62 protein-coding genes and 1 pseudogene (1 of these 63 running past the window's edge) are annotated in these 55,607 nt (G+C 67.6%); 17 read left to right on the top strand and 46 right to left on the bottom strand.

Annotated features, from left to right (window positions below; genetic code table 11):
• A protein-coding gene (locus AWC08_RS15590) for a DUF6390 family protein (RefSeq protein ID WP_372511510.1) crosses the window boundary here: on the top strand, window positions 1-456 show its 3' portion. The gene continues 345 nt to the left of window position 1, outside the view; the window shows 456 of its 801 coding nt (coding positions 346-801); its start codon lies beyond the left edge, outside the window; it ends in the stop codon at window positions 454-456.
• A gap of 21 nt (window positions 457-477) precedes the next feature.
• A complete protein-coding gene (locus tag AWC08_RS15585; RefSeq protein WP_065136652.1) occupies window positions 478-1,593 on the top strand; it encodes an alkaline phosphatase family protein in 1,116 nt (371 codons plus the stop codon).
• A gap of 17 nt (window positions 1,594-1,610) precedes the next feature.
• Here the strand turns inward: AWC08_RS15585 and AWC08_RS15580 are convergent, their stop codons facing one another.
• Complete coding sequence (locus AWC08_RS15580) at window positions 1,611-2,099, bottom strand: winged helix-turn-helix transcriptional regulator (protein WP_069433595.1); 489 nt, start codon at window positions 2,097-2,099, stop codon at window positions 1,611-1,613.
• Window positions 2,100-2,196: 97 nt separating this feature from the next.
• Between AWC08_RS15580 and AWC08_RS15575 the strand changes: the two genes are divergently transcribed.
• The 3 genes from AWC08_RS15575 to AWC08_RS15565 all read left to right on the top strand — a co-directional run bounded on the left by AWC08_RS15575 (window position 2,197) and on the right by AWC08_RS15565 (window position 5,006).
• On the top strand, window positions 2,197-3,138 hold the full coding sequence (locus tag AWC08_RS15575) for an NADPH:quinone oxidoreductase family protein (protein WP_065136654.1): 942 nt from the start codon (window positions 2,197-2,199) through the stop codon (window positions 3,136-3,138).
• 378 nt (window positions 3,139-3,516) lie between these two features.
• The gene (locus AWC08_RS15570) at window positions 3,517-3,816 is read left to right on the top strand and encodes a PE family protein (RefSeq protein ID WP_065136655.1); all 300 of its coding nucleotides are present in this window, start codon (window positions 3,517-3,519) and stop codon (window positions 3,814-3,816) included.
• Between the two features lie 5 nt (window positions 3,817-3,821).
• Window positions 3,822-5,006 carry a PPE family protein gene (locus AWC08_RS15565; RefSeq protein WP_065136656.1) on the top strand — a complete coding sequence of 395 codons (1,185 nt, stop codon included), beginning with the start codon at window positions 3,822-3,824 and terminating at the stop codon, window positions 5,004-5,006.
• A gap of 13 nt (window positions 5,007-5,019) precedes the next feature.
• On the opposite strand, the gene AWC08_RS15560 is transcribed toward AWC08_RS15565, so the two are convergent.
• The 13 genes from AWC08_RS15560 to dxr all read right to left on the bottom strand — a co-directional run bounded on the left by AWC08_RS15560 (window position 5,020) and on the right by dxr (window position 19,949).
• Window positions 5,020-5,796 (bottom strand): 3-oxoacyl-ACP reductase, encoded by a 777-nt coding sequence (locus AWC08_RS15560; RefSeq protein ID WP_142283604.1) that lies wholly within the window; start codon window positions 5,794-5,796, stop codon window positions 5,020-5,022.
• Complete coding sequence (locus AWC08_RS15555) at window positions 5,793-7,160, bottom strand: aldehyde dehydrogenase family protein (RefSeq protein WP_065136657.1); 1,368 nt, start codon at window positions 7,158-7,160, stop codon at window positions 5,793-5,795. Before AWC08_RS15555 ends, AWC08_RS15560 begins: the two co-directional genes overlap by 4 nt.
• A complete protein-coding gene (locus AWC08_RS15550; protein ID WP_232007916.1) occupies window positions 7,157-8,050 on the bottom strand; it encodes a gamma-glutamyl-gamma-aminobutyrate hydrolase family protein in 894 nt (297 codons plus the stop codon). The genes AWC08_RS15555 and AWC08_RS15550 overlap by 4 nt, the downstream gene beginning before the upstream one ends.
• 40 nt (window positions 8,051-8,090) lie before the next feature.
• Entirely contained in the window at window positions 8,091-9,458 is a 1,368-nt protein-coding gene (locus AWC08_RS15545) for a glutamine synthetase family protein (protein WP_065136660.1), read from the bottom strand.
• Window positions 9,459-9,477: 19 nt separating this feature from the next.
• The gene (locus tag AWC08_RS15540) at window positions 9,478-10,032 is read right to left on the bottom strand and encodes an alpha/beta hydrolase (RefSeq protein ID WP_065136661.1); all 555 of its coding nucleotides are present in this window, start codon (window positions 10,030-10,032) and stop codon (window positions 9,478-9,480) included.
• Between the two features lie 147 nt (window positions 10,033-10,179).
• Window positions 10,180-11,682, bottom strand: a complete 1,503-nt coding sequence (locus AWC08_RS15535; protein WP_065136662.1) for a cobyric acid synthase — start codon at window positions 11,680-11,682, stop codon at window positions 10,180-10,182.
• 103 nt (window positions 11,683-11,785) lie between these two features.
• Window positions 11,786-12,643, bottom strand: coding sequence for a type I methionyl aminopeptidase (gene map / locus AWC08_RS15530; protein WP_069434018.1), 858 nt, complete (start codon window positions 12,641-12,643; stop codon window positions 11,786-11,788).
• A 124-nt stretch (window positions 12,644-12,767) separates the two neighbouring features.
• Window positions 12,768-13,331: a DUF1707 SHOCT-like domain-containing protein gene (locus AWC08_RS15525; RefSeq protein WP_065136691.1), complete on the bottom strand. Its 564-nt coding sequence runs from the start codon at window positions 13,329-13,331 to the stop codon at window positions 12,768-12,770.
• A 64-nt stretch (window positions 13,332-13,395) separates the two neighbouring features.
• Entirely contained in the window at window positions 13,396-15,204 is a 1,809-nt protein-coding gene (locus tag AWC08_RS15520; protein WP_142283607.1) for a penicillin-binding transpeptidase domain-containing protein, read from the bottom strand.
• Window positions 15,205-15,361: 157 nt separating this feature from the next.
• Window positions 15,362-16,216, bottom strand: a complete 855-nt coding sequence (locus AWC08_RS15515) for a GNAT family N-acetyltransferase (protein ID WP_069434016.1) — start codon at window positions 16,214-16,216, stop codon at window positions 15,362-15,364.
• 59 nt (window positions 16,217-16,275) lie between these two features.
• On the bottom strand, window positions 16,276-17,448 hold the full coding sequence (gene ispG / locus AWC08_RS15510; RefSeq protein WP_069434015.1) for a flavodoxin-dependent (E)-4-hydroxy-3-methylbut-2-enyl-diphosphate synthase: 1,173 nt from the start codon (window positions 17,446-17,448) through the stop codon (window positions 16,276-16,278).
• A gap of 22 nt (window positions 17,449-17,470) precedes the next feature.
• Window positions 17,471-18,685, bottom strand: coding sequence for a M50 family metallopeptidase (locus tag AWC08_RS15505; RefSeq protein ID WP_069434014.1), 1,215 nt, complete (start codon window positions 18,683-18,685; stop codon window positions 17,471-17,473).
• A gap of 19 nt (window positions 18,686-18,704) precedes the next feature.
• Window positions 18,705-19,949: a 1-deoxy-D-xylulose-5-phosphate reductoisomerase gene (gene dxr, locus AWC08_RS15500; protein WP_069434013.1), complete on the bottom strand. Its 1,245-nt coding sequence runs from the start codon at window positions 19,947-19,949 to the stop codon at window positions 18,705-18,707.
• Between the two features lie 95 nt (window positions 19,950-20,044).
• Between dxr and AWC08_RS15495 the strand changes: the two genes are divergently transcribed.
• The 4 genes from AWC08_RS15495 to AWC08_RS15480 all read left to right on the top strand — a co-directional run bounded on the left by AWC08_RS15495 (window position 20,045) and on the right by AWC08_RS15480 (window position 23,553).
• Window positions 20,045-20,710, top strand: a complete 666-nt coding sequence (locus tag AWC08_RS15495) for a fasciclin domain-containing protein (protein ID WP_083271191.1) — start codon at window positions 20,045-20,047, stop codon at window positions 20,708-20,710.
• Between the two features lie 111 nt (window positions 20,711-20,821).
• Window positions 20,822-22,552 (top strand): cytochrome c biogenesis protein DipZ, encoded by a 1,731-nt coding sequence (locus AWC08_RS15490; protein ID WP_069434011.1) that lies wholly within the window; start codon window positions 20,822-20,824, stop codon window positions 22,550-22,552.
• 80 nt (window positions 22,553-22,632) lie between these two features.
• Window positions 22,633-23,211: a fasciclin domain-containing protein gene (locus tag AWC08_RS15485; protein WP_069434010.1), complete on the top strand. Its 579-nt coding sequence runs from the start codon at window positions 22,633-22,635 to the stop codon at window positions 23,209-23,211.
• Between the two features lie 87 nt (window positions 23,212-23,298).
• Window positions 23,299-23,553, top strand: coding sequence for a DUF2631 domain-containing protein (locus tag AWC08_RS15480; protein ID WP_065136672.1), 255 nt, complete (start codon window positions 23,299-23,301; stop codon window positions 23,551-23,553).
• Here AWC08_RS15480 and AWC08_RS15475 read toward each other — a convergent pair.
• From AWC08_RS15475 to pyrH, 8 genes are all read right to left on the bottom strand, one after another.
• The gene (locus AWC08_RS15475) at window positions 23,546-24,349 is read right to left on the bottom strand and encodes a DUF4097 family beta strand repeat-containing protein (RefSeq protein ID WP_069434009.1); all 804 of its coding nucleotides are present in this window, start codon (window positions 24,347-24,349) and stop codon (window positions 23,546-23,548) included. The two genes, AWC08_RS15480 and AWC08_RS15475, sit on opposite strands and share 8 nt — an antisense overlap.
• A gap of 23 nt (window positions 24,350-24,372) precedes the next feature.
• Window positions 24,373-24,867, bottom strand: coding sequence for a histidine kinase (locus tag AWC08_RS15470; protein WP_069434008.1), 495 nt, complete (start codon window positions 24,865-24,867; stop codon window positions 24,373-24,375).
• Between the two features lie 30 nt (window positions 24,868-24,897).
• The gene (locus AWC08_RS15465; RefSeq protein ID WP_069434007.1) at window positions 24,898-25,746 is read right to left on the bottom strand and encodes a cytochrome c biogenesis CcdA family protein; all 849 of its coding nucleotides are present in this window, start codon (window positions 25,744-25,746) and stop codon (window positions 24,898-24,900) included.
• On the bottom strand, window positions 25,743-26,246 hold the full coding sequence (gene dsbE / locus AWC08_RS15460; protein WP_065136676.1) for a disulfide bond-forming protein DsbE: 504 nt from the start codon (window positions 26,244-26,246) through the stop codon (window positions 25,743-25,745). Before dsbE ends, AWC08_RS15465 begins: the two co-directional genes overlap by 4 nt.
• A gap of 402 nt (window positions 26,247-26,648) precedes the next feature.
• Window positions 26,649-27,743, bottom strand: coding sequence for a dual-specificity RNA methyltransferase RlmN (rlmN, locus tag AWC08_RS15455; protein WP_065136677.1), 1,095 nt, complete (start codon window positions 27,741-27,743; stop codon window positions 26,649-26,651).
• 50 nt (window positions 27,744-27,793) lie between these two features.
• Window positions 27,794-28,720 (bottom strand): phosphatidate cytidylyltransferase, encoded by a 927-nt coding sequence (locus tag AWC08_RS15450; protein ID WP_065136678.1) that lies wholly within the window; start codon window positions 28,718-28,720, stop codon window positions 27,794-27,796.
• Between the two features lie 32 nt (window positions 28,721-28,752).
• Entirely contained in the window at window positions 28,753-29,310 is a 558-nt protein-coding gene (gene frr / locus AWC08_RS15445; protein WP_065136679.1) for a ribosome recycling factor, read from the bottom strand.
• Between the two features lie 92 nt (window positions 29,311-29,402).
• A complete protein-coding gene (gene pyrH / locus AWC08_RS15440) occupies window positions 29,403-30,176 on the bottom strand; it encodes a UMP kinase (RefSeq protein WP_065136680.1) in 774 nt (257 codons plus the stop codon).
• 276 nt (window positions 30,177-30,452) lie between these two features.
• Between pyrH and mbp1 the strand changes: the two genes are divergently transcribed.
• Window positions 30,453-30,689, top strand: a complete 237-nt coding sequence (mbp1, locus tag AWC08_RS15435; RefSeq protein ID WP_069434006.1) for a microaggregate-binding protein 1 — start codon at window positions 30,453-30,455, stop codon at window positions 30,687-30,689.
• Window positions 30,690-30,922: 233 nt separating this feature from the next.
• Complete coding sequence (locus tag AWC08_RS15430) at window positions 30,923-31,654, top strand: winged helix-turn-helix domain-containing protein (protein WP_065136682.1); 732 nt, start codon at window positions 30,923-30,925, stop codon at window positions 31,652-31,654.
• 7 nt (window positions 31,655-31,661) lie between these two features.
• On the opposite strand, the gene AWC08_RS15425 is transcribed toward AWC08_RS15430, so the two are convergent.
• Together AWC08_RS15425 and AWC08_RS15420 are read right to left on the bottom strand one after the other, a co-directional pair.
• Window positions 31,662-32,600, bottom strand: a complete 939-nt coding sequence (locus AWC08_RS15425; protein ID WP_069434005.1) for a lysophospholipid acyltransferase family protein — start codon at window positions 32,598-32,600, stop codon at window positions 31,662-31,664.
• A gap of 116 nt (window positions 32,601-32,716) precedes the next feature.
• On the bottom strand, window positions 32,717-33,358 hold the full coding sequence (locus tag AWC08_RS15420; RefSeq protein ID WP_065136684.1) for an MPT63 family protein: 642 nt from the start codon (window positions 33,356-33,358) through the stop codon (window positions 32,717-32,719).
• 315 nt (window positions 33,359-33,673) lie between these two features.
• Between AWC08_RS15420 and AWC08_RS15415 the strand changes: the two genes are divergently transcribed.
• Window positions 33,674-34,087 (top strand): MarR family winged helix-turn-helix transcriptional regulator, encoded by a 414-nt coding sequence (locus AWC08_RS15415; protein WP_069434004.1) that lies wholly within the window; start codon window positions 33,674-33,676, stop codon window positions 34,085-34,087.
• Window position 34,088: 1 nt separating this feature from the next.
• Here the strand turns inward: AWC08_RS15415 and AWC08_RS15410 are convergent, their stop codons facing one another.
• From AWC08_RS15410 to rpsB, 3 genes are read right to left on the bottom strand one after another with little or no spacing between them, the layout of a single operon-like run.
• Complete coding sequence (locus tag AWC08_RS15410; protein WP_065136686.1) at window positions 34,089-35,489, bottom strand: amidase; 1,401 nt, start codon at window positions 35,487-35,489, stop codon at window positions 34,089-34,091.
• Between the two features lie 8 nt (window positions 35,490-35,497).
• Window positions 35,498-36,313 (bottom strand): translation elongation factor Ts, encoded by an 816-nt coding sequence (gene tsf / locus AWC08_RS15405; RefSeq protein WP_065136687.1) that lies wholly within the window; start codon window positions 36,311-36,313, stop codon window positions 35,498-35,500.
• Window positions 36,314-36,326: 13 nt separating this feature from the next.
• A complete protein-coding gene (gene rpsB / locus AWC08_RS15400) occupies window positions 36,327-37,163 on the bottom strand; it encodes a 30S ribosomal protein S2 (protein WP_069434003.1) in 837 nt (278 codons plus the stop codon).
• A 312-nt stretch (window positions 37,164-37,475) separates the two neighbouring features.
• Between rpsB and AWC08_RS15395 the strand changes: the two genes are divergently transcribed.
• Window positions 37,476-37,973: a M23 family metallopeptidase gene (locus AWC08_RS15395; RefSeq protein WP_085087956.1), complete on the top strand. Its 498-nt coding sequence runs from the start codon at window positions 37,476-37,478 to the stop codon at window positions 37,971-37,973.
• A 132-nt stretch (window positions 37,974-38,105) separates the two neighbouring features.
• Here the strand turns inward: AWC08_RS15395 and AWC08_RS15390 are convergent, their stop codons facing one another.
• From AWC08_RS15390 to AWC08_RS15365, 6 genes are read right to left on the bottom strand one after another with little or no spacing between them, the layout of a single operon-like run.
• Window positions 38,106-39,002, bottom strand: a complete 897-nt coding sequence (locus tag AWC08_RS15390; protein ID WP_069434646.1) for a tyrosine recombinase XerC — start codon at window positions 39,000-39,002, stop codon at window positions 38,106-38,108.
• 31 nt (window positions 39,003-39,033) lie between these two features.
• Window positions 39,034-40,194 (bottom strand): lactate 2-monooxygenase, encoded by a 1,161-nt coding sequence (locus AWC08_RS15385; protein WP_069434645.1) that lies wholly within the window; start codon window positions 40,192-40,194, stop codon window positions 39,034-39,036.
• 35 nt (window positions 40,195-40,229) lie between these two features.
• Entirely contained in the window at window positions 40,230-41,081 is an 852-nt protein-coding gene (locus AWC08_RS15380; RefSeq protein WP_065133041.1) for a siderophore-interacting protein, read from the bottom strand.
• Window positions 41,082-41,115: 34 nt separating this feature from the next.
• A complete protein-coding gene (gene dprA, locus AWC08_RS15375) occupies window positions 41,116-42,255 on the bottom strand; it encodes a DNA-processing protein DprA (protein WP_069434644.1) in 1,140 nt (379 codons plus the stop codon).
• The gene (locus tag AWC08_RS15370; protein ID WP_069434643.1) at window positions 42,252-43,763 is read right to left on the bottom strand and encodes a YifB family Mg chelatase-like AAA ATPase; all 1,512 of its coding nucleotides are present in this window, start codon (window positions 43,761-43,763) and stop codon (window positions 42,252-42,254) included. The genes dprA and AWC08_RS15370 overlap by 4 nt, the downstream gene beginning before the upstream one ends.
• A complete protein-coding gene (locus AWC08_RS15365; protein WP_069434642.1) occupies window positions 43,763-44,140 on the bottom strand; it encodes a YraN family protein in 378 nt (125 codons plus the stop codon). Before AWC08_RS15365 ends, AWC08_RS15370 begins: the two co-directional genes overlap by 1 nt.
• On the opposite strand from AWC08_RS15365, the gene AWC08_RS36530 reads away from it, so the two are divergent.
• Window positions 44,129-44,299, top strand: a complete 171-nt coding sequence (locus AWC08_RS36530) for a hypothetical protein (RefSeq protein ID WP_156781148.1) — start codon at window positions 44,129-44,131, stop codon at window positions 44,297-44,299. The genes AWC08_RS15365 and AWC08_RS36530 overlap by 12 nt on opposite strands.
• Before the next feature lie 94 nt (window positions 44,300-44,393).
• Here the strand turns inward: AWC08_RS36530 and AWC08_RS15360 are convergent, their stop codons facing one another.
• From AWC08_RS15360 to AWC08_RS15350, 3 genes are all read right to left on the bottom strand, one after another.
• Window positions 44,394-44,624 carry a deoxyribodipyrimidine photolyase gene (locus AWC08_RS15360; RefSeq protein WP_065133037.1) on the bottom strand — a complete coding sequence of 77 codons (231 nt, stop codon included), beginning with the start codon at window positions 44,622-44,624 and terminating at the stop codon, window positions 44,394-44,396.
• A 49-nt stretch (window positions 44,625-44,673) separates the two neighbouring features.
• A complete protein-coding gene (gene fdhD / locus AWC08_RS15355) occupies window positions 44,674-45,495 on the bottom strand; it encodes a formate dehydrogenase accessory sulfurtransferase FdhD (protein WP_065133036.1) in 822 nt (273 codons plus the stop codon).
• Window positions 45,496-45,568: 73 nt separating this feature from the next.
• Window positions 45,569-46,561, bottom strand: coding sequence for an NAD-dependent epimerase/dehydratase family protein (locus tag AWC08_RS15350; protein WP_065133035.1), 993 nt, complete (start codon window positions 46,559-46,561; stop codon window positions 45,569-45,571).
• Between the two features lie 127 nt (window positions 46,562-46,688).
• On the opposite strand from AWC08_RS15350, the gene AWC08_RS15345 reads away from it, so the two are divergent.
• Complete coding sequence (locus tag AWC08_RS15345; protein ID WP_065133034.1) at window positions 46,689-48,047, top strand: WS/DGAT/MGAT family O-acyltransferase; 1,359 nt, start codon at window positions 46,689-46,691, stop codon at window positions 48,045-48,047.
• A gap of 57 nt (window positions 48,048-48,104) precedes the next feature.
• Entirely contained in the window at window positions 48,105-48,857 is a 753-nt protein-coding gene (locus AWC08_RS15340) for a GAF and ANTAR domain-containing protein (RefSeq protein ID WP_065133033.1), read from the top strand.
• Window positions 48,858-48,865: 8 nt separating this feature from the next.
• On the opposite strand, the gene AWC08_RS15335 is transcribed toward AWC08_RS15340, so the two are convergent.
• Genes AWC08_RS15335 through rplS form a run of 4 tightly spaced genes read right to left on the bottom strand, consistent with a single transcriptional unit; the run spans window position 48,866 to window position 51,199 of the window.
• Complete coding sequence (locus AWC08_RS15335; protein WP_012393608.1) at window positions 48,866-49,171, bottom strand: DUF2469 domain-containing protein; 306 nt, start codon at window positions 49,169-49,171, stop codon at window positions 48,866-48,868.
• 43 nt (window positions 49,172-49,214) lie between these two features.
• Window positions 49,215-49,943, bottom strand: coding sequence for a ribonuclease HII (locus tag AWC08_RS15330; protein WP_069434641.1), 729 nt, complete (start codon window positions 49,941-49,943; stop codon window positions 49,215-49,217).
• Between the two features lie 2 nt (window positions 49,944-49,945).
• Complete coding sequence (gene lepB / locus AWC08_RS15325; RefSeq protein ID WP_065133031.1) at window positions 49,946-50,800, bottom strand: signal peptidase I; 855 nt, start codon at window positions 50,798-50,800, stop codon at window positions 49,946-49,948.
• Window positions 50,801-50,857: 57 nt separating this feature from the next.
• On the bottom strand, window positions 50,858-51,199 hold the full coding sequence (gene rplS / locus AWC08_RS15320; RefSeq protein WP_044510756.1) for a 50S ribosomal protein L19: 342 nt from the start codon (window positions 51,197-51,199) through the stop codon (window positions 50,858-50,860).
• Window positions 51,200-51,535: 336 nt separating this feature from the next.
• Between rplS and AWC08_RS15315 the strand changes: the two genes are divergently transcribed.
• Window positions 51,536-52,492, top strand: coding sequence for a serine hydrolase (locus AWC08_RS15315; RefSeq protein ID WP_069434640.1), 957 nt, complete (start codon window positions 51,536-51,538; stop codon window positions 52,490-52,492).
• 71 nt (window positions 52,493-52,563) lie between these two features.
• On the opposite strand, the gene trmD is transcribed toward AWC08_RS15315, so the two are convergent.
• From trmD to AWC08_RS37485, 6 genes and pseudogenes are all read right to left on the bottom strand, one after another.
• Complete coding sequence (trmD, locus tag AWC08_RS15310) at window positions 52,564-53,280, bottom strand: tRNA (guanosine(37)-N1)-methyltransferase TrmD (RefSeq protein WP_065133030.1); 717 nt, start codon at window positions 53,278-53,280, stop codon at window positions 52,564-52,566.
• Window positions 53,277-53,798 (bottom strand): ribosome maturation factor RimM, encoded by a 522-nt coding sequence (gene rimM / locus AWC08_RS15305; RefSeq protein ID WP_069434639.1) that lies wholly within the window; start codon window positions 53,796-53,798, stop codon window positions 53,277-53,279. Before rimM ends, trmD begins: the two co-directional genes overlap by 4 nt.
• Before the next feature lie 10 nt (window positions 53,799-53,808).
• Window positions 53,809-54,051, bottom strand: a complete 243-nt coding sequence (locus AWC08_RS15300) for an RNA-binding protein (protein WP_036354608.1) — start codon at window positions 54,049-54,051, stop codon at window positions 53,809-53,811.
• Window positions 54,052-54,059: 8 nt separating this feature from the next.
• Window positions 54,060-54,533: a 30S ribosomal protein S16 gene (rpsP, locus tag AWC08_RS15295; protein ID WP_065133028.1), complete on the bottom strand. Its 474-nt coding sequence runs from the start codon at window positions 54,531-54,533 to the stop codon at window positions 54,060-54,062.
• A gap of 260 nt (window positions 54,534-54,793) precedes the next feature.
• Window positions 54,794-55,213: a nuclear transport factor 2 family protein gene (locus tag AWC08_RS15290; protein WP_065133027.1), complete on the bottom strand. Its 420-nt coding sequence runs from the start codon at window positions 55,211-55,213 to the stop codon at window positions 54,794-54,796.
• A gap of 100 nt (window positions 55,214-55,313) precedes the next feature.
• Window positions 55,314-55,607, bottom strand: a pseudogene (locus AWC08_RS37485) (PE family protein); the annotation flags it as partial.

Here is a 55,607-nt window from a genome sequence, read left to right as displayed (position 1 = left end):
GATCTGGCCGGCGAGGCGGCCGGCAACCACTGCTTTCACGTCTTCGGCGTGTACCCCTGGACGCGATTTCTCGGGCGCGGCATGGATCAGCATCCGCTGCATGTGCTGGACAGCTGCCGGATCAGCTGGGGCACCGTCATCTCCCGCCGCGCCGGCGACGATGCAGAGCGCAGCGATGCGGAGGAGCGGCGCCAGATTCCCCGCGGTGATGAGATTGAGGTGCGCTGCCGGCGGCTGGTGTGGGACGGCCGGGCGCTCGCATTGTCCGAGCCCGCCACCCGGGTGCTCGACGTCTGGGCCGACGGGTACTGCGCGGTGCCGGACGTAGCGGTCGGCGACGAGGTCGCGGTGCACTGGGGGCGGCTGTGCGGGCGGCTGCAGCCAGACCAGGTGGGCGCGCTTGCCGACAGCACCCGCCGGCAGATGCGGGTGACCAACGAACGCCTCAACGCCTAGATTCGTGCCACACTGGCCCCCGTGCCCGGTTCGATTTGCGACCTGCTGCCCAGTACTGCGGCTCTGCTCGGGGTACCCGGCGCACTGGACACCCTGGGTTTGACCGAGTCGGTCGGGGACGTCGACCGCATCATGGTCGTGCTCGTCGACGGGTTGGGCTGGCATCTGTTGCCGGACGTGGTGGACGACGCTCCGTTGCTGGCCTCGGTGCTGACCGGTGGCACCGGGCGGCTGCGACAACTGCGGTGCACCTTCCCCTCCACCACACCGACGAGCCTGGTATCGCTGGGCACCGGCGCCCAGCCCGGACAACACGGAATCCTCGGCTTCACCCTCAACATCCCGGGCACCGGCCGCGTGCTCAACCACATCCGGTGGCGCGACGAACCGCCGGTCGACGAATGGCAGCCTCTCCCAACGTGGTTCGACCGTCTGGCGCATGCGGGCGTCAAAGCCCGCGCCCTGCTGCCGGAATGGTTCATCGGTAGTGGACTGACCGAAGCCGCCTACCACGGCGCGCTCTTCGTGCCCACGCACGCCGACGACGACTACGCACAGCGGATGATCGACGAACTGCGCGCGACACCCGGTCTGGTCTACGGCTACACCGCCGACCTCGACACGATGGCGCACGTGTTCGGCGTCGGGTCACCCGAATGGCACGAGGCCGCGGCGCGGATCGATGCACTGCTGACCAGGCTGGCCGAGTCGCTGCCCGCCAACGCTGCGCTGCTGGTCACCGCCGACCACGGCGGCTTCAACGTCGCCGCGGACGCCCGCATCGACATGGACGCCGACCCGCGGCTGGCCGCCGGTGTTCGGGTGGTCGCCGGCGAGCCGCGAGTGCGTTACCTGCACACCCAGCCCGGGGCCACCGCCGATGTGGTGGCCACCTGGTCGGAACTCCTCGCCGGTTGCGCGGATGTCCACACCCGCGAGCAGGCCGTCGCGGCGGGTCTGTTCGGGCCGGTCAGCCCCGCTCTTCTGCCCCGGATCGGTGACGTCGTGGTGGTCTGCACCGGCGGCTGGGCGGTGTTGGCGACCGGTCACGAGCCACCGGAATCGGCAAGGCTGGTCGGCTTTCACGGTGCGTCGAGCGCGGCAGAGATGGACATCCCGCTCATCGAAATCCTCTGACCACACTCAAATCTCGTTTACGTGGTTGACCGATCTGCGGCTCGGCCGTCGCCCGACAGGCCCGGACCGGCCTCGGGGATGACATCGTGAGCGGTGAGCTCCGCGTCGCACTTGTCGCAGGACAGCTGGACATGGGCCGCGCCGCCGCAGTCGCGGTGGCGGTAGTAGACAGGTGGGCCACCGGGTGCCATGTACCGGTCGCCCCAGTCACGCAGCGCCAGCAGAACCGGGTAGAGGGCAAGACCCTTGTCCGTCAGCCGGTAGGCCGCGTGGGTTCGGCTGTTGCCTTCCCGGTACGGCTCGCGCCGCAGGATCTCCTCTGCGACGAGGCGGTCGAGCCGGTCAGCGAGCCGGCCTCGAGGGATGCCCAGCGTCGTCAGAAAGTCCTCGAACCGCGTGGTGCCCGCGAACGCTTGTTTCACCAGCAAAAACGTCCACCGGTCCCCGAGGACGACGAGCGGCCGGGTAATCGAGCAGGGGATATCGGCGAGGTCCTCATACCGCATACCTGCACAGTATCAGTTTGGGACTTTGCGTTGAATTGCAGCGTACTTTTCTGATACCTTGCCTAGATATCATTTCGATATCTAGGCGGAGGGCCCAATGCGCGCAATACAGGTGATCGAAGAATGCGGGCCCGCGTCCGTCGTGCTCGCCGATGTCGAGGAACCCGATGGGGACCTGGTGGTCCAGGTCCGCGCCGCCGGGGTGTCGTTCCCAGACTTGCTGATGACCCACGGCAAATACCAGGTGCGCCAGAAGCTTCCATTCATCCTCGGATGGGAAGCGGCTGGCGATGTCATCAAAGCGCCGCCAGGCGGGGAGTTCAGCGTCGGCGACCGGGTGATGACGCTGACATTCGGGGCGCACGCCGAAAGGGTGGCGGCCGTGGCGGAGACCACCTTTCGCTTGCCCGATGGGTTGGATTACATTCGCGGCGCTGCGCTCCCGTTGAACTACCTCACCGCCTTGGCCGCTGTGCAGCGGCGCGGAGCGCTGCAACCCGGAGAGACGGTGTTGGTGCACGGTGCTGCCGGCGGGGTCGGCAGCGCGTGCATCCAGATCGCCAAGGCACTCGGCGGCCGGGTCATCGGCTGCGTTTCGACCGACGAGAAGGCCCGTGTTGCTACCACTCTGGGCGCTGACACGGTGCTGGTAGGCGACGACTGGTACGACCGGTTGGACACTCCGGTGGCGATGATCGTCGACCCGGTCGGTGGCGAGAAACGCTTTCGGGACAGCCTGCGGTCCCTGGCTCCGGAGGGCCGAATCGTTGTCGTGGGCTTCGCCGCCGGCCAGATACCGACCGTGTCGGTCAACCGGCTGCTGATGCGCAACGTCGATGTACGGGGCTGCTCGTTCGGCGTGCTCGCCGTCGACCCCGCGGTCCGGGCGGCGGCCCTGGCTCAGCTGGAGGATCTGACCACCCGCGGGGCGATCAGTCCCCTGATCGGCGCCGTCTATTCCCTCGACGACGTCGACCAGGCCCTGCAGGATCTCGCCGAGCGCCGCTCCACCGGCAAAGTGATCGTCGAAATGGTCTGAGCCGGGCGACTCTGAGGCGTTTGAATCCGAAACTTTCCCAAAATTGCACTTGCGAATCGATTGCATCTACGGACCAACTGGAGTTACCTAGTTGTCGTAGGAATTTGCTAGCAGTTGGGACGCAAGATGGACAGTCGCCGACACTCTTCGCAGCTCCCGTGCCGCGCAGCTGACGTCAACCCGCGATCGCCGCCTCGGCGTGAAAAATCCGCTTAACACATTGGCCCATTGTCTGACAACACTTTTCGGCTACGGATAACCGGTCTCCGCGCGCCTATCGGCCAAAGCTGCCCACATTAACCATCTTTCACGCGGGCGCCAGGACGCTGTCGTGCGCCGGACTGCCGCGCCCTGCTCTCAACCTGAAGGAGCACCACCATGTCTTACGTGCGCATCCTACCTGAATCACTCATCGCCGCAACGGATAACCTGTCCACTGTCGGTGCGGCCGTGAGCACCGCCAACGCTTCTGCAGTCGCATCGACCAGCGGTGTGACGCCCGCTGCCGCCGACGAGGTGTCCGCCTTGACCGCGGCGCAATTCGCCGCGCACGCGCAGATGTATCACGCGGTGAGCGCCCGTGCCGCCGAGATTCACCAGGCTTTCGTCGCGGTTCTGGCGGCCAGCGCCGGCTCGTACTCCGCCACCGAGGCAATCAACGCCGCCAGTGCGGGCTGACCATCATGGACTACGCAGCCCTTGCACCCGAAGTGAACTCCGCCAGGATTTACGCCGGCCCCGGTTCCGGCCCGATGCTGACGGCCGGGCTGGCCTGGAACACGCTGGCATCCGAATTAGCCCGCGCAGCAGCGGGTTACAGCGCGGCGATCGCCGAAATGACCACGGGGAAATGGCGGGGACCGGCGTCCATGGCAATGGCGGCGGCCGCCATCCCGTACGCGACGTGGATGGGAACCACAGCTACCCAGGCGTTGCAGGCCGCCGGACAGGCCGGGGCCGCCGCCGCAGCCTACGAGGCGGCGTTCGCCATGACCGTGCCGCCGCCCGTCATAGCAGCCAACCGAACACAATTAGCGAGCCTGGTCGCCACCAACCTCCTCGGGCAGAACACCCCGGCGATCGCTGCCACTGAGACGCTCTACGCCGAGATGTGGGCGCAGGACGCCACGGCGATGTATGGCTACGCGGCCTCGTCGGCGGTGGCCTCGCAGCTGACTCCCTTCACCGAACCACCGGCCACCACCAGCGTCGAAGCCGGCCTCACTCAGGGCGTCACCACCGTCGACGCGGGCACCCAAGGCACGCTCTCGCAACTCGTGTCGGCGATTCCCTCCGCGCTACAAGGACTCGCCACTCCGCTGGGGGCCGAGTCGACGGTGGATTGGCTGGGCCTGGCCGGGACGGACTTGTCCACCCCGGCGGGAATCTTGAATTTCCTTACCGGATCGGATGGTTCGGCCCTCGGCATGGCGCTCAGCAGCGTCGGCCTAAGTACCCTGTCTTCCGGGTTCTACACGCCGGGGAGCTTCTTGGGCACGCTGGCCGATGCGGTGGGTATGGCCGGCGTCGGAGGGGCGGTGGAAGCGGGCGGCGAAGCCGTCGAGGCGGCGGCAGGGGAGGTCGGAGCCTCGGTCGAGAGCCTCGGCAGCACGATGACGGCCGGTGCGGGCAATGCGGCCGCCATCGGATCTTTATCGGTGCCGCCGAGCTGGACCGCCACGACGTCGCCGCTCGGTTCGGCGCTCTCGGCGCTACCAAGCGCCGGTGCCGCCGCGCCCAGCGCGGGTGGGCCGGCCAACATGCTCGGCGGTATGCCGCTGAGCGGCCTGACCGGGCGCAGCTTCAGCGAAACGCCCCGCTACGGGTTCCGGCCGACCGTGGTGATGCACCCGCCGGCCGCCGGCTGAGCGGTTAGAGCGGTTAGAGCGGCGTCACGTACGCCGAACTGATGCCGCCGTCCACCAGGAACGTCGACGCCGTGATAAACGAGGCGTCATCACTGGCCAGAAACGCGACAGCGGCGGCGATTTCGTCGGGGTCGGCAAAGCGGCCCAGCGGCACGTGCACCAGCCGTCGGGCAGCCCGCTCCGGGTCCGCGGCGAACAACTCTTGCAGCAGCGGCGTGTTCACCGGTCCCGGACACAGGGCGTTGACCCGGATGCCCTGCCGGGCGAACTGCACACCGAGTTCCCGCGACATGGCCAGCACGCCGCCCTTGGAGGCGGTGTAGGAGATCTGCGAGGTCGCCGAACCCATCACCGCGACGAACGAGGCGGTGTTGATGATCGACCCCTTGCCGGCGGGCACCATGTGCCGCAGCGCCGCCCGGCAGCACAGGTACACCGATTTCAGGTTGACATCCTGAACATGTTGCCACGCAGGCAATTCGGTGGTCTCGATCAGATCGTCCTCCGGCGGCGAGATGCCGGCGTTGTTGAACGCGATGTCGATCGATCCGCAGGCGTGCGCGGCACCGTCGAACAGCTTGTTCACCGACTCCTCGTCGGAAACATCGACTGCCACATACAGTCCGGAGAGCTCCTCGGCAGCGGCACCACCGGCCTCCGCATCGATGTCGCCGATGACCACCGTCGCGCCCTCGGCGTGCATGCGCCGCGCCGCGGCCAGGCCGATACCGCTGCCTCCGCCGGTGATGACCGCCACCCGGCCCGCCAGTCGCCGACTCAGGTCGATCACTGCTCCTCCTCGATGGCGATGAACACGTTCTTGGTCTCGGTGAAATGCAGCGGGGCATCGGGCCCGAGTTCACGGCCCACACCCGATTGTTTGAACCCGCCGAACGGGGTGCTGTAGCGCACCGAGGAATGCGAATTCACCGACAGGTTGCCGGATTCCACCGCGCGCGAGACGCGCAGGGCGCGGGACAGGTCGTCGGTCCAGATGGAACCGGACAGACCGTACTCGGTGTCGTTGGCCAGTGTGATGGCATCGTGTTCGTCCTCAAATGCCAAGACGGTGACTACCGGCCCGAAAATCTCCTCGGTGACACTGCGATCATCGCGCTGCGGGGTGAGAACCGTTGGGGGAAACCAGAACCCCGGGCCCGTGGGCGCTGTGCCGCGAAAAGCAATGGGCGCGTTCGCGGGCACGTAGGAGGCCACCTTGTCCCAGTGCACGCGCGACACCAGCGGGCCCATCTCGGTCTCTGCCGCTGCGGGGTCGCCGACCACCACGGCGCGCACGGCCGGTTCGAGCAGCTCCATGAACCGTTCGTAAACACTGCGCTGCACCAGGATTCGGCTGCGGGCGCAGCAGTCCTGACCAGCATTGTCGAACACCCCGCCCGGCGCGGTCGCGGCGGCACGCTCGAGATCGCAGTCGGCGAACACGATGTTGGCGCTCTTTCCGCCCAGTTCGAGCGTCACCCGTTTGACGTGGGCCGCCGCGCCGGCCATCACCTTCTTGCCCACCGCGGTCGACCCGGTGAACACGAGCTTGCGGACTCCCGGGTGGGTGACCAAGCGTTCCCCCACCACCGCACCCCTGCCCGGCAGGACCTGCAATAGATCTGCGTCGAGTCCCGCCTCGACGGCGAGCTCAGCGAGGCGCATGGTGGTCAGCGGCGTCCACTCGGCAGGTTTGACCAATACCGCGTTGCCCGCGGCCAGCGCCGGCGCGATGCCCCACGTCGCGATCACCATCGGGAAGTTCCACGGCGTGATCACCCCCACCACGCCCATGGGCTCGTGGAAGGTGAGGTCGATGCCGCCGGCGACCGGAATCTGCCTGCCGGACAACCGTTCCGGGCTGGCGGCATAGTACTGCAGGACGTCACGGACGTTGCCGGCCTCCCACCGCGCCGAACCGATCGGGTGCCCCGAGTTGGCCACTTCCAGCGCGGCCAATTCGTCCAGGTGCGCATCGACGGTTGCCGCGAACGCGCGCAGTGCGGCGGCGCGTTCAGCCGGCGCCAGCCGCGCCCAGCGCATCTGGGCGGCGGTGGCGCGAGCCACCGCGTCGTCGACAGCAGCGACGTCGGCATGCTCGACCGAGCGCAGCACCTCTTCGGTGGCGGGATTGACCAGCTGGGTGGAAGTCATGCCGCGGCGTAGGATCGCGCGGCCTCGACCAAGGCGGTGAACAGCCGCAGATCGTCCAGCGACTTCTCCGGATGCCATTGCACCGCAAGGGCGAACGCGTCTCCGGGCACCTCGACCGCCTCGACCACCCCGTCGACGTCCCAGGCGCCCACGACCAGCCCGTCGCCGACTTTGTCGATGGCCTGATGGTGGTAGCACGGCACATCGGCGGTCTCGCCGATCACCGCCGCCACCTTGGTGCCGGGCACCGTGCGCACCGGCAGTCTGCTGAACACGCCGTTGCCGGCGCGATGCCCGGAGTGGCCGATCACCTCGGGCAGGTGCTGATGCAGGGTGCCGCCGAATGCAACGTTGAGCAGTTGCGCGCCGCGACAGATGCCCAGCACCGGCAACCGCCGGTGCAGCGCGGCGCGCAACAACGCGAACTCCCAGGCGTCGCGGTCGGTGCGCGGCTCGTCGGTGGTCTCGTGCGGGTGCTGACCATAGGCGGCAGGGTCCAGGTCGTAGCCCCCGGTGATCACCAAAGCATCCAGGCTGTCGAGCAACCGGTCGACCGTGCCCTCATCCACCGCCTGCGGCGGTAGCAGCACCGGTATCCCACCGGCCAGCATCACGCCTTCGAAGTAGTCGGCAGGCAGGTAGGCCGCAGGGATGTCCCAGACGCCGGTGCGCACCCGCTCGAGGTACATCGACAAGCCCATCACCGGCGACTCCCGTGGCGATCGCAAGCGCGGCGGAGCTGGGCGCAGCGGGTCGTCACCATCAGACCGTGGCGATCGCAAGCGCGGCGGAGCCGGGCGCAGCGGGTCGCCACCATCAGACCGTGGCGATCGCAAGCGCGGCGGAGCCGGGCGCAGCGGGTCGTCACCATCAGACCGTGGCGATCGCAAGCGCGGCGGAGCCGGGCGCAGCGGGTCGTCACCATCGAATCTAGAGCCGTTCAAAACCACGAATCCTCTCCCAGTCGGTGACCGCCGCGTTGAACGCGCTGAGTTCGACACGCGCGTTGTTCAGGTAGTGCCTGACCACGTCGTCGCCGAAGGCCTCGCGTGCCAGGGCGGATTCACCGAACAGCGCGGCCGCCTCGCCCAAAGTGCCGGGTAGCCGCTCGACATCCTGCGCATCGTAGGCGTTGCCGGCATAGGGCTCGCCGAGCTCGAGGTCCTGATCGATACCGTACAGCCCGCCCGCGATCAGCGCGGCGACCGCGAGGTACTGGTTGACGTCGCCACCGGGTATTCGGCATTCCACCCGGATGCTGCGCCCGCGTCCGACCACCCGCAGTGCGCAGGTGCGGTTGTCCAGCCCCCAGGCCACCGCCGTCGGGGCAAAGCTGCCATCGGCGAAACGCTTGTAGGAGTTGATGTTCGGTGCGAAGAACAGGGTGAGTTCGCGCACCGTGGCAAGCAGGCCGGCGACGAAGTTGCGGAACGTCGGCGACATTCCGCCGCTGCCGTCGGCGAATGTAGCGCTGTCGTCCGTGCCGCGCAGCGACAGGTGGATGTGACAGCTGTTGCCTTCGCGTTCATCGTATTTCGCCATGAACGTGAGGCTCTTGCCGTGTTGGTCGGCGATCTCCTTTGCGCCGTTTTTGTAAATGGCGTGGTTGTCGCAGGTGACCAGCGCCTCGTCGTAGCGGAAGCCGATCTCCTGCTGGCCGTTGTTGCATTCGCCCTTGACGGACTCGACCCGCAGGCCCGCGCCCTGCATGCCCAACCGGATATCGCGCAGCAGCGGCTCCATCCGCGACGAGGCCATGACCGCGTAGTCGATGTTGTAGTCGCTGGCCGGTGTCAGCTCGCGGTAACCGCCCGCCCACGCCGCACGGTAGGACTGGTCGAACATGATGAACTCCAGCTCGGTCGCGACGTCGGCGATCAGCCCGCGCTGCGCCAGCCGGTCGAGCTGACGGCGCAGGATGGCGCGTGGCGACACGGCCACCGGGCTGCCGTCGGCCCATGACAGATCCGCGATCACCAGCGCCGTCCCGGGAAGCCACGGCACCAGCCGCAACGTGGAAAGGTCGGGCATCATCACCATGTCGCCGTAGCCGGTCTCCCAGTTCGACATGGCGTAGCCGGGCACGGTGTTCAACTCGACGTCGACGGCCACCAGATAGCTGCAGCATTCGGCGCCGTGGACTGCCACCTCGTCGACGAAAAATCGGCCGGCCACCCGTTTGCCGGCCAGCCGACCCTGCATATCGGTGAACGCGATGATCACCGTGTGGATGTCACCGGTGCCCACCAGGTGGGCCAGTTCCGGCAACGGCAAATGCGACGAATCCTGTTGCAACACTTGAGCACAACTCCGCCCACTACCAGGCGCTGGTACGCAGCACTATCTCGGTGGCCAACTGCGCTGTCGACTCGTGTGCATTGCGGCGCCCGGCCAGATCCACGACGCGGTAGTCGGAGAAAACCAGTCGCTGACTGTCGCGTGCCGCATTTCGCGTGGCGGGCGAACTCACCAATACGGTGGTGCCGATCTCCACCGGTGGACATTGGTCGTCCAGAACCGCACCGTCGGCGTCGGCCACGGCTGGGTGTCCGCGGTCGATGGCCACCAGGCCGGCGAACCGGCCCAATCTCGTGGCCGCCAATTCCCAGGCGAGTTCAGCCCCGTCGCGATCACCCACGACCACGGCCCAGCCGACGCCGAGCGCGTCGAGGATGCCGATCACCGATTTGGCGGTCAGGCGCGGGTCCGCACCGATCACGACGGTTCTCAGCGAAGCCGTGTGCAGGCGCTCGCAGATCGCGTCGTAGGCCGCCACCGCCCGTTGCTCGGCGCCCAGTATCACCACGACGACACCCTTCTCCGGACCGGCGACCGCAACCTGCGCCGAAAACCCGTCGATCGTGGTCATCATCCTGGGCACCCCGTCAAACTACGCCGAATGGGCCGGGTTTACACGCCGGAGAGCAGACCCGTCAGCCGCCGCTGCACGAAGTTGATGGCCTGAAGAGCGAAATTGCCGATGCCCCGTGCCTTCGGCATTGCGGCCTTTTCACCCGTCTTACCGGCGCAACTCGCTGCAAAGATGCGGTCGCCGCGCCGGCGGACCGGTCAGCAAATCCAGCACCGCGTTCACGTCGAGGTGCTCGTCGAGCAGGTCGGCGACAACGTCGAGTTGACGGTCGCGGCGAGCGGAGACATTCACGTCGCCGGCCACCACGAACCCGTCCCGGCCGGCCGCACCGGCGACGCTGGTGAGGAATGCCCGCCGAAAATCGTCGTTGTCGAGCAGTCCGTGCCAGTGCGTGCCGAAGACCGCTCCGCGCCGGATGCCGGCCGCCTCGCAGCCGGGATCGAACCACGCCGGCTCGGCACACCGGGTCACCCGTCCGTAATGAATCTCGTAGCCCGACAACGGCTCTCGCCACCGACGCAGCGTTTTAGCCGCAGCGAAGCCGATGTCGGCGTCCAGCAACCCCAATCCGTGCACCGCCCCGGCGCGCGACTCCACCGTGTCGTCGATGCCGCGGCAGAGCATCTGGAAGCCGCCGCAGATTCCGAGCACCGGCTTACCCGCCGCGGCATGATCGACGATGCCCGCGGCCAGGCCGCGTTCCCGCAGCCAGGACAGGTCGGCAACGGTGGCCTTGCTGCCCGGCAGCACGATCAGGTCGGCGTCGACCACGTCGGCTGGATCGGTGACCCAACGCACCAAGAGACCGGGTTCACAGGCCAGCGCCTCGATATCGGTCGAATTCGATATGCGTGGCAGGCGAATCGCCGCCACTCGCAACCACTGCTCACCCTGCGGCGGCTCGGGCGTGCCGACCACCCGGTGCGCCACCACTGACAGGGAATCTTCGGCGTCGAGCCACAGTTGCTCGCAATACGGCAGCACTCCGTAGGTGGGCCGACCGGTCAGTTCGGCGAGCTGCGTCAGGCCCGGTTCCAGCAGCGCACGGTCACCGCGAAACTTGTTGACGACGAAGCCCGCGATGAGCGCCTGGTCCTCGCGGTCGAGCACCGCGACGGTCCCGAACAGATGGGCCAGCAAGCCGCCGCGGTCGATGTCACCGACCAGCACCACCGGCAGCTCGGCGGCCCGGGCCAGACCCATGTTCGCGATATCGGTTGACCGTAAATTGATTTCGGCGGGAGATCCGGCTCCTTCGCAGATCACTGCGTCGAATTCCGCACGCAGACTCGCCAATTCGCTGTGAACGACTTCGGCAACCTGATCGCGGTGCTGGAAATAGCTTGCTGCGCTGACGTACTCAGTGGCCTGCCCACGCAGGACCAACTGCGAAGTCCCGTCGCTGCTTGGTTTGAGTAGGACAGGGTTGAATCGCACGCTGGGTTCCAGACCCGCCGCCCGCGCCTGAATCGCCTGGGCGCGGCCGATCTCGCCGCCTTCGACGGTGACAGCGGAATTGTTCGACATGTTCTGCGCCTTGAACGGCGCGACGCGGACTCCGCGGCGCGCCAGCAGGCGGCACAGACCGGCGACCACCATGGATTTCCCGGCGTCCGAGCTGGTGCCCGCCACCAGCAGCGCCCCACTCACCTTGTTGCGGCGAGCAGTGCGGCGAGCAGTGCGGCGAGCAGACACAAAGGCGCCCATTTTCGCCCCGAAAAAGGTGCCTTTGCGTCTGCTCGCGCCACCAAACTCACGGCAGGGTCAGGATTTCGGCACCGGTGTCGGTGACCAGCAGGGTGTGCTCGAACTGGGCGGTCCACTTGCGGTCCCTGGCGACCACGGTCCAGCCGTCGTCCCAGATCTCGTAGTCCAGTGAGCCCAGATTGATCATCGGCTCGATGGTGAAGGTCATCCCCGGCTGAATGACCGTCTCGACCGCGGGCTGGTCGTAGTGCAGCACCACCAGACCATTGTGGAAAGTCGTGCCGATGCCATGACCGGTGAAGTCGCGAACCACGTTGTAGCCGAACCGATTTGCATACGATTCGATGACGCGGCCGACCACCGAGAGCTGCCGTCCCGGTTTCACGGCCTTGATCGCCCGCATGGTCGCCTCGTGGGTCCGCTCCACCAGCAGCCGGTGTTCCGCGGAGACGTCGCCGGCCAGGAATGTCGCGTTGGTGTCGCCGTGCACCCCGTTGATGTAGGCGGTGACGTCGATGTTGACGATGTCGCCGTCCTCGATCACCGTCGAGTCGGGGATGCCGTGGCAGATCACCTCATTGAGCGAGGTGCAGCACGACTTGGGGAAGTTCTTGTAGCCCAGCGTCGACGGGTAGGCACCGTTGTCGACCATGTACTCGTGCGCGATGCGGTCGAGTTGGTCGGTCGTGACACCCGGCGCGACGGCCTTACCCGCTTCCTGGAGCGCGCGCGCCGCAATCTGGCCGGCCACCCGCATCTTCTCGATGACCTCGGGATCCTGCACCCAGGGCTCAGAGCCCTCCTTAGCGGTGGGCTTGCCGACGTACTCCGGGCGCGCGATCCACTTGGGCACCGGCAGCGTCGGGGACAGCACGCCGGGGGACAGCGCAGTTCGAACAGGCATGGCAGCTAGCTTAACGATGCCGCGCCCGTGGTGCCGCCGAGCGCCCGCACCGCACCGACCCTGAAGATCTGCAGGGCCTTGCTCGCACTTTCGCTGCACATCTTCAGGCTGGGCACGCCCCACCTCAGGATCGGGGCCGGCGCAAAAGGTTGCGTCGCGGCCCTCGAATGATCACGGAGCCGAACACCACCTGGCCGCTCAATACGACGTGCGGATTGCCTTCGGCCGGCGGATCCTTGCGCCGATCCGACGCGCTGCCCACATACGCCTCGACGTTGTCGATCGACGCGCTGGCGCCTTCGGGCAGCCAGAGATTCAGCGAGCCGAATTTCATGTCGAGTTCGATGACCACCACCGGACCCGCAAACCGCGCCTTGGTCAGGTCCAGGTCGATCGACCCGAACCGGCGCACCAGCGAAAGCCGGGTGGGCACCATCCACTCACCGTGGCGCTTCAAGGAGCCGGCCCAGCCCCGCAGTTCCACCCGGTCGGTCGCCGAGGTGACGATCGCCCCCGGCGCGGGCAGGTCGCCCACCAGCGAGTCCAACTCGTCGCGGGTGCGCGCATACGACACCTGGCGGGTGCGCTGTTCGAACTCGTCGATGTCGATCAGTCCGAGCGCCAGGGCATTCTGCAGCCGGCGCGTGGTGCCGTTGCGGTCGGCGTCCGACACCCGCATCGCCGCCATGTCCCCACCCGGCCCGGTCGTGCTCACCTTCGCAACTTACCGCTGTTGCGGGTCGGCAATCCTGTTAGGCCAGGTAGCCCGGCGGCAGCGAGTCGAACATCACTTTGGTCATCCGGACGGCGTATTCCGAGCTGCCGCCCCCGACGATCAGCGCCGCGAACGCCAGGTCGCCGCGGTACCCGGCGAACCAGGAATGCGAGCCGCCCGCGAACTCGGCTTCCCCGGTCTTGCCGTACACCTCCCCGCAGCCCGCGATCTCCTTCGCGGTGCCATTGGTGACGACCAGCCGCATCATCGGACGCAGCGCCTCGACCATCTTCGGGCTGATCGGAGTGTTGTCGCCGGCGACAGTGGTCGGGCGGCCCGCGATCAACTGCGGCACCGGTGTCTTGCCGGCGGCAACTGTGGCTGCCACCAGCGCCATGCCGAAGGGGCTGGCCAGCACCCGACCCTGGCCGAATCCGTCCTCGGTGCGTTCGGTCAGATCGACGGTCGGGGGCACCGACCCGGTCACGGTCGTGATGCCCTCCACCTGATAGTCCAGCCCGATGCCGTAACGGGTGGCCGCCTGCGTCAGACCGCGCGGCGGCAGTTTGGAACTCAGTTCGGCGAAGGTGGTGTTGCACGAACTGGCGAAGGCGCGCGACATGGGCACCACGCCGAGATCGAAGCCGCCGTAATTCGGGATGGTGCGGTGGCCGATGTCGATGTGGCCCGGGCAGCCGACCATCGTGTTGGGGGTCGCCATGTCGCGATCGACGGCGGCGCCGGCGGTGACCATCTTGAAGGTCGACCCGGGCGGGTAGAGGCCGGTCGTAGCCAGCAGGCCCTCGGCGTTCGCTCCGGCGTTCTGCGCGACGGCCAGGATCTCCCCGGTCGACGGCTTGAGCACGACCAGCATCGCTTTGCCACCGCGGGTGTCCACCGCATGCTGGGCGGCGTTCTGCACGGCCCGGTCCAGCGTGATCGACACCGACGGCGCCGGCGAGCCTTCCACCTCGTGCAGCACCGCGACGTCGACACCGTTCTGGTTGGTGCTGACGATTCGCCATCCGGCCTGGCCGTCAAGTTGGTCGACGACGGCCTTCTTGACCTCGGCCATGACCGCGGGCGCGAAATTCGGATCGGTGGGCAGCAGCTCGGGGTGCGGGGTGATGACGACCCCGGGCAATTGGCCGATGGCCGGGAACACCCGGTTGCTGTCGTCGGGCAGCAGCGTGGCCAGATCGATCGGCTGGGTGGCCGAGCTGGCCATCTCGGCCAGCAGCTGGGGATCGTTGAGCGTGTCGTTGAAAGGATGCAAGGTGTCCACAATGGCGTGCGCGGTCCCGATCAGGTCCGGCCCGGCCTTGGTGGCGTCAAGCGAGTAGTTGTAGATGTAGCCGGGCGCCAGTACGTCCGAGCCGCCCAGTTCGTTCACCGAGGCGCGCCGCGGTTGGTCAGCCCGCAGCGCAAACGTCTGGTGCTCCCCCAGCTTCGGGTGCAGCCCGGTGGTCGCCCAACGGACCTGCCAGTGCCCCTCGTCGCGGGCCATCTTCAGCTGGCCGTCGTAGCTCCAGGTCCGGTTCTTGGGCAGGTGCCAGGTGAACCGGTACACGACGGTGCCGGTGTCCTCGGCGTACTTCGAGCTCAGCACCTGCGCATCCAGGTGGACGGCCTGCAGGCCGGCCCAGGCGGCGTTGAGCGCCTCGCGGGCTTCGTTCGGGTTGTCGCTGAGCTGGGCGGCGGTCGCGGTGTCACCGACCGACAGTGCTGCCAGGAACCTCTCGGCGGCCGGGCCGGGCCCTTCGGGCTTGGGCGTGCAGCCGGGCAACACGGTCAGCGCCACCAGCAACCCTGCGACCGATGTTGCCAATGTTGTTCGTGAGAAAATTGTGACCATCGGTACTGATGTTATGGACCGTGGCCGCCGCGCCGACGCAGACACACCGAGACCCGACCGTTATCCGCGGCGGGGAATTGCGAGCGGAACGAGGCTGCGATTTCGAGCGCCGATTTACGCAGTACGGTTCCACTCGCGGAAACGGCTACTAATCGAGCAGCACCGTGGCGAAGGTGCCGACCTCTTTGAACCCGACACGGGCATACGCAGCGCGGGCGACCGTGTTGAAGTCGTTGACGTACAGGCTGGCGACGCGTCCACTGCCGACGATCACGGCGGCCAGCGTGGCGGTGCCGGTGGTGCCCAGCCCCTGGCCACGGCACTCGGGATGCACCCAGACTCCCTGGATCTGTCCGACCGACGGCGACTGCGAACCCACCTCGGCCTTGAACACGACCTGGCCGTGCTCGAACCGGGCCCAGGCCCGTCCGGCCGCGATCAGGCTGGCCACGCGCCGTCGGTAACCACGGCCGCCGTCGCCCATCCGCGGGTCGACCCCGACTTCGCCGATGAACATGTCCACGGCCGCGACCAGGTAGGCGTCGAGTTCTTCGGGCCGGACCTGGCGCACTTCGGTGTCCAGCGTGCAGTTGGGGTGGCTGTTGAGCGCCATCAGCGGCTGGCGGTCGCGCACGTCACGGGCCGGGCCCCAGGCCGACTCGAGCCGCCGCCACATGGGCAGCACCAGGTCGGCGCGGCCCACCAGCGACGAGCACCGGCGGGCCGTGCTCTTGGCCTCGTCGGCGAACGCATTGAGATCGATCAGATTTCCGCGCAGCGGGATCAGGTTGGCACCGGCGAAACACAGCGACTCCTCCGGAGCGCGCCGGGTCCACAATTCTCCGCCAATCGAATTGGGTTCGACGCCGTAGTCGGCCACCCGCGCGGCGACCATGCAGGACTCGACCGGATTGTCCCCGAGTACCCGCCAGACGGCGGCGGCGTCGCGCACCACCGAAACCCGCCTCTCGCCGACGAGGCGCAAGATGGGCGGAGCCGACATCTCATAACCTTCTGTGATGCGTACTGTGGGCCACCGAAAAGCTACGCGCGTGGCCCTTCTCAGCTTACGGTCACAATAGGCGAACCGCTCGCTGCCGTCCCGGGATCGTTCTCGGTTTCCAGACCCATTTGCTCGGCGAGCCGCATCGCTTCCTCGATCAGCGTTTCGACGATCTGGGCTTCGGGCACGGTTTTGATGACTTCGCCCTTGACGAAGATCTGGCCCTTGCCGTTGCCCGAGGCCACGCCGAGGTCGGCCTCGCGCGCCTCCCCCGGCCCGTTCACGACGCAGCCCATCACCGCCACCCGCAGCGGCACTTCCAGGCCATCCAGGCCGGCGCTGACTTCGTTGGCCAGGGTGTAGACGTCGACCTGCGCGCGCCCGCACGACGGACACGACACGATCTCCAACTTGCGCGGCCGCAGGTTCAGCGACTCCAGGATCTGAGTGCCGACCTTGACTTCCTCGACCGGCGGCGCCGACAACGACACCCGGATGGTGTCCCCGATGCCGCGCGAGAGCAGTGCACCGAAGGCGACCGCGGACTTGATGGTGCCCTGAAACGCCGGGCCGGCCTCGGTCACTCCGAGGTGCAGCGGGTAGTCGCACTGCGCGGCCAGCTGCTCGTAGGCGGCGACCATGACCACCGGGTCGTTGTGCTTGACGCTGATCTTGATGTTGCCGAAGCCGTGCTCCTCGAACAGCGAGGCCTCCCACAGCGCCGACTCGACGAGCGCCTCGGGGGTGGCCTTGCCGTACTTGGCCATGAACCGCTTGTCGAGTGAGCCCGCGTTGACGCCGATGCGGATCGGGACGCCCGCGGCTCCGGCCGCCTTGGCGACTTCGCCGACCCGGCCGTCGAACTCCTTGATATTGCCCGGGTTGACGCGCACCGCGGCGCAGCCGGCGTCGATCGCGGCGAAGATGTACTTCGGCTGGAAATGGATGTCGGCGATCACCGGGATCTGGCTGTGCCGGGCGATCTCGGCGAGCGCGTCGGCGTCCTCCTGCCGCGGGCAGGCCACTCGGACAATGTCACAGCCCGCCGCAGTCAATTCCGCAATCTGCTGCAGGGTCGAGTTGACGTCGTGGGTCTTGGTCGTGCACATCGACTGCACGGAGATCGGGTAGTCGCTGCCGACACCGACGTCGCGGACCATGAGCTGACGGGTGGGACGCCGGGGGGCGAGCGTGGGCGCCGGGGGTTGCGGCATGCCCAGGCCAATGGTCACAGTGTGTTCACCTTCTCTGTCGTTACTGGAAGAGCCGGATCGGGTTGACCAGGTCAGCGGTGACGGTCAACAGCATGTAGCCGACCACGAAGATCAGCACCACATAGGTCGCCGGCATCAGCTTCAAATAGTTCACCGGCGCGGCCGCCACCTTGCCGCGAGCGGTGCGGATCGAGTTGCGGATCTTCTCGAACAGCGCAACCGCGATGTGGCCGCCGTCAAAAGGCAACAAGGGCAGCAAGTTGATCGCGCCCAGCACCAGGTTCAGCTGAGCCAGGAAGAACCAGAACGCCACCCACAGCCCGTGGTCGACGGTGTCGCCGCCGACGATGCTGGCACCGACGACGCTCATCGGCGTCTGCGGGTCGCGTTGGCCGCCGCCGATCGCGTGGAAGAGCGCGCCGACCTTGGTCGGTATGGCAGCCAGTGACTTGCCGACCTCGACGGTCAACTGCCCGGCGAAGGCTACGGTGGCCGGCGCGGCGGTCAGCACGTTGTAGCGGGTGGGCTCGTTGCGAGGAGCGCCGACGCCGATGGCGCCGACGTTGGCCGGCTCGAGCTGATTGTTCTGTCCGCTGGGGACATACCGACGGGTGGATTCGACGGTGACGTTGGTGGTGATCGTCTTGCCGTCGCGCTCGACGACGATCGGCACGGTGCCGTGCAGCTTGCGCACCGCGTTGGCCATGTCCTCGAACGTGTTCACCGGGGTGTCGCCGACCTTGACGACGACGTCTCCGGGGCGCATACCCGCCTGTGCCGCGGGGCCCGGGCCGTTACACTTGTCCAGCTTGCCTTGGCTGACTTCCTGTGCGACACAACCCGTTTCGCCGACGATGGCCTTGTCGGACGGGTGCAGGTTGGGCAGGCCCCAGACCAACGCGATGGCGTAGAGCAACACCAGGCAGATGACGAAGTTCATGCCCGGGCCGGCGAAGAGCACCGCCACCCGCTTCCAGGTGGCCTGCTTGTACATCGCGCGGTCCTGCTCATCGGGAGCGAGTTCCTCGACCGGCGTCATGCCGGCGATGTCGCAGAAACCGCCCGCCGGGATGGCCTTGATGCCGTACTGCGTCTCGCCGCGCCGGGTGGACCACAGCGTGGGGCCGAAGCCGACGAAGTAGCGGCGCACCTTCATGCCGGTGGCGCGGGCGGCCCACATGTGTCCGCACTCGTGCAGAGCGACCGAGATGAGGATGGCGAGTGCGAACAGCACAATGCCGATAACGAACATCATTTGTCTGTTACGACCTTTCTCACGCCATGCCCGAGACTCTGACCGACGCCGGTGTCGCCATCGCGCTTTGAGCCCGCTCGCGGGCCCAGCGCTGCGCCTCGAGTACGTCATCCACGGTAGCGGGTGACGCGGCCCATTGGTCGGCAGCGTGCAGCACGTCGGCGATGGTGGCGACGATGGCAGGAAAACCGATCCGTCCTTTGAGAAACGCTTCGGCCGCCTCTTCGTTAGCCGCGTTGTAAACGGCTGTCATGCAGCCTCCGGTTCCCCCGGCCTGACGCGCCAGCTCGACGGCCGGGAACACAGCGGCATCCAGAGGCTCGAATTCCCAGGTAGAAGCGGTGGAGAAGTCGCAGCAGGTGGCCGCTCCCGGTACCCGGTGTGGCCAGCCCAGGGCCAGCGAAATGGGCAGCTTCATGTCCGGTGGGCTGGCCTGGGCGATGGTCGAGCCGTCGATGAAAGTCACCATCGAGTGGATGATCGATTGCGGGTGGACCACCACCTCGATGCGGTCGTAGGGGATGCCGAACAACAGGTGGGTTTCGATGAGTTCGAGCCCCTTGTTGACCAGCGACGCCGAGTTCAGCGTATTCATCGGGCCCATCGACCAGGTGGGGTGCGCGCCGGCCTGTTCGGGCGTCACGCCCTCGAGGTCGGCGGCCGACCAGCCGCGGAACGGCCCCCCGGAGGCGGTCAGAATCAGCTTCGCGACCTCGTCGGGGGTGCCGCCGCGCAGGCACTGTGCCAGTGCGGAGTGTTCGGAGTCGACCGGCACGATTTGGCCCGGCCGGGCCGCACGCAGCACCAACGGGCCGCCGGCGACCAGGGACTCCTTGTTGGCCAGCGCCAGGCGGGCGCCCGATTCCAGCGCGGCCAGCGTGGGACGCAGGCCGAGCGCCCCGACCAGAGCATTGAGGACCACGTCGGCCTCGGTCTCCTGCACGAGACGGGTGACGGCGTCGGGGCCTTGGAACCGGATGTCACCGGCCCGCGCGGCGGCGTCGGCGTCGGCGACGGCGATGTTGGTGACCCCGGTCTCGGCACGTTGGCGCAGCAGCGTGTCCAGGTTGGCGCCGCCGGCGGCCAGGCCGACGATCTCGAACCGGTCCGGGTTGGCGGCGATGACCTCCAGCGCCTGGGTGCCGATGGACCCGGTGCTGCCCAGCACCAGTACGCGCAGCCGCTCGCCGGCAGCCTGCCCATCCTGGCCGTCGCCCGAGAAAGTCACCCACCCATTGTGCCGCCTTTTCAAACTCGCACCCATCCCTGATCGGCCTCACTCCGAATGACTTGGTGTACGGCACTTAGGGCGGCGCTGGCCGTCGCCTGGAAACTGTTCTCCAGCAAAGGAATTGACACGTGATGAATACTCAGGCCAAGTCAGTGGCAGCGGCGGCTCTGGCGGCGATCGCGATCGCGGGACTCGCCGGATGTTCCAACAGCAAGCCCGCCTCCCAGGGCACCAGCAGCGCCACCACCGCGAGCGTCTCGGCGACCCCCAGCGCCGCGCCGTCATCTGCTAATCCCGCGGCCGACCTGATCGGACCCGGCTGCTCGGAGTACGCGGCGCAAAACCCCACCGGTCCCGGATCGGTAGCCGGTATGGCCCAGGACCCGGTCGCGACGGCGGCGTCGAACAACCCGATGCTGAGCACCCTGACCTCGGCGTTGTCCGGCAAGCTCAACCCGCAGGTGAACCTGGTGGACACGCTGAACAGCGGCCAGTACACCGTCTTCGCGCCCACCAACGCGGCCTTCGAGAAGCTGCCGGCAGCCACCATCGACCAGCTCAAGACCGACGCGAAGCTGCTGAACAGCATCTTGACCTACCACGTGGTGAACGGGCAGGCGAGCCCGGCCAAGGTGGCCGGCACCCACAAGACGCTGCAAGGCGCCGATGTGACGGTGACCGGGGCCGGCAACGATCTGAAGGTCAACGCCGCGGGCCTGGTGTGCGGCGGAGTGCACACCGCCAACGCGACGGTCTACATGATCGACACGGTGCTGATGCCCCCGGCACAGTGACGTCTGCAGCCGTCGGACCAAGGCAGCCCACCTCAGGTGGGCTGCCTTTTTCCTTGCCAGTTTCGTTGGCTTTGAACCAATCCAGCATGGTCGCCGTGACGAATAGCTGACATGTGGACTCTCGCGCTGATCGGCTTTCTCGGTGGTCTGATCACCGGCATCTCACCATGCATCCTTCCGGTGCTGCCGGTGCTCTTCTTCTCCGGTGCGAACAGCGCAGCTGCTCAAGCGCCCTCGGACGGCGCGGTAGCGGTCAAGCCCAAGGTGGCCCGGTCGGAAGCGTCGCGCCCCTACCGGGTGATCGGCGGCCTGGTGCTCAGTTTCAGCGTCGTAACCTTGCTCGGCTCGGCGTTGCTCTCCGCGCTGCATCTGCCGCAGGACGCCATCCGGTGGATCGCGCTGGTGGCGTTGGTCGCGATCGGCGTCGGTCTGATCTTCCCGCGTTTCGAGCAGCTGCTCGAACGGCCCTTTTCCCGCATCCCGCAGCGCCAGATCGCGATGCGCGGCAACGGTTTCGGGCTCGGATTGGCGCTCGGGGTGCTGTACGTGCCGTGCGCGGGTCCGGTGCTGGCCGCGATCGTGGTGGCCGGGGCGACCGCGCAGATCGGCACGGGCACCGTGGTGCTCACCGCCGCGTTCGCCGTCGGTGCGGCGTTGCCGTTGTTGTTCTTCGCGTTGGCCGGCCAACGAATAGCACAGCGGGTGAGTGCATTTCGGCGTCGCCAGCGCGAGATCCGGATCGGCGCCGGTATCGTGACGATCCTGCTGGCGGTGGCTCTGGTGTTCGACCTTCCGGCCGTGCTGCAGCGCGCCATTCCTGACTACACCGCATCGCTGCAGGAAAGGGTGGCCGGCTCCAAGCAGGTGCAGGAGAAGCTCGGCGGCATCGTCACCGATCAGAATGTGGCGTTGGCAAACTGCACGCAGGGCGGCGCCAGGCTCGAAAATTGCGGGACTGCACCGGATTTGCGGGGAATCACCAATTGGCTGAACACGCCGGCCAATGGGCCGATTTCGTTGAAGTCGTTGCGCGGCAAGGTCGTGCTGATCGACTTCTGGGCCTACTCCTGCATCAACTGTCAACGGGCCATCCCGCACGTCGTCGGCTGGTATCAGGCCTATAAGCATGCCGGCTTGGAGGTCATCGGCGTCCACACCCCGGAGTACGCCTTCGAAAAAGTGCCGGAGAACGTCGCCAAGGGCGCGGCCGATCTGGACATCAGATACCCGGTGGCGCTGGACAACAACTACTCGACGTGGACCAATTACCGCAACCGCTACTGGCCGGCCGAGTACCTGATCGACGCCAACGGGACCGTGCGCCATCTCAAATTCGGCGAGGGTGGCTATGACGACACCGAGCAGCTGATCCGGCAATTACTCAGCGACGCCCGCCCGGGTGTCGCGCTCCCCGCGCCGGTGGGTGCGCCCGACCTCACGCCCAAAGCGATCACTACGGCCGAAACCTATTTCGCCGTCGGCAAAGCCGTGAACTACGGCGGCGGCGGCGACTACGACGAGGGCGCGCAGACGTTCCGCTATCCGCCCAACCTGGCCGCCGACAGCTTCGCCCTGAGCGGCCCGTGGGCGCTGGACTACCAGGGCGCCACGGCAACTGGCGACGACTCGGCCATCAAGCTCAACTACCACGCCAAGGACATCTACGTCGTCGTCGGCGGTACCGGCACACTCACCGTGACGCGCAACGGTAAGTCCACCACCGTGGCCATCGACGGGCCGCCCACGTCGCACCAGATCGTTGCCGACCCCCGTCAGTCAGCGGGGATCATCGAGGTGCGACCCAGCAAGGGATTGCAGGTTTTCTCCTTAACTTACGGGTAACACCCATCCAGGTGGCGCGTGGCTCCGAATCCTTGATGTCAGGGGTCTCTCGGCACTCAACTACGAGGAGCGAACTAATGATGAAGACGAAAACCTCAATGGCAGCAGCCGGTTTCGCGGTCGCACTGATGTCGGGCGGCCTAGCGCTGGCGCCGACCGCAGCGGCCAGCGACCTGGTCGGTCCGGGATGTGCGGACTACGCGGCGGCCAACCCCACCGGCCCCGCGTCGGTACAGGGCATGTCAACGGTACCGGTCACCGAGGCCGCGGCGGCCAACCCGATGCTCACCACGCTGACGTCGGCGTTGTCCGGGCAGCTCAACCCGCAGGTGAACCTGGTCGACACCCTCAACAGCGGTCAGTACACCGTCTTCGCGCCGACGGACGCCGCGTTCGGCAAGCTGCCGCCTGCCACCATCGAGCAGCTCAAGACTGACTCGAATCTGTTGACCAGCATCCTGACCTATCACGTGGTCAACGGGCAGGCCAGCCCGAACCGGGTGATCGGCACCCACAAGACGCTGCAGGGCGCGAGCGTGACCGTCACCGGCATGGGCAACAACATCCGGGTCAACAATGCGGGCGTGGTCTGCGGCGGCGTCTCGACGGCCAACGCGCAGGTCTACCTGATCGACACGGTGCTGATGCCCCCGGCGTAAGCGCTGAAGCTGCGTTGCGGCGATCCCTCCGGCCTGTGCCAGAATGTTCAGGCAGTGTCAGTCCGAGTGACAACCGGAGGGATCGCCGTGGCCAGTACTGAGGTGGAGCCGTATGCCGGCGTCGACGAGGCCGAGGTGCCGTCCGCGCGCTGGGGATGGAGCAGGATCAACTACCGCACGTGGCACGTCACGGGACTGATCATCGTCATTTTCCTGCTGGCCATGCTGCGCGGTAACCACGTCGGTCACGTCGAGGACTGGTTCCTGATCGGGTTCGCCGCGCTGGCGTTGTTCGTGCTGGTGCGCGACATCTGGGGTCGCAAGCGCGGCTGGCTCAGGTAGCCGGCGCGGCCACCGGGTCCCGGTGAATATGGACGTCGCCGGAGCCACTGCGGACATGTAGGACAAGGGTCTCGTCATCGCCTTCGGGCCCGTTAGCCGGCTGCAGCCGGTTGGTGACGACGCCGGAGCCGGTGGTGATGTCGAATTTCACGGCGGTGCCTTCGGGGACGCCGACGGCGACCTCACCGCTGCCGGTATGCGCGTCGACAACGCCTCGGACACCGGCCTCGAGGATCACCGAACCGGACGCGGTGCGCGACTTGACCGTGCCTCGCAAGGTGTCGATGGACAGCGAGCCACTGGCAGCCTTGAACCTGAGCTCTCCCTCGAGCGTTTCGACGCGCACCGACCCAGACGACGTGGCGATCCCGGCGTACCCCTGCACCGTCTGCACCGCGATCGAGCCAGAACCGCTGGCGGCCTTTAGTTTTCCGATCACTGCGTCGATCGCGGCATCGCCGCCGGCGACCGCGAGCCGCACGTCGCCGTACTCCCCTTCCGCGCGTAGGTCGGCCGATCCCAGGGTTGCGTGCAACCGCGACCGGGAGGGCAGTGCGATATCGATCTGTACCGACCCACCCCGATGTCGCGAGCGCTTGGGAGTTGAAACGGTCAACCTTCCGTCGCGGAAGTCGACGCGCACATGCTCGGCGGCCCAGACGTCGGCATCGCATGTTGCGTCGTCTGGGCGCACCTGAACTGCGGTGTCGGTGCGCTCGGTCGCGCTGAGGCGGACCGAGCCCGCGCCGGCCTCAACACGAACGCTGATCGGCTCGGGGGTGGTGAATAAAGACATGGTGGTTTCTCCTTGATGAGTGTTCAGCGCGCCCAGCCCGTGAGGCGGTGCGCCGTGTGGTGTGACGGCCGGGCGGTCTTGTGGCCGCCCGCCGCCGCGGTGCCCGCGACCCGTACCAGCCAGCTGTTCAGCGACGCACCGTCGCGGCGAGCGGCCGCCTCAACCGAAGCCCGAAGCCGCTCGGGCAACCGAAGGGTGACCCGCCAGGTGGCTCCGTCGTCCTCGAATGGCGCGACGAATGCTGTCTCGTCGGCGTCGTCGAAGGTGTTTTCCTCGGGTGGTGGGCTCACGACGAAGTCCGGGTCCCGCCCACGCAGCCGCAGTTCGACCGACCCCGGTGCCAACTCACCGGTGATTTCTTCGGTGGCCGCCGACAGGGCTTCCAGCAGCGCCAGCCGCAGCGCGGATTCCAGCGGTGCGGTTAGACGTTCGGCCAAATCCTGGGCCTCTGCGCCGGCCGCCGAAGCGGCAACGGTCAGCTCGTGCCGGACGGAGTCGATGTACGGCTGCAGATCCACAGTGTCATCATGACACCATTATGGTGTCATTTACAACGGGGCGTGGTGTCGCGCACGCCGGCGCCGGTACCAGGACACGCCGAGCGCGACGGCCAGCACTACCGCCCACGGCCAGGCGCCATGTTCGTGCACCCAGGCGGCGAGAGTGCCCTGCAGGCGGCCGGCCGCGGCGATCACCGCATCTTCGGGACTGCCGTTGGCGCCGAACAGCCGAATCTCATACACGCCGTAGTAGCCGACATAGGCCCCTACCAGGATGAGGAGCACACCGCCGATTCGATTGACGAACGGCAGGATCGCCCGCATCCGGGCGACCAGCGTCGACTGAGCGGTTGCCGCGGCAATCGCCAAAGCCCCCACCACCAGCGTCAGCCCGGCGAGGTAGGCGCCGTAGACCGTGATGCCGCCGAGCACCGAGCCGCTGCGCAGTCCGGCGCCGGTGACCGCCAAAAACGGCCCGACCGTGCACGACAGCGAGGCGATCGCATAGCTCACGCCGTATGCGTAGAGGGAACCCAGCCGCGCGGTCGGCGCCCACCGCGGACCGAACGACAACAGCCTCATCTCACGGCCCGACAGCAACCAGGCGCCGAGCACGATCAGCGCGCCCCCTATCGCCACTGTCACATACGGCAGGTAGCGCTGCACCGTGGACGCCGCCGAGATGGTCAGCGCGCCGAACAACCCAAAGACGGTCAGGAATCCGAGCGCCATTACCAGCGTGGCGGCCAGTGCCCGGCCGACGGCCGCGATGGGGCTCACTGATTGCCGCTCGCCCACCACCAACAGCAGGTACGCCGGAAGCATGGCAAATCCGCACGGATTCAGGGCGGCCACCAGCCCGGCGGCGAAGGCCAAGCCGATCAGGGCTTGGTTCACCCTGATGTCAGGGCGGAGACCCGGCCCTGCAAATCCTGCTGCGACATGGCCGAGGTGGTGTTGTTGACGAAAGTCGAGGATCCGTCGGCGCGGTAGAACACCCAGGCGGGCTGCCAGGGCACGTTATAGCGCGCCCAGATCGCGCCGTCGGCGTCGTTGAGGTTAGTGAAGTTCAGGCCGTACTTGGAGACGAAACCCTGCATCTGCCCGACGTCCGAGTGAGCGGCGACCCCGACGAAGGTGACGCCCGGGTTGGCGGCCGCGACCTGGCTCAGTGCGGGAGCTTCGGCATTGCAGAACGGGCAGAACGGCGTCCAGAACCACAACACCGCGGGCTTGCCCTGCAGGGTCGCTCCGTTGAACGGGGCGCCGCTGAGGGTGGTGGCGGTGAAATTCAGGCGGTCGTCGGCGGCGGTTGCGCGTGGCGCGGCAGCCAGCCCGAGTACTAGCACTGCGACAGCTATAGCAAGAGAAAACTTGAGCAGGGAAAGCAATTTCATCGCACACCTCTGTTCGCTGGCTTTACTTTGACGACGTATTGACGCCGGGGAAGGGTTCAACACCTCGCTCGGTGGGTTGTCGAGTTGCCGGTGGCGCCGCGTCGCACGGACCCTGCTTTTTACAGGCCCTACTCGCATTTCCGCTGCAGCTTTACCGGCTCGGTGATGACGCTGGACACCACGGGTGGGCGCGCGCTTCACCGAGCCTGAAGATTTGCAGGTCCCTACTCGCATTTCCGCTGCAAATTTTCAGGGTGGGCGGCGTGGCGTCCGGCGCGCGCTCCAGCTACCCGCCCCCGGCGGCCAGCTGTCCGCACGCCCGGGCTGAATGGCGCGCGCTCCAGCTACCCGCCCCCGGCGGCCAGCTGTCCGCACGCCCGGGCTGAATGGCGTGCGCTCCAGCTACCCGCCCCCGGCGGCCAGCTGTCCGCACGCCGCTGCTATCTCGCGGCCGCGGGTATCCCGCACCGTGCACGAAACCCCTTGCGCGCGAACACGTCTGACAAACTCGAGCTCGACCGGCTTGGGGCTGGCGTCCCAGTCGCTGCCCGGGGTCGGATTCAGCGGAATCAAATTCACATGCGCCAACGCCCCCAGCGCGCGGTGCAGCTTCTTGCCCAGCATGTCTGCCCGCCACGGCTGGTCGTTGACGTCGCGGATCAGCGCGTACTCGATGGACACCCGCCGACCGGTGACGTCAGCGTAGTAACGCGCCGCGTCCAGCACCTCGCTGACCTTCCACCGATTGTTGACCGGCACCAGCGTGTCACGCAGCTCGTCGTCGGGGGTATGCAGCGACAACGCGAGCGTCACCCCCAGCCGCTCGTCGGCCAGCTTCCGGATCGCCGGCGCCAGACCGACCGTCGATACCGTCACTGACCGGGCCGAGATCCCGAAGCCCGACGGCGGCGCCTCGGTGATGCGACGAACGGCGGCCACCACCCGCGAGTAGTTGGCCAGCGGCTCCCCCATGCCCATGAACACCACGTTGGACAACCGGTCACCGAAGTCGTCGCGCAACGCGACCGCCGCGGCTCGCACCTGCTCGAGGATCTCCGCCGTCGACAGGTTGCGGGTCAGCCCGCCCTGCCCGGTGGCACAAAAGGGGCACGCCATACCGCAGCCGGCCTGCGAGGAGATGCACACGGTGTTGCGGTGCGGGTAGCGCATCAGCACCGACTCGACGGTGGCGCCATCGCCGGCCCGCCACAACGTCTTTCGCGTCTGCCCGGCATCGCAGGTCACTTCGCGCGCCGCGGTGAGCAGCACCGGGAACATCTTCGTCGCGACGACGTCGCGCACCGCCGCTGGCAGATCGGTCATCTGATGCGGATCGGCGATCAGCCGTCCGTAGTACTGGTTGGCGAGTTGCTTGGCCCGAAACGCCGGCATGCCAAGTTCGGCGACCGCGTCCGCGCGGCCGGCGGCGTCCAGGTCGGCAAGATGCCGCGGCGGTTTACCGCGCCGGGGCGCCTCGAATACCAACTGCTGAGACATAACCAGTCCAGTCTGACACGCCGCACCGGACGCGACCGGTGCACAGAGGTTCAGGGCAACAGCGTCAGGACGGTCCAGGCCGCGACCGCGGACGGCAAGATGCCGTCAAGCCGGTCCATCAGACCGCCGTGTCCCGGCAGCAGCCGGCCCATGTCTTTGATCCCCAAATCACGCTTCACCTGGGATTCGATCAGGTCGCCCAGCGTGGTGGTGAGCACGAACAGCAGACCCAGCAACGCACCGACCCACCACGATTTTCCGGCCAGGAAAGTCGCGGTCAGGATGGTCGCGGTGATGCCGAAGAGCAACGAGCCGCCGAAGCCCTCCCAGGACTTCTTCGGGCTGATCATCGGCACCATCGGGTGTTTGCCGAACAAGGCACCCACCGCGTAGCCGCCGGTGTCGGAGCACACAACGGCGATCATCATGCAGAACACCCATCCGGGGCCATGCTTGGGGTCATAGACCAGCATCGCGGCGAACGACGCGAACAGTGGGACCCAGACGCAGAGGAAGACGGTGGCCGACACGTCGCGCAGGTAGTGCCGCGCGGGCGGTGCACCGTCGGGGCTCGCCACCTCCGCATCAGCGGCGGGCTTGTCCTGCATGAACAGCCGCCAGATCATGCAGACCACCACCATGCCGCCGAAGCCGGCCAGCGCACCGACGGCGCGGTACGGCCAGGTCAGCCAGACGGTCACCTGGCCGCCGATCAGCAGCGGGATGACCGGGATCAGGTACCCGGCCTCGCGCAGCCGCCGGACCACCTCATGGCTGGCCACCACGGTGGCCAGGGCGCAGTACACCACCCAGAAATGCGGAAACCACAGCATCGTCGCGATGAGCACGGCGCCGATGCTGACACCCACCGCGATGGCGGCGGGCAGGTCGCGCCCTGCGCGGGACGTCTTCTTCACCGGCTGGATGGAGACGTCACGCGGTTCGTCGGACGGGCTGCCGGCATCGGTGGTTGCCACGGACTTCAAGACACTGAGCTGCGGGGTGGTCGCTAGACCTCCAGCAGCTCACCTTCTTTGTGTTTGACCAGTTCGTCGATCTGGGCGACGTATTGATGGGTGGCCTTCTCCAGGTCTTTCTCGGCGCGCCCGACCTCGTCTTCACCGGCCTCGCCATCCTTGCGGATGCGGTGCAACTCCTCCATCGCTTTGCGCCGGATGTTGCGCACCGAGACCCGGGCGTCCTCGCCCTTCGCCTTGGCCTGCTTGACCAGCTCCCGCCGGCGCTCCTCGGTCAGCTGTGGAATGGCCACCCGGATGATCGTGCCGTCGTTGGTGGGGTTCACGCCCAGGTCGGAGTTCCGGATCGCGTTCTCGATGGCGTTCAGCTGGCCGGCCTCGTAGGGCTTGATCACCACCATCCGCGCCTCGGGGACATTGATACTGGCCAACTGGGTGATCGGGGTCGTTGCGCCGTAGTAGTCGATGACGATCCGGGAGAACATCCCCGGGTTGGCGCGGCCGGTCCGGATTGTGGACAGGTCGTCCCGGGCCACGGATACGGCCTTCTCCATCTTCTCCTCGGCATCGAAGAGAGCCTCGTCAATCACGTGCGCCGCTCCTTCCCCCGCAAGCGGGTGGTGCCCCCGCATCGGTGCTAGCTGCATCGTCGCAAGCGCGGATCATTATTACGTCTTCCCGTTCAGGTGGTGACCAGCGTCCCGATCTTCTCACCTGCCACCGCCCGCGCGATATTGCCGTCGGTCAGCAAGTTGAACACCAGGATCGGCATGCCATTGTCCATACAGAGACTGAACGCGGTGGCATCGGCCACCCGCAGGCCGCGGTCGATGACTTCGCGGTGGCTGATGGCGGTGAGCAACTCCGCCTCGGGATTCTCCCGCGGGTCTTCGGCGAACACACCATCGACCGCCTTGGCCATCAGGACCACGTCGGCGCCGATTTCCAGGGCCCGCTGCGCAGCGGTGGTGTCGGTGGAGAAGTAGGGCAGACCCATGCCGGCGCCGAAGATCACGACCCGGCCCTTCTCCAGGTGGCGCACCGCCCGCAAAGGGAGGTACGGCTCGGCCACCTGACCCATCGTGATCGCGGTCTGGACACGGGTGACGATGCCTTCCTTCTCCAGGAAGTCCTGCAGCGCAAGGCTGTTCATCACGGTCCCGAGCATGCCCATGTAGTCCGACCGGGTCCGTTCCATCCCCCGCTGTTGCAGCTGCGCGCCGCGGAAGAAGTTGCCGCCGCCGATCACCACCGCGACCTGTACGCCGCTGCGAACCACTTCGGCGATCTGCCGGGCCACCAGCGCGACGACGTCGGGATCCAGCCCGACCTGCCCTCCACCGAACATCTCGCCGCCGAGCTTGAGCAGCACGCGGGAGTAGGTCGACGACGAGCCGTTGGCGCTGGTCCTCGGGGCTGCCGCGCCGGCGGCTTGGGGCTCCCTGGACTCCGTCATCAGTCTCCTCGCATGAGAGTGCCATCCCGGTCACCACCCCGGAACGGCGCCTCTCATCCTGCCTCATCGGCTCGCTTTGGCGTGGGCGGGGTGCCCAAACCACCCCGCATGTTTGACCGTCCGGCGGTTCGGGAATTCGCAGCACGCGGTGATGAGACGAGGTCTTGAGAAGAAGGACCCGCATCGCCATGAAGCAGGCCGGTCGTCTCTTCGATCGGCGAACTCGACTCTGTAGGCCAATCCGTTGCTGCGGCGACGGTCAATGAGAGGAACACAATGGCGGACAACAACTCGGGCCCGGCTGAAGCGGTCAAAGGAATCGTCGAGGACGTCAAGGGCAAGGCCAAGGAGGCCGTCGGGACCGTGACCGGTCGTGGTGACCTGGTCAACGAGGGTGAGGCGCAGCAGGACAAGGCGGAAGCTCAGCGCGACGCGGCGAAGAAGGAAGCGCAGGCAGAGGCTGCCCGCGGCGCCGCCGGGGCGGCCGAGGAGCGCCAGAAGTCCAACCAGTAGAACTTGTCTCGAGGATGGGCCCGGTCTGTGCATACGGACCGGGTCCATCGAACTTTGGCGCGGAACTGGCCGTTTTGCGATACCAGCGGTAACAAAAATGGAATAATCGCACGCTGAACGGGGTATTCGGCTTTTCGTCGGGGTGCCATCTCCAGCGGAGGTGACGATCGAATCGGGCGTCGGGGGAAAGTTCGGTGGGACTCTGGGCACCACCTGAGGTTGGGAGATAGCGGTTGGACGTTCTGCTGCTTACCAATCACTCCGACTTTCCGTCCGCGCTGCCCACCCTGGACACGTTCGCCCTGACCGTCCGCGTCGCGCCCCTGGGCGAGGGCGAGGTCAGCCTGACCGATGGCGCGGATGTCGCGATCATCGATGCCCGTGCCGACCTGGTGGCCGCCCGCACGGCTTGCCGGCATCTGACGGCCAACAGACCGGCACTGGCCGTCGTCGCCGTGGTGGCGCCGGCCGACTTCGTGGAAGTGGACGTCGACTGGAACTTCGACGACGTGCTGCTGGCCGCGGCCGGGGCCGCGGAGTTGCAGGCCCGGTTGCGCTTGGCCATCACCCGCCGGCGCAAGGCCGTCGGCGGCACACTGCAGTTCGGTGACCTGACCCTGCACCCGGCCAGCTACACGGTGTCGCTGAACGGCAGGGATCTGGGCCTCACCCTGACCGAGTTCAAATTGCTGAATTTCCTTGTGCAGCACGCGGGTCGGGCGTTCAGCCGAACGCGCCTGATGCACGAGGTGTGGGGTTATGAAAGCAACGGCAGGGTCCGCACTGTCGATGTGCACGTGCGGCGGCTGCGCGCCAAACTCGGCACCGCGCACGAGTCGATGGTCGACACCGTCCGGGGCGTGGGCTACATGGCCGTGTCACCACCGCAGCCGCGGTGGGTCGTCGGCGAGCCGGTGCTGAACCCGGCGTGGACAGAGTTCGACCGGGACTCGGTCGCCCAATAAAAGCTCGTCAGCCGAACACCGGCAAGGCACGTTTGCGGGCCAGCGCGTCCATGCCACGCTGGATGCTGTCCTGGACCTCGCGGTACTTGGCGTCGACGTAGTCCTCGTCCTCGGCGCGTTCGGGGTCGTGGTCGATGTCGACCGGCGGCATGAACCGGGTCCTGATCTTGGCCGGCAGCGGAAACTGCGGAAGGGCGGCCGGCGCGATACCCCAGGGCAACGAGATCGCCACCGGAAAGACTTTGAGCCGAAGCAGCTTGTCCAGCCGCAACATTCGCGACAGCCGATCGCCGCGGATCAGCACCGGCATGGCGTCGGCCCCGCCGACGGTGGCGATCGGCACGATAGGCACCCCCGCGCGGATCGCCATCTTCACAAAACCCTTGCGGCCGGCCAGGATAGCGCGGTCGCGCTCGATCCACGGCCGCAGCGAGTCTACCTCTCCCCCGGGCCACAAAGCCACATCGCGCCCCTCGGCCAGAGCCGTCGCGATGGCGTCCGGCGCCGCGGGCAACACGCCCATCGCCCGGAAGTAGCGGCCGATGCCCGGGATGGCCATCAGTGCGTCGTGCGCGGTGCCGTGCAACGGGCGTTCCGGGCCGAACCGTCGCCACCACTGCAGGCCGACGGTCCATGCGTCCCACACGAACGGCGCCCCCGAGTGAATCCCGATCAACAGCACCGGCGCCGGGCCGATGTTCTCCCAGCCGTCGATCTCCATGCGAAACCAGTAATCCACCAACGCGTTCCAGAAGAACTTCTGCCGGTGCATGGTGGCCTCGTCCTGGCCCTCGAGGTCCCACTCACCGGCGCGCCCTGCCACCCATCCGCTCACTCCGCCGTCCTGCTTCTCGCGCTTCTTCTGCATCGCCGCGCGGGCATCGTCGGCGAATCGCTGCGCCTGGTCGACAACTTCACTGGGGCGGTGGTCAGTGGTGTGGGTCATAGCGTGCGCATACCCAGATCGCGCACAGACGACTCACATGGGGACCGCATTGCGCTCCTGGAAACAGCAACCTCCCCGCGCCATGGCCGTGGCGCGGGGAGGAGATGGGTGCTGTGTTAGCTCTGCTGAACCGGCGCGTTGGGCGACATGCCGGGCTGGCCGGGGTTCTGCTGGCCCGGGTTCGGCTGGCCGGTGTTCGGCTGGCCGGGCACGGTGTTCGGCTGGCCGGGCGCAGTGTTCGGCTGCTGACCCGGGATCGAGTTCGGAGCCGGGGCGCCCGCCGGGTTGGTGTCCCACACCAGCACGTCCTGCATGCCGTCGTTGTAGACGACCTCGGTCGGGGCCGGGCCGGTCACGTCGAAGTAGACCTTGCCGGTCGAAGTGCCGCCCTGGACGATGGGCGCCGGGCTCAGGCCCTGCGGGGTGGCCGGAACAGTGATCACCCGGTAGTTCTGCTCACCGGCGCGGGCGTTGAAGTTGGACACGATGGGCGTCACCACGCCGCTGTTAGCCCGGGCGTTGATGTCGGCCTGCCACAGCTGACCCTTCGGGGTGTAACCGGGGATGGTCACATTGGCGGGCTGCAGGTTGCTGACGGTGTAGTCAGTGACCAGCGGACCGTCGACCAGCGTCTGCGGGGTGCCGAGTCCCTCGGACACGCCGGGCGTGGCCGAAGCGGCCGCCGCACCGAACAGGCTTACCGCCGCTATTCCCGCGGCAGCGATTGCAGTTTTAGCAGTGGTGGTGGTGAACTTCACGCTCAATCCTCTCGTTGGTGTCGTTCGAAGCGGCGCGCGCCCATCGTCGGGCACTCAACCGCACCCCGGTCGCATTGCCGGTGCCACGGACGCTCAAACACCGGTGGCCCGAAAAACGCCTGATGCGGACCGTCTAGCTGCACAAACGAACGCGAATTTGATTTGGGCCACACTTGGTACAAATCCCACTTGCGTAACACCAGTCACCGCATTTCTCGGTCGTTGAATTCGCCGTGCGTTTTCGATATTCGCGAAATAGTAGGAATTGTTGCCCGGCTGTCGGGCTGGTCCACCAAGTGTGTCAACATCCCTGATATGAGTTCGGACGCGCCGCTGGGGTATCTGCTGTATCGGGTGACGGCCGTGCTGCGGCCCGAGGTGTCCGCGGCGTTGAGCCCGCTGGGGCTGACGCTGCCTGAATTCGTGTGCCTCCGAATTCTGGCCATGACGCCGGGCCTGTCGAGTGCCGAACTGGCCCGGCATGCAAGTGTCACGCCTCAGGCCATGAACACCGTGCTGCGCAAGCTCGAAGACCTCGGCGCGGTAGCCCGGCCGGCATCGGTGTCCTCCGGCCGGTCCCTGCCGGCGTCGCTGACCGGCCCGGGCGAGCAGTTGCTGCAGCGGGCCGAGGAGGTGGTGCGCTCCGCCGACGCGCGCATCCTGGACAGGTTGACCGCAAGTCAGCAGCGCGAGTTCAAGAGCATGCTAGAGCAGCTCGGCTCCGACTGAGCTAGCGGTGAATCGGGGTCCACGGCCGGGCCTCTTCGAGTTCGTAGGCCACTTGCAGCAGTAAGGCTTCGCGTCCGGTGTCGGCCGTCAGCATCATTCCCACCGGCAGACCATCGGCGGACTGGGCCAGCGGCAGCGAGATCGCGGGTTCGCCGGTGACGTTCTGCAGCGGGGTGAACGCCACCCAGTTGGTCAGCCGGTCGATCACCTGGTTGTAGTCCGTGGGCGCCAGGTAGCCGACCGACGGCGGCGGGTCGGCCAGCGTCGGGGTCAGCAGGACGTCGTAGCGGCCGAAGATACGGGCGCTACGACGTCTCAGCCCGCGCAGCCGCGCGATGGCCAGCGGAAGCCGGTGGATATTGCGCCGGGTGTGGCGGGCCAGCCCCAACGTCAAGTTGTCCAGCTTGGTGCGGTCGAAGCTGTCGCCGAACTGGCGTGGGCCGGTGCCGACCTGGGCGAAGGCCAGAAAACCCCAGTACAAAATGAAGTCGTCGACGAAACTGGCCGGCACCCAGTCGTTGTCCACGTGTTCGACGTGGTGTCCCAGCTCCTCGAGCAGCGCGGCCGACGTCAGCGTCAGGTCTTTGACCTCGGGGCTTGCCTCCCGCAGGACCGAGCTGGTCAACACGGCAACCTTCAGCCGGGGCCGGCCCGGACCCGTGACGTCACCGATCGGCGGCAGTTTGGGATTGCGCCACAACCGCTCGGCCTCGCGGTAGAAGGCAGCGGTGTCGCGCACCGAGCGGGTCAGCACGCCGTTGGCGACGATCCCTACCGGCAACCGTCGATACTGCGGGTCCAAGGGCAGCCGCCCCCGTGACGGCTTGAGTCCGACCAGCCCGTTGCACGCCGCCGGGATCCGGATGGACCCGCCGCCGTCGTTGGCGTGCGCGATGGGCACGACGCCCGCGGCGACGAAGGCTCCCGATCCCGATGACGAGGCGCCGGCGGTGTGGCCGGTGTTCCACGGGTTGCGAACCGGCCCCAGTCGGGGATGTTCGGCGGCCGCGCTGAACCCGAACTCCGACAACCGGGTTTTGCCCAGGGAGATCAATCCGGTGTCGAGCACCACCCTGGTGACGGCGCTGTCAGCACCCGCCGGGCGGGGGTCCCACGCGTCGGTGCCGCTCATCGTCGGCTGTCCGGCGACGTCGATGTTGTCCTTGATCAGCGTCGGGACGCCAGCGAAGAAACCTGCTCCGGCACGCCCGGTGGCTTCCCTGGCCTCGTCGAAGGCTTGGTAGGCCAGGCCGTTCAGCTCGGAGTTGACGGCTTCGGCGCGCGCGATGGCAGCCTCGACCACTTCGCCCCGGTCCACGCGGCCGGATCTGATCGCGTCGGCTAGGGCGACCGCGTCCAGGTCGCCGAGGGCGTCGTCGCCGAAAGCGTGTACGCGGGCCATGTGCCGGGCTAGGCCTGCCCCACCTCGAAGCGCACGAAGCGCGTCACGGTGACACCGGCCTCGTCCAGGAGCGCCTTCACCGACTTCTTGCTGTCGGACACCGACGGCTGCTCGAGCAGCACCGAGTCCTTGAAGAAGCCGTTGAGGCGGCCCTCGACGATCTTGGGCAGCGCCTGCTCCGGCTTGCCCTCGGCCTTGGCCGTCTCCTCGGCGATGCGGCGCTCGCTGGCCACCACGTCCTCGGGGACGTCGTCGCGCGACAGGTAGCGCGCCTTGAGCGCGGCGATCTGCAGCGCGACCGAGTGGGCGGCGTCGTTGTCTTCGCCTTCGAACTCGACGAGCACCCCGACGGCCGGCGGCAGGTCCGCCGCGCGCTTGTGCAGGTAGGTCTCGACGTTGCCGTCGAAGTACTGCACGCGGCGCAGCTCCAGCTTCTCGCCGATCTTGGCCGACAACTCCGCGATGGCCTGCTCGACGGTCTTGTCGCCGATGCTGGCGGCTTTGAGACTGTCGACGTCGGTGGCCTTGGCCTCCAGTGCGGCGTCGACGACCTGGTCGGCCAGCGCCTGGAACTCCGCGTTCTTGGCCACGAAGTCGGTCTCGGAGTTCAGCTCGATCAACGCGCCCTGCTTGGCGGCGACCAGACCTTCGGCCGTCGCGCGCTCAGCACGCTTGCCGACGTCCTTGGCGCCCTTGATGCGCAGCGCCTCGACCGCCTTGTCGAAGTCTCCGTCCGAGTCGGCCAGAGCGTTCTTGCAGTCGAGCATTCCAGCACCGGTCAGCTCCCGAAGTCGCTTGACGTCGGCAGCGGTGAAGTTCGCCAATGCTCAGCCTTTCCTAGGTTGCGTCTGTTGTTGATTCGGTTGCCCCGCTCGGGGCTTCGGTGGAGCCGGCGGTCGCGGCGGCACCGGCGAGCAGTTCCTGCTCCCACTCGGGCAGCGGCTCGGCCGCTTCGGCCTCCGGCTTGCCGTCGCCGCGGCCCACGCCGGCGCGGGCCTGCAAACCCTCGGCGACCGCGGAGGCGATCACCTTGGTGAGCAGCGCTGCCGACCGGATCGCGTCGTCGTTGCCCGGGATCGGGTAGTCGACCTCGTCGGGGTCGCAGTTGGTGTCCAGGATCGCGATCACCGGGATGCCCAGCTTCCGGGCCTCGCCGACGGCGATGTGCTCCTTGTTGGTGTCGACGACCCAGATCGCCGACGGCACCTTGGCCATGTCGCGGATACCACCGAGGCTGCGCTCGAGCTTGTTCTTCTCGCGGGTCAGCATCAGGATTTCCTTCTTGGTGCGACCCTCGAAGCCACCGGTCTGCTCCATCGCCTCGAGCTCCTTGAGGCGCTGCAGGCGCTTGTGCACGGTCGAGAAGTTGGTGAGCATGCCGCCCAGCCAACGCTGGTTCACATATGGCATGCCGACGCGGGTCGCCTCGGCCGCGACGGACTCCTGTGCCTGCTTCTTGGTGCCGACGAACATGACGCTGCCACCGTGGGCGACGGTCTCTTTGACGAACTCGTACGCCTTGTCGATGTAGGTCAGCGTCTGCTGCAGGTCGATGATGTAGATGCCGTTGCGGTCGGTGAAGATGAACCGCTTCATCTTGGGATTCCAGCGACGGGTCTGGTGCCCGAAGTGGGTGCCGCTGTCAAGCAGCTGTTTCATGGTCACAACAGCCATGGCTAAGCCCAGCTTTCAGTGTCGGTTGTCGCCCGGAATCGGTTGAAACCGGGCCCTGGCGTCTGCCGCGATGCCGAACCCGTGTCCGGTACTAGACCGGGCAACAGGACCGCTCGGCATGCTGGTGCGGGTCCCCCTGGTACTGGGCCGCGGTGCAGGCGCGCGAAGTCAGCCCGCTTTGACGAGCTGCGTAGAGGAGTTTACACCGCGGCGGCGGGTGCATTTTCCCGCTGCCCACACGCGGCCCCCAGCGTCCACAGCGCCGAACCGGGCGACTGGCCGGGCGCCGTGTGTCGGCAGTGCACTACGTGGGTGCGATGGCTGCTTCTGATCCTGGCCGTGTGTTGGGTGCTGCTCAACGCTCCCCCGGCCGATGCCGCCGGTGGGCGGCTGCAGTGGCCGCTGCGGCCGCCGCCGGCGATGGTGCGGGGCTTCGACGCGCCGACACCCGACTGGCAGCCCGGCCACCGTGGCGTGGACCTGGCCGGTGACCCGGGCCGGCCGGTGTATGCCGCCGGCGATGCGACGGTGGTGTTCGCCGGACTGCTGGCGGGCCGGCCGGTGGTGTCGCTGGCTCACTCCGGCGGCCTGCACACCAGCTATGAGCCGGTCCGCGCGCGGGTGCGGGCCGGTCAGACGGTGACCTCCGGCGCGGTGATCGGCGAATTGCTGCCCGGCCACCCCGGCTGTCCGGCCGCGGCATGCCTGCACTGGGGCGCGATGTGGGGTCCGGCTTCGCGCGCCGATTATCTCGACCCGCTGGGCCTGCTGGCGTCGACGCCGGTGCGGCTCAAGCCGCTGGGGGGCTAGCCGTGGCTGACTGTGCACTGACGCATTTAACTGTGAACCTACGGCGGCCCACACCCGTGCACGACAGCCGTGGCCACACAGTCAAAGCCCTGAGCGCACACCAGATGACGCAAGCAACTCTCCCGCAGGGGGTCAGGCCCGCGGATGTGCCTGGTCATGCACCGCGCGCAACCGGGCGACCGCGACGTGGGTGTAGAGCTGCGTGGTGGCCAGGCTGGAATGGCCGAGCAACTCCTGGACCACCCGCAGGTCCGCGCCACCTTCGAGCAGATGGGTGGCCGCGCTGTGTCGCAACCCGTGCGGGCCCATGTCGGGGGCACCGTCCACCGCCGCGACGGTCTGGTGCACCACCGTGCGCGCCTGGCGCACGTCAAGCCGGCGCCCGCGCGCCCCCAGCAGGAGGGCAGGCCCGGATTCGGCGGTGGCCAGCGCCGGACGCCCGTCGGACAGCCAGGACCGCAGCGCTTCGGCCGCGGGTAGCCCGAAAGGCGCGGTGCGCTGCTTGTTGCCCTTGCCGAGCACCCGCACCAGCCGGTGGGTGGTGTCGACGTCATCGAGGTCCAGGCCGCACAGCTCGCTGACCCGGATCCCGGTGGCGTAGAGCAGTTCGACGATCAGACGGTCCCGCAGGGCCAGTGGATCACCCTGTTCGGCACCGGATTTCGCGGCCGTCATGGCCGCCAGCGCCTGGTCCTGGCGTAGCACCGAGGGCAGAGTTCGGTGGGCTTTGGGCACCTGCAGGCGGGCGGCGGGGTCGGTGGCGAGCAAGCCCTGGCGGACCGCCCAGGCGGTGAAGGCCTTGACCGAGGAGGTGCGCCGGGCCAGCGTCGTGCGAGCCGCGCCGGCACCGGCGGCGCCGGCCAGCCACGACCGCAGCAGCGGCAGGCTGAGCTGTTGCAGCTGCGCTCCGCGTGCGGCCAGAAAATCGAACAGCGACCGCAGATCGCCCAGGTAGGCGCGGCGGGTGTGCGCGGAGCGGCCGCACTGCAGCTTCAGGTATTCGTCGAATTCCTCGAGGACCGCCTGCACCCCTTCACGCTGACAGACGCGGCCCGGTTGGTCAGATGACGCGCCGCAGCGTATCCGGGGTGAGATCTTTGAGCGTCGGATAGCCGTCGACAGCCATGGTCAGGTCCGCTTCGGCGAGCAGCATGCGCAGCACGTGGACGACGCCGTCGACCCCGCCCAGGGCCATTCCGTAGGCGTAGGGGCGGCCCACGCCCACCGCGGTGGCCCCCATCGCCAGCGCCTTGACGACGTCGGCGCCGCTGCGGATGCCCGAGTCGAAGAGCACGGGTCGCCCGCCGGCGGCCTCGACGACACCGGGCAGGCAGTCCAGCGCCGGCAACCCGCCGTTGGCCTGCCGGCCGCCGTGGGTCGAGCAGTAGATGCCGTCCACGCCGCCGTCGATGGCGCGCCGCGCGTCGTCGGGATGGCAGATGCCCTTGACGATCAATGGCAGATCGGTCAGCGACCGCAGCCAGCTCAAGTCGTCCCAGGTCAGCGGATTGCCGAACAGCGATGCCCAGCGCAGCACGGTGCCCTGCGGGTCTTCTTCGGGCGGCCGTTGCAGCCCGGCGCGGAAGACCGGGTCGCTGGTGTAGTTGCTCAGGCACAGCCCGCGGAGTTGCGGGAAGTTCGCCGTGGTCAGGTCACGCGGTCGCCAGCCGGGAATCCAGGTGTCCAGGGTGACGATGATGGCCTTATAGCCGGCGGCTTCGGCGCGCTGCACCAGGCTTGCTGCCAGGTCGCGGTCCTTGGGTGTGTAGAGCTGGAAGAAGCCGGGGGTGTCGCCGAACAGCGCGGCGACGTCTTCCATCGGATCGGCGGTCAGGGTGGAGACGACCATGGGGACGCCAGTGCGGGCCGCCGCGCGAGCGGTTGCGAGGTCGCCGTGGCCGTCCTGGGCGCACAAGCCGATCACCCCGATGGGCGCCATGAACAGCGGGGAAGGCAAAGTCAGGCCGAACATCTGCACCGACAGGTCGCGTTCGGCGGCGCCGACGAACATGCGCGGCACCAGGCCCCACCGGTCGAACGCTTCGCGGTTGGCGCGCTGCGTGCGCTCGTCGCCGGCTCCGCCGGCCACGTAGGACCAGACCGAGGGCGGCATCGCCATTTCCGCCCTGGCCTCCAGCTCGGCGAACGCCATCGGAAGCGACGGTGCTGTCCCGGCAAGACCCTGGAAATAGATTTCGAGCTGATAGTCGCCGAATGCCATGACTTAGAGAATGCCAGCCGCGGCAGCCGCGAGAGTCACTGCTCCGACGACTCTGCCTCGGCCAGTTCCTTCTTCCACTGCCGGAACGTCTCTTCGGTGCGCCCGCGCCGCCAGTAGCCGGAAATCGACGCGGCCCACTGAGCCTCGACCCCGCGCTCTTTGCGGATGTAGGGCCGCAGGTTGTGCATGACGGCCTGCGCCTCGCCGTGGATGAAGACCTGCACCTGGCCGGGCAGCCAGTGCGCCGTGGTGACCGCTTCGATCAGCGGCGCGTGGTCACCGGCGCGATCCTCGGGCACCAGATCCGCGCGCCCGCCCCGGTACACCCAGTTGATCGCCACGCCCTCGGGTGCGGTCAGCGGAATCTCGTCGTCGGGACCGGCGACCTCGATGAAAGCCATGCCGACCGCCGTGTCGGGCAAGGCTTCCAGGGCGGCGCCGATGGCCGGCAGCGCTGCCTCGTCGCCGGCGAACAAGTGCCAGTCGGCGGCGGGGTCGGGGGCGTAGGCGCCGCTGGGACCCATCAGGTAGATCGGCTGGCCCGGCTGCGCGCTGGCGGCCCACTGACCCGCAACCCCGTGCTCGCCGTGCACGGCGATATCCACGGTGATCTGCCCGGCGTCCTCGTCGACGCGGCGAACGGTGATGGTGCGCACCGGCGGGCGCTTCTCCGGCGGCAGCTCGGCGAAGCTGTCCAGCGTCAACGGTTGCGGTAGCGCGGCCACGTCGATGCCCTCGGCGACGAACACCAACTTGACGTAGGAATCGGTGAACTTGCTCGGCACGAACGCGTCGAAGTCGTGACTGCCGAGCACCAACCGCACCATGTGCGGCGTCAGCTGCTCGGTGCTGACCACGTCGAAAGCCTGCACAGGCCGGCCTGCCACTTATCCTCCTGTCCGCGATCTGACCCCCCGTCGACTATACGAGCCGAGCCTGGCCGCGCCGTTTACGAACAATCCGCCAGCACCCGTCGCGACATTCGGCCAGACCGGTCAGTTCCAGCAAAGCGAGCGGCCCCAGCACGTGTGCCGGGGCCAGGCCGGCGCTGACGGCGATCTGATCGACGGTGGCCGTGCCGCGACCGGGTAGCGCTTCGTAGACCTGCCGCTCGGTCTCCCCCAGGCCGTCCAGGGGCGTCGTGGGCCGCGGTTCCTCCGGCGCCAGTTCGCCGACGCGGCCGACCAACTCGACGATGTCCTCGCAGCGGGTGACCAGGTGCGCGCCGTTGCGCAGCAGCACATGACAGCCCGCCGACGCCGACGACGTCACCGGCCCGGGCACGGCGGCGACCACCCGGCCCAGCGATCGCGCCCAGGCCGCGGTGTTGGCGGCTCCGCTGCGCAGGCCGGCCTCCACGACGACCGCCGCACCGGACAGCGCGGCCACCAGACGATTGCGGGTCAGGAAACGGAACCGGGCCGGGCGGACACCCGGCGGGTATTCGGTGCACACCAGGCCGTGCTGGCCGATTCGGTGCAGCAGCGCGGAATGACCGGCCGGGTAGGGAATATCGAGCCCCCCGGCCAGGACGGCGACGGTGACGCCGTCGACGGCCAGCGCGGCGCGGTGTGCCGCCCCGTCGATGCCGTAGGCGCCACCGGAGACGACCGCGACGTCATGCTGTGCCAGACCGCCGGCCAGTTCGGCGGTCACATGTTCGCCGTATGCGGTGGCGGCGCGGGTACCGACGAGCGCGGCCGCGCGCTGGGCCACCTCGTCGAGGCGCGCGGGCCCTGCGGCCCACAACACCATCGGCTTCGTGTTCTTGGGCCGGGCCCCGTCGAACGCGGCGAACGCGAGCACCGGCCACTCGTCGTCATCGGGGGTCACCAGTCGGCCACCACGCCGCCGAATCACGTCGAGATCCGTTGCGGCCTGGTCGATGTCGCGTCGGGCCGCGGTGAGCCGCAACAGTTCGTCGTCGACCTGGCCGCGCCGGACCCGTTCGGCCGCCTCCTGTGGCCCGACGCGATGCACCAGGGCGGCCAGCTCCGCGCAGGGCGGTTCGGCCACCCGCGACAGGTATGCCCAGGCGCGCATGGTGGAGGCGTCGTTCATCGCCGCGCCCCCGCCTGTCGAAAGCTCAGTGCCGTGGCGACTTCGGACAGCCCGGGCGAGGTACGGCCGGCCAGGTCGCTCAGGCTCCACGCGACCCGCAAGGTGCGGTCCACGCCCCGGATGCTGAGCACTCCGTCGTCCACCGCCTTGCGCAGCGGCTGCATCGCGGCGCTGCTGGGGCGGAACGCGTGCCGCAGCAGCGGCCCGCTGACTTCGGCATTGGTGCAGAACCCGTGCGGGCGCCACCTTTCGGCGGCAGCTTCCCTTGCGGCCGTCACCCGCTTACGCACCTGCTCGGTGGATTCCCCGGCCGCGGCCGTGAAGGCCCCCGCCCGCACCGGGTTCATCTGCACCCGCAGGTCGACCCGGTCCAGCAGCGGCCCCGAGAGCTTGCCCAGATAGCGGCGCTTGACCGCGCCCGCGCAGATGCAGTCCTGCGGGTCCGCGGGCGCGCAGGGGCACGGATTGGCGGCCAGAATCAGCTGGAATCGCGCCGGGTAGCACGCGACTCCGTCGCGGCGAGCAAGCCGAATCTCGCCGTCTTCCAACGGTGTTCGCAGTGCCTCCAAAACGTTGACGCTGATTTCCGCGCACTCGTCGAGGAACAAGACGCCGCGGTGTGCGCGGCTGACCGCACCCGGACGGGCCATTCCGGAACCCCCGCCGACGAGTGCCGCGACGGTGGAGCTGTGATGCGGTGCCACAAACGGCGGCCTCGTCAACAGCGGTGTGTCGGCCGACAACAACCCCGCGACCGAGTGAATGGCGGTCACTTCCAGCGACTCGCTGTCCGACAACGGCGGCAACAGTCCCGGAAGGCGCTGCGCCAGCATCGTTTTGCCCACGCCGGGCGGACCGGTCAACATCAGGTGATGGGCGCCTGCGGCGGCCACCTCGACGGCGAACCGGGCCTGCGACTGCCCCACCACGTCGGCGAGATCCACCGGCGGCTCGTCGACGGGGTCCGATGGGGTCATTCGCCGCTGCAGGTCGGCCGACCCGCACAGCCAGCCCTGCAACTGCCGCAGCGTACGCACACCCCATACCTCGATGCCGTCGATCAGGCTGGCCTCAGCCAGGTTGTCGGCCGGGACGACCACCGCCGGCCAGCCATCGCGTTTGGCGGCCAGAACCGCGGGCAATACCCCGCGCACCGCGCGGACCCGGCCGTCCAGCGCCAACTCCCCCAGCAACACCGTCTTCTCCAGCCGGTCCCACGGCTTTTTCCGTTGTGCGGACAGCACAGCCGCCGCCAGCGCGATGTCGTAGACCGAGCCCATCTTCGGCAGCGTGGCCGGTGACAGGGCCAGCGTCAGTCGTGCCTGTGGCCAGTCGTTGCCGCAGTTGGTGACGGCGGCCCTCACCCGGTCGCGCGACTCTTGCAACGCCGCATCGGGCAGGCCCACGAGGTGCACGCCCGGCAGCCCCGAGGCGATGTCGGCTTCGATCTCCACGATTTCGCCGTCCAGGCCCCGCACCGCGACGGAGAACGCGTGTCCGAGTGCCATCAGCCGATGCCTTGCAGGTGGGTGAGCTCCGGGACCGGGCGCCGGCCGGTCCGCACTCCGATCACGTCGATGCGGATCACCGCCCAACGCTCATCCTGGCCGGCCAGCCACAGCCCGGCCAGGCGACGCAACCTGCGCACCTTCGCCCCGTTCACCGCCTGGGCCAAACCGCCGTAACCGTCACCGCTGCGGGTCTTGACCTCGACGAAAACCACTGTGCGGCCGGCCTTGTCACAGGCGATCACGTCGAGTTCGCCGTATCGGCAGCGCCAGTTGCGGCCGAGGATCGCCAGCCCAAGGCCGGTCAGATGGTCCACGGCCAACTGTTCACCCCATGCTCCGAGCTGGGCTCGCGTCATAGCTTCGTGGGTCGTCATGCCCACAAGGTGCACCGGGGCGGCGACATCGACGGCGTGCAGGGCGACCCCAACACCGAACGACCGGGCCGTTATCCCCAATTGCCGTTCTATCCACAGATTTGCCGTCCGAGGTCACCCGCCGACGATCAGTCGGCGATCCTGACGTACTTGTCCTGACGAATACGTCTCGGCCCTCGGGTCATCCATGGAAGCGGTGACCCCGGCCGCCCCGGCGGGTCGTGGCCGCGCCGGATGCGCCGTCCAGGAAAAGTCAGGTCTTCTTGCTGGGAATCACGATCACGACGATCAGCGTGAAGATGCTGAAGAATAGGCCGAGGATCCCCCAGAAGAGGGCGCTGCGCCCCTTCATGGACGCGACCACGGCACAGATGACGGCGGCGATGACGCTGCCGATCGCGACGAAGATGCCCTTGATGCCGCGCAGGATGAAGCCCGCTGCTTCGGGGTTGCTCTGTGCGGCGGTAACCAGTTCGTGCAGCATGGCCGTCTCCTCACCTCGTGTGAATAGCACCGGCTACCCTCAGCCGGCGCTACCTAACCCGGTCGGCCCTGCTGTAGACGTTCATCGAATCCTCCCGCAGGAACGCGACCAGGGTGATGCCGGACTCCTCGGCCAGCGAAACGGCCAGCGACGACGGCGCGGACACGGCGGCCAGCACCGGAACGCCGGCCATCAGCGCCTTCTGAGTCAACTCGAACGACGCGCGCCCGCTGACCAGCAACACCGCCCCAGACAACGGCACCCGTCCGCGCTCCAGGGCCCGGCCGATGACCTTGTCGACCGCGTTGTGCCGGCCGATGTCCTCCCGCACGGCGAGCATGGTGCCGTCCGCCTCGAACAGGGCCGCGGCGTGCAGCCCGCCCGTGGCGGCGAATACTTTCTGGGCATCCCGAAGCCGGTCCGGCATGGCCCGCAACGCCGCAGCGGCCACGGTGACCGGGTCGTCTCCGGGCGCATGCCGGCTGATCACCCGGACGGCGTCCAGCGAAGCTTTGCCGCAGACTCCGCACGACGAGGTGGTGTAGAAGTTGCGCGTGACGTCGAGATCCGGTACCTCGACGCCCGGCGCCAGCGTCACGTCCAGCACGTTGTAGCTGTTGGCGCCGTCATCGCCGCGGCCGTCGCAGTAGCGGATCGCCTGCACGTCTTCGCGTCGCGCGATGATCCCCTCGGTGAGCAGAAACCCCTGCGCCAGTTCGAAATCCGAGCCGGGTGTACGCATGGTGACGGTGATCGGGGCGCCATTGAGCCGGATCTCCAGCGGCTCTTCGACGGCCAGCGTCTCCTGCCGGGCACTCACCTGTTCGCCGGCCAGGTGCGTGACCCGCCGGCGCGCGGTTACGTGCCCCACTGAGTCTTCCCGGCCGACACCGCCCTCTGGGCTGTCACGGCCTCAACGTACCTTGAGACGTACCTCGACTGGGTCACACCGCCGACGCCAACGACTCCAGCGCCTCCGCCGACGTGTGGGTCGGGTGCCAACCAAGGTCGCGCTGGGCGCGGGTGGTGTCCATGACGACCGATGCCCGCGCCACGTGCAGCCACTCCAACAGTGACGGGACGAACGGGAGACGGGAAATCGCCGCCGAGGCTGCGGTGGCCGCGGCCGCCGGTACCCGGACCGGTCGGCCACCCAAGGCCCGGGCGACGTCGCTGATCGTCACCACACCGTCGCCGGCAATGTTGTAGGCCCCCGGCGGGGCGGGGGCCACCGCCGCCAGCGCTATCGCCGCGGCAACGTCGTCGTGGTGGACCAGTTGCAGCGGCACTCCCGGGTCCGGGACCACCGGCTTGAGCTTCTGCAGCACCTTCGACAAGCCTCGCAACGGGGCGGGCAACTGGTTCCACGGCATCGCGTCGGCCAGCGCAGGCGCCTCGGGGCCTGTGACGATGCAGGGCCGCAGCACGAAGACCTCCAGCGGCGAGTCCGCGGTGACTTCGGCGAGCACGGCCTCACACGCCGACTTCTGCGCCGAGTAGTAGTGCTCGGCGCAACCGCGCGTCGGAACATCTTCGGTCAGCGGTACCGGGTTGTCCTTGTAATAGCCGTAGGCGGCCACCGAGGAGGTGTAAACGAGGCGACGCGGCTTGCCCGAAGCCTTCTGCGCGGCGACCGCCGCCTCGAAAACGTTGCGGGTGCCCTGCAGGTTGACCCGTTCGCTTTCCTCGCGGGAGCCCATGATGATGAACGCAAGGTGCACCACGACGTCGGCCTCGGCGACCAGGGCGTCTACCGCCTCGCGGTCCAGGATGTCGCCTTGCATATAAGTCGTTTTCGTCCAGCCCCGCGACCGTGGATCGAACGGCCGGCGCGCCATCCCGATAACTTTGCCTACCCCTGGCTCGCGCTCCAAGGCCGTAACGGCTGAGATGCCGATCTCTCCGGTCGGACCGGTCACGGCGACAGTGAGTCCCATTTGAACGCGGCTTCCCGCCGCCGGCAGGTGCCAAACGCAGAAAGTCGTAGCTCACAGATGTGTGCGAACCGCGGGAGATGGTTATTCATAGCGCGTTCACATCGGGCGGCACGGCGAAAGAGGCACCATGCAGCTGATAGCACCGGCGGATTCCATGTTCCTGGTGGGCGAATCCCGCGAGCACCCGATGCATGTCGGCGCTCTGCAACTCTTCAAACCACCAGAGGGCGCCGACGAGGACTTCGTGACCGAAGCCTACGAGTCGATGCTCAATTGCACAGACGTCCAGCCCACCTTCCGCAAACACCCCGCGTTTTTCGGGCCGGTCACCAACCTCGCGTGGGCGCACGAGCGCGAGGTCGAGCTCGACTACCACTTCCGGCGCTCGGCTTTGCCGCGCCCGGGCCGGGTGCGCGAGCTGCTCGAGCTGGCCTCCCGACTGCACGGCAGCCTGCTCGACCGCCACCGGCCGCTGTGGGAAGCGCATCTGGTGGAGGGTCTCAACGACGGGCGCTACGCGGTTTACACGAAGTTCCATCATTCGCTGATGGACGGGGTGTCCGCGCTGCGGTTAATGCAACGGGCATTCACCAGCAATCCCGACGACGACGAGGTGCGGGTGCCCTGGGAACTCAAACCGCGTCAGCGCCCTGCCAGCGGCCACAAGTCGTCGCCGCTGGACACCCTGACCGATACGGTGCGTTCGACCGCCGCCCTGGCGCCGTCGACGTTGTCCCTCGCGCGAGCCGCGTTGCTGGAGCAGCAACTGACCTTCCCCTTCCGGGCACCCAAGTCCATGTTCAACGTCCGCATCGGCGGCGCACGGCGCATTGCCGCCCAGTCGTGGCCACTGGAACGGATCTTCGCGGTAAAAAATGCGGCGAACGCCTCGTTCAACGACGTCGTGCTGGCCATGTCCGCCGGGGCACTGCGTACGTATCTGATCGAACAGAACGCGCTGCCCGACGCGCCGCTGATCGCGATGGTGCCGGTGAGCCTGCGTAAGGAAGGCGAAACCGAAAGCGGCGGAAACTCGGTGGGCACCGTGCTGTGCAATCTGAACACGAACGTCGAAGACGCCGCCAAGCGCCTCCAGGGCATCAGTTCGTCGATGAGTGAGCAGAAAGAGGTGTTCAACCAGCTGCCCAAGGTGCAGCAACTGGCATTGTCTGCGTTCCTGACGGGCGGACTGTTCCTCGGACTCATCCCAGGGTTCATCCGCACCGCGCCGCCGCCGTTCAACATCGTCATCTCCAACGTGCCCGGATCCAAGGAGCCGCTGTACTGGCGGGGGGCGCAGATGGTGGGCAATTACCCGCTGTCGATTACCTTGGACGGTCAGGCGATGAACATCACGGTGACCAACAACGCCGAGAACCTCGACTTCGGACTCGTCGGCGCCAGAGGCAGCGTCCCGCACCTGCAACGCATGCTCAGTCACTTGGAGACGTCTCTGAAAGATCTCGAACGCGCCGTCGGCGTGTGAGGTCGCGCGCGGCCCAGCTACTCTACGGCCATAGCAGCGCCGAAGGGAGGAAGCGACGTGGCCGACGAAGCCAACGCCGCCAGTGCAGCACCCGGTGCACTCACGGCCGACCCGGCAACGGTTTTCGCCGCCCTTGCCGAGATCATCTACCAGGGTTCGGACGCGACGCAGATGTATGCCGCGATCTGTGTGGCGGCCACCCTGGTGGTCCCCGGGTGCGACCACGCCAGCCTGCTGGTCAAGCGCGACGACCGCTATGTCACGGTGGGCGCCAGCTCGCGGCTCGCCCACCGCATCGACGACCTCGAGCGCCGCTCCGGTGACGGCCCGTGCATCGACGCGATCGAGGAAGAGACGCCGCAGGTCGAACCGGACCTGACCAAGCCGAACCAGTGGCCGCACTTCGCCGCCCGGCTCGTCGAGGAGACGCCGGTCCGCGGCGCCATGGGGTTTCGGCTGTTGATCGACAAGCGCAAAGCCGCCGCGCTCAACCTGTTCAGCGAAACGCCCAACAAGTTCGACACCGAGGCCGCCGGCCGGGCCGCGGTGCTGGCGTCGTTCGCCAGCGTGGCCATCAACGCCATCGCACACGGCGAGGACGCCACCAGCCTGCGCCGCGGACTGCTGAGCAACCGCGAGATCGGCAAGGCGGTCGGCATGCTGATGATGCTGCACGACATGAACGAGGACGACGCCTTCGACCTGCTGCGCCGCCACTCGCAGAGCCTGAACATCAAGCTCGCAGACGTGGCCCGCAGGGTCATCGAGTCGCGGGGCAACCTGCCGGACTACTCCGACGACGGGGCCTAGCGCGCCGGCTACTCCGGCAACCGCAGTTCGGGCTTCTCGACCTCTTCGATGTTGACGTCTTTGAACGTCACCACCCGCACCTGTTTGACGAAGCGGGCCGGCCGGTACATGTCCCACACCCAGGCGTCGGCCAACCGCAGCTCGAAATACACTTCGCCGTCGGCGTTGCGCGGCACCATCTCGACGCTGTTGGCGAGGTAGAAGCGGCGCTCGGTTTCCACGACGTAGCTGAACTGACCGACGATGTCTTTGTATTCGCGGTACAGCGAGAGCTCCATCTCGGTTTCGTACTTCTCGAGATCCTCTGCACTCATCTGTTCAGACGTCCTTCTCCCGGAGCTGCTGCCCCATCTTCTCTCAACGGAAATCGCCGCTATCGGCGGGAGGGCCCGACGGGCCCGGCGGGCAATCAGCCACGAACTCGGTTGTGCCCCCGGTCGCGACCCGGCGCACGTTGATGAATGAATAGCGGTGCTGCGCGCACGGTCCCAGCCGGGCCAGCGCGCGGCTGTGCGCCGGCGTGCTGTAGCCCTTGTGGTCGGCGAAGCCGTAACCGGGGTGTTCGGCCTCCATCGCGACCATCAGCCTGTCCCGGCTGACTTTTGCCAGCACGCTGGCTGCGGCGATACACGCCGCTGCCGCGTCGCCGCCGATCACCGGAAGCGACGGCACCGACAGGCCGGGGACGCGGAAGCCGTCGCTCAGGACGTATCCGGGCCGCACCGACAGGCCGGCCACCGCGCGCCGCATGCCTTCGATGTTGGCCACATGCACTCCGCGGCGGTCCACCTCGGCCGACGGGATGAATACCACGTGGTAGGCCAACGCGTAGCGACGGATGATCGGAAACAGCTTCTCCCGGGCCTTTTCCGTCAGCTTCTTCGAATCGTCAAGAGCGGCAAGACTTTCCAGCCGTCCCGGGCCCAGCACGCAAGCCGCCACCACTAGCGGGCCGGCGCAGGCGCCGCGCCCCACTTCGTCGACCCCGGCGACCGGGCCCAGGCCATTGCGGTACAGGGCGGATTCCAGCGTGCGCAGACCCGCGGACTTGCGGATCACCGTCCGCGGGGGCCAGGTGGTGGCCATGGTCACTGACCCTGCTGGGGGTCAATCGAACCCACACCACCCCATCGCTTGGGCGGCCACACGATGAACCGGGCCTTGCCGATCACGTTGGCGACCGGCACGGTGCCCGCCGTCGGGTCGCCGGTGCACAGCATCGGGCAGTGGGCGCGGGAGTCTGCCGAGTGGGTCCGGTTGTCGCCCATCACCCACAGCCGCCCCTGGGGCACGGTGACCGGCCCGAACTCGCTGCCCAGGCACGGGTAGACCGACGGGTCGGCCATCATCGTGGACGGGTCCAGGTACGGCTCCTTGAGCGGCTTGCCGTTGACCGTCAGGCCGGTGTCCGCGCGGCAGGCCACCGTCTGCCCGCCGACCGCGATCACCCGCTTGACCAGGTCGTTCTCGTCGGGCGGCACAAAGCCGATGAACGACAGCGCGTTCTGGACCCAGCGCACCAGAGTGTTGGACGAGCGGATCGACTTGTAGCCGACGTTCCAGGACGGCGGTCCCTTGAAGACGATGACGTCGCCGGGCTTGGGCGAACTGAACCGGTAGGTCAGCTTGTCGACCATGATGCGGTCGCCGACACAGGTGGAGCAGCCGTGCAGTGTGGGCTCCATCGACTCCGACGGAATCAGATACGGACGGGCGACGAACGTCAGCATCACGTAGTAGAGAACGATCGCGACGACCGCGAGAGTGGTCAGTTCCCGCAGAGTCGAGCGCTTTTCGGGCTTCTTCTTCCTGCGCTTCGCCTTGGGATCCGGGTCGGGTTCGCCCGACGTGTCGGCCTCCGGCGCGGCCGCCTCCGGTTGTCCGGCCTCTGGCCGGCGCTCCGAGGGTGAGTCCTCCGGCGGAGAATCCTCAGTGTCAGTCACGGGATCAGCGTAGCCAGCACGGGGCGTACGGCTGTGGACGCCGGGTCGCGTCCGCGGTCAGCGCTTTTCCTTGATCTTGGCCTTCTTGCCGCGGAGCTCACGCAGGTAGTAGAGCTTGGCGCGACGAACGTCGCCACGAGTCACCACCTCGATATGGTCGATGTTCGGCGAGTGGACCGGGAAGGTCCGCTCGACGCCGACACCGTAGCTCTCCTTGCGCACCGTGAACGTCTCGCGAATTCCGCCACCCTGGCGACGGATCACCACGCCCTTGAAGACCTGGATGCGCTCTTTGGCGCCCTCGATCACCTTGACGTGCACGTTGATGGTGTCGCCCGGGTTGAAGGCGGGGATGTCGTCGCGCAGCGACGCCTGGTCGACGAAGTCCAGCCTGTTCATTGGAAAGACACTTCCTCGGGGTCGCGGCTTCGCTGACCGCACGCACGCAGGCGTGCGACGGTCACCAAGCCGATGGTTAGGGCTTCTTGGGTGTATCCCTCAGCAGGCGGTAGACACCCGGCCCGCCGACAACCGCTGAAAGACAACTGGCCAATTGTGCCAGACGGGGCGCATGCAGTGAAAATCACAGGAAACTGTGGTGGTTCACGCCCGTCGTAAACCGCCTGCAAGTGGTACATATAGCTGGGGTCGAACCGCGCGGATCCAAACCCCTTGACGACCGTCCCCCGGACGCCCCGGATGCCTCGAGACGCCTACTTTTGCCGAAGGAGTGCAATGCGAACCCGGCCGCTGACGTTGCTTTCCGCCGTTGCGGCGGCGGCGTTGGTGGTGGTCGCCGGTTGCGAGGCGACGGTGCACGCAAAGGCGTTCAGCTATTCGACCGACCAGACCGCGGCGCCGCAGCAGCCGCAGCCCCAGCAGCAGCTGGTGGAACTGCTGCTGCGGTCCATCACGCCGACCGGCCAGCCGATGGCGCTGCCGACGCTGGCGGTGGGCGGGCTCACGGGGGTGCAGGCGCGCATCCAGCAGGCCACCGACCAGGCCGCGGCGAGCGGGGCGACCCTCGCGGTGGCCATCCTCGATCGCGCCACCCACCAACTGGTGTCCAACGGCAACAGTCAGATCATCGCCACGGCGTCAGTGGCCAAGCTGTTCATCGCCGACGATCTGCTACTGCGCGAATCCCAGGGCCGTGTCGTGTTGTCCCCCGACGATCGCCAGTCGCTCGACGTGATGCTGCAATCTTCCGACGACGGCGCGGCCGAACGTTTCTGGGGCCAGGACGGCGGCGATTCCATCATCACCCAGGTGGCCAGCCGGTACGGCCTGACCTCGACCACACCGCCCAGCGACGGACGGTGGTGGAACACCATCAGTTCGGCGCCCGACCTGATCCGCTACTACGAGATGCTGCTGGACGGCTCAGGCGGCCTGCCGATGGACCGCTCCCGGCTGATCGTCAACGATCTGGCCAAGTCGACACCGACCGGAGTCGACGGCTACCCCCAGCGGTTTGGCATCCCCGACGGGCTCTACGCCGAACCCGTTGCGGTCAAACAAGGCTGGATGTGTTGCATCGGGGCCGACTGGATGCATCTGTCGACCGGGGTGATCGGCAAGGACCGCCGCTACATCATGGTGATCGAGTCGTTGCAGCCCTCCGACGACGCGACTGCGCGCGCGACGATCACCCAAGCGGTCAAGACGATCTTCCCCAACGGCCGGATTTAGCCGTCGCGGGCGTGCAGGGCAGCGCCCGCTCATCGAGCCGCTAGTTATCGAGCCTGAAAATTTGAAGGCCGCTACTCGGACTTTCGCTGAAAATCTTCAGGCTCGGCAAGTAGCTCTGGCCGGCGCTCCCGGGTGCGCTGCAGTGACACCTCGCGGCGCCAGGCGGCAATCCGGGCATGGTCGCCCGACAACAGGATTTCCGGGACGTCCAGGCCGCGCCAGGTTGGCGGGCGCGTGTAGCTGGGTCCCTCGAGCAGCCGGTCCAGGGCCGGCGAATGTGAATCATGTTGGGCCGAAGCAGGATTGCCCAGCACACCGGCCATCAGCCGCAGCACGGCCTCGATCATCACCAGCGCCGCCGACTCGCCGCCCGGCAGCACATAGTCGCCGATCGACACCTCTTCCACGCGCATCCGCCGCGCGGAGTCCTCGACGACTCGCTGATCGATGCCCTCGTAACGGCCGCAGGCGAACACCAGGTGGCGCTCGGCGCTCCACCGCTGTGCGGTGGCCTGGGTGAACAGCACGCCCGCCGGGCTGGGCACCACCAAAAGCGTCTCGTCCGAGCAGATTTCATCCAGCGCTTCGCCCCACACCGGCGCCTTCATCACCATGCCCGGTCCCCCGCCGTACGGTGAATCGTCCACCGAATGGTGCACATCGTGCGTCCATCGGCGCAGATCGTGCACCTGCAGGTCGACCAGACCCGACGCAATGGCCTTGCCGGGCAACGATTCCCGCAACGGATCCAGGTAGGACGGGAAGATCGTGACGACGTCGATCTTCATCCCAGATCCAACAGACCGTCCGGCGGCTCGATCTCCAGGGTGCCGTCGTCCAGCGATACCGAGGTGACGATCGCGCTTACGAAGGGCACCAGCACCTCACCGGCTTCGCTTTTGACGGACAGCAATTCGCCGCCGGTGGTGTGCAAGACCTCGGCGACGACGCCGACGTCCTGACCCGAGCTGGTGCGGACGCGAAGTCCTTCCAGTTGGTGGTCGTAGTAGGTGTCCGGCTCCTCGATCGGTGGGAGGTCGTCGGAGTCGATGACGAACAAGCTGCCCCGCAGCGCGTCGGCGCCGTCCCGGTCGTCGACACCGGACAGGCGCACCAGCAGCCGCGCGCCGTGCGGGCGCGCGCTTTCGACGACGTAGCTGCGGGCCGGACCGGGGTCGCGGGGTTTCTTGGCCCGCAAGGTGGCACCCGGTGCGAACCGGACGTCGGGATCGTCGGTGCGAACGTCGACGACGAGTTCGCCGGTGATGCCGTGCGCCTTCGCTATGCGCCCGACTATCAGCTCCATACGAGCGCTGCTACTGGTCGGTGTCCACCACGTCGACGCGGATCCCGCGGCCGCCGATACCGGCGACCAGCGTGCGCAGCGCGGTGGCGGTGCGGCCACCCCGACCGATCACCTTGCCGAGGTCGTCGGGATGCACGTGGACCTCGACTGTGCGCCCACGGCGACTGGTCACCAGGTCCACCCGGACGTCGTCAGGGTTGTCGACGATGCCACGGACCAGGTGTTCGACGGCGTCGACCACGACGGTGCTCATGGCGCCGATCAGCTCTCGGTCTCAGCGGCGGCCTCGGCCGGTGCCTCGGCAGTAGCCTCGGCGGCCGTTTCGTCGCCCTTGGCGGCCTTCTTCGGCGCAGCCTTCTTCTTTGGCTTGGTGGCCTCGGTGGTAGGCCCGCCGTCGGCGGCGGCCAGCGCGGCGTTGAACAGCTCGAGCTTGCTGGGCTTGGCGGGCTTGACCTTCAGCCGGCCCTCGGCGCCGGGCAGACCCTTGAACTTCTGCCAGTCACCGGTGATCTTCAGCAGCTTCAGGACGGGCTCGGTGGGCTGGGCACCCACACCCAGCCAGTACTGCGCGCGCTCGGAGTCGATCTCGATCAGGCTCGGATCTTCCTTGGGGTGGTAGCGGCCGATGACCTCGATGGAGCGACCGTCGCGACGGGTGCGCGCGTCGGCGACAGCGATGCGGTACTGGGGATTGCGGATCTTGCCAAGCCGGGTGAGCTTGATCTTCACAGCCATGGTTAAGCGATTCTCCTGTTGGTGTCACGCTGCAATTCAGCGACCGGGGCGGGATGCCCGGGTCCGGTTTCGCCTCGCGTGTGTGACCACCCGGCGATCGTGATCGCGGAGCGGACAGCCGCCCATTGTGCCAGAACGGGGACCTCCCGCGGAAATTGCGGCGGCGCGGGCTACGCCCAGGTTGCCGTCGTGGTCGTCTTCGGGACACCGAGGCACAACCCTGACGGCAATCTCGGCGACGGCGGCGAACAACCGCCCGCCTACATCACCTTCTGGAACGTCTTGGTCTCGACGCGACGCGTCATCCGCCAGCCTTCTGGCGTGCGCACGAACTCGTCGTCGTACCAAAGCCCGCAGAACAGAATCTGCTCCTTGTCGCCACCCAGCACCATCGGGTTGAAGCAGATCACCCGTGACGACGCCCGGTCGCCGTCGATGCGGACCGAGAAGTTGCCCAACATGTGCGAGTACACCGGGAAGTTCGGCAGGACCTCCGATAGCCACTGCTTGACCTCGGGATACTCGCCGGCGATCCCTCCTAAAGCCGTGTAATCGATATACGCGTCGGGAGTGAAGACGTTGTCCAGGTCGTCGAAGCGACGTTGGTCGATCGCGGTGGAGTAGTCCACCAACAGTTGCTGGATCTCCAAGCGGTCGGAAATCTCTTCCAGGCTCAACATGTCTCGATTGAACACCGCCGAGCCGCAGGCGCCGGTGTCGGATCGGTGCGGACGGCAATGTGGCCAACTATCTCGTCGCGACACCCGCGGCTAGGACGTGTCACGGGTTAAGTCCACCGGTGCCACCGGAGCCTCCGGACCCGCCCTGGGCACCGTATCGGCTGTAGTCGCTGTTGTATCCCGGGCTGCCGCTTGCGCCAGCGGTACCGGAAACCAAAGTGCCATCCTGTGCGGTCCCCGCACCGCCGTCACCGCCGTTCCCGCCGTTCCCGCCGTTCCCGCCGTAGCCGCCGTCACCATCGCTGCCTGGGGCGGTCCCACCGGAACCACCGTTACCACCGGCGCCACCGTTACCGCCGCCCCCGCTGGTACCTAGCCCGCCGACGCCACCTCC

Source organism: Mycobacterium gordonae, from assembly GCF_002101675.1.
GTDB classification, from domain to species: Bacteria; Actinomycetota; Actinomycetes; order Mycobacteriales; family Mycobacteriaceae; genus Mycobacterium; species Mycobacterium gordonae.
This window is presented reverse-complemented; position numbering and strand designations above follow the sequence as displayed.

Excerpts from the sequence above, each read along its gene's own strand:
- AWC08_RS15490 (WP_069434011.1), top strand. The coding sequence starts at position 20,822 with ATGTGGACTCTCGCGCTGATCGGCTTTCTCGGTGGTCTGATCACCGGC.
- AWC08_RS15475 (WP_069434009.1), bottom strand. The coding sequence starts at position 24,349 with ATGTCTTTATTCACCACCCCCGAGCCGATCAGCGTTCGTGTTGAGGCC.
- dxr (WP_069434013.1), bottom strand. The coding sequence starts at position 19,949 with ATGGGTGCGAGTTTGAAAAGGCGGCACAATGGGTGGGTGACTTTCTCG.
- AWC08_RS15290 (WP_065133027.1), bottom strand. The coding sequence starts at position 55,213 with ATGTTGAGCCTGGAAGAGATTTCCGACCGCTTGGAGATCCAGCAACTG.
- AWC08_RS15415 (WP_069434004.1), top strand. The coding sequence starts at position 33,674 with ATGAGTTCGGACGCGCCGCTGGGGTATCTGCTGTATCGGGTGACGGCC.
- AWC08_RS15525 (WP_065136691.1), bottom strand. The coding sequence starts at position 13,331 with ATGGCGGCGATGCGGGTGTCGGACGCCGACCGCAACGGCACCACGCGC.
- AWC08_RS15370 (WP_069434643.1), bottom strand. The coding sequence starts at position 43,763 with ATGGCACTCGGACACGCGTTCTCCGTCGCGGTGCGGGGCCTGGACGGC.
- AWC08_RS15410 (WP_065136686.1), bottom strand. The coding sequence starts at position 35,489 with ATGGCCCGCGTACACGCTTTCGGCGACGACGCCCTCGGCGACCTGGAC.
- AWC08_RS15555 (WP_065136657.1), bottom strand. The coding sequence starts at position 7,160 with ATGACTTCCACCCAGCTGGTCAATCCCGCCACCGAAGAGGTGCTGCGC.
- AWC08_RS15505 (WP_069434014.1), bottom strand. The coding sequence starts at position 18,685 with ATGATGTTCGTTATCGGCATTGTGCTGTTCGCACTCGCCATCCTCATC.
- AWC08_RS15425 (WP_069434005.1), bottom strand. The coding sequence starts at position 32,600 with ATGACCCACACCACTGACCACCGCCCCAGTGAAGTTGTCGACCAGGCG.
- AWC08_RS15575 (WP_065136654.1), top strand. The coding sequence starts at position 2,197 with ATGCGCGCAATACAGGTGATCGAAGAATGCGGGCCCGCGTCCGTCGTG.
- AWC08_RS15515 (WP_069434016.1), bottom strand. The coding sequence starts at position 16,216 with ATGTCGGCTCCGCCCATCTTGCGCCTCGTCGGCGAGAGGCGGGTTTCG.
- rlmN (WP_065136677.1), bottom strand. The coding sequence starts at position 27,743 with ATGTCTCAGCAGTTGGTATTCGAGGCGCCCCGGCGCGGTAAACCGCCG.
- AWC08_RS15540 (WP_065136661.1), bottom strand. The coding sequence starts at position 10,032 with ATGATGACCACGATCGACGGGTTTTCGGCGCAGGTTGCGGTCGCCGGT.
- AWC08_RS15360 (WP_065133037.1), bottom strand. The coding sequence starts at position 44,624 with ATGCTGCACGAACTGGTTACCGCCGCACAGAGCAACCCCGAAGCAGCG.
- AWC08_RS15565 (WP_065136656.1), top strand. The coding sequence starts at position 3,822 with ATGGACTACGCAGCCCTTGCACCCGAAGTGAACTCCGCCAGGATTTAC.
- rimM (WP_069434639.1), bottom strand. The coding sequence starts at position 53,798 with ATGGAGCTGATAGTCGGGCGCATAGCGAAGGCGCACGGCATCACCGGC.
- AWC08_RS15365 (WP_069434642.1), bottom strand. The coding sequence starts at position 44,140 with ATGACGACCCACGAAGCTATGACGCGAGCCCAGCTCGGAGCATGGGGT.
- AWC08_RS15485 (WP_069434010.1), top strand. The coding sequence starts at position 22,633 with ATGAAGACGAAAACCTCAATGGCAGCAGCCGGTTTCGCGGTCGCACTG.
- AWC08_RS15315 (WP_069434640.1), top strand. The coding sequence starts at position 51,536 with ATGCGAACCCGGCCGCTGACGTTGCTTTCCGCCGTTGCGGCGGCGGCG.
- dsbE (WP_065136676.1), bottom strand. The coding sequence starts at position 26,246 with ATGAAATTGCTTTCCCTGCTCAAGTTTTCTCTTGCTATAGCTGTCGCA.
- AWC08_RS15385 (WP_069434645.1), bottom strand. The coding sequence starts at position 40,194 with ATGGCATTCGGCGACTATCAGCTCGAAATCTATTTCCAGGGTCTTGCC.
- pyrH (WP_065136680.1), bottom strand. The coding sequence starts at position 30,176 with ATGACGGAGTCCAGGGAGCCCCAAGCCGCCGGCGCGGCAGCCCCGAGG.
- rpsB (WP_069434003.1), bottom strand. The coding sequence starts at position 37,163 with ATGGCTGTTGTGACCATGAAACAGCTGCTTGACAGCGGCACCCACTTC.
- AWC08_RS15335 (WP_012393608.1), bottom strand. The coding sequence starts at position 49,171 with ATGAGTGCAGAGGATCTCGAGAAGTACGAAACCGAGATGGAGCTCTCG.
- AWC08_RS15580 (WP_069433595.1), bottom strand. The coding sequence starts at position 2,099 with ATGCGGTATGAGGACCTCGCCGATATCCCCTGCTCGATTACCCGGCCG.
- rplS (WP_044510756.1), bottom strand. The coding sequence starts at position 51,199 with ATGAACAGGCTGGACTTCGTCGACCAGGCGTCGCTGCGCGACGACATC.
- AWC08_RS15345 (WP_065133034.1), top strand. The coding sequence starts at position 46,689 with ATGCAGCTGATAGCACCGGCGGATTCCATGTTCCTGGTGGGCGAATCC.
- trmD (WP_065133030.1), bottom strand. The coding sequence starts at position 53,280 with ATGAAGATCGACGTCGTCACGATCTTCCCGTCCTACCTGGATCCGTTG.
- AWC08_RS15570 (WP_065136655.1), top strand. The coding sequence starts at position 3,517 with ATGTCTTACGTGCGCATCCTACCTGAATCACTCATCGCCGCAACGGAT.
- rpsP (WP_065133028.1), bottom strand. The coding sequence starts at position 54,533 with ATGGCTGTGAAGATCAAGCTCACCCGGCTTGGCAAGATCCGCAATCCC.
- dprA (WP_069434644.1), bottom strand. The coding sequence starts at position 42,255 with ATGAACGACGCCTCCACCATGCGCGCCTGGGCATACCTGTCGCGGGTG.
- mbp1 (WP_069434006.1), top strand. The coding sequence starts at position 30,453 with ATGGCGGACAACAACTCGGGCCCGGCTGAAGCGGTCAAAGGAATCGTC.
- AWC08_RS15350 (WP_065133035.1), bottom strand. The coding sequence starts at position 46,561 with ATGGGACTCACTGTCGCCGTGACCGGTCCGACCGGAGAGATCGGCATC.
- AWC08_RS15330 (WP_069434641.1), bottom strand. The coding sequence starts at position 49,943 with ATGGCCACCACCTGGCCCCCGCGGACGGTGATCCGCAAGTCCGCGGGT.
- AWC08_RS15300 (WP_036354608.1), bottom strand. The coding sequence starts at position 54,051 with ATGAGCACCGTCGTGGTCGACGCCGTCGAACACCTGGTCCGTGGCATC.
- map (WP_069434018.1), bottom strand. The coding sequence starts at position 12,643 with ATGCCTGTTCGAACTGCGCTGTCCCCCGGCGTGCTGTCCCCGACGCTG.